Genomic DNA, 56,645 nt, shown 5'->3' with positions numbered 1-56,645 from the left:
GCGCTTCCAGGCCGGGTGGTGGGGCAGGCGGGCGTCCTTGGCGAAGGCCTCCAGCTGCTCGACGCTGCGCCAGTACTGCACGATCAGCGGGCCGGACGGGCCGATCCACGAGGTGAAGTGCAGCAGGCCCAGCTCCTTGCGGCGGATCAGCTCGCGCAGCATCGGGCCCATCGCGGCCATCACCGGCAACCATTTGTGCAGTTTCCACCACTTGTTGATGCGCATGCCGATCAGAAAGACCACGAAGTCTCCCTCGATCTCGGCGGTCATGTAACCGGGAACGACCTTCGCCATCATTACCTCCCATATAGATAGCGGCGCTATCCGCTGTAGATAGTTACACTATCCACTTGAAGGGGGATGATCGCAAGGTGCGTGTGGGAGAACTGAGCAAACGGAGCGGGGTGCCGATCCCGACGATCAAGTACTACCTGCGGGAAGGGTTGCTGCCGGCGGGCGCCGCCACGGCCGCCAACCAGGCCGACTACGGCGAGGAACACCTGCGCCGGCTGCTGCTGATCCGGGCGCTCATCGACGTCGGCGGCGTCTCGGTGGCCGCCGCCCGCGAGGTCGTCGCGGCTCTCGGCGCCCACGCCGACGACCCCCTCGAACTGCTCAGTGCCGCCCAGACCGCCGTCACTCCCCGGCATCGCCCCGACCGCGAGACGCCGGAATGGCACACCGCCAAGCAACGGGTCCTCGATCTGATCGCCGAGCGCGGCTGGCTGGTCTACCCGCTCTCCCCCGAGATCGACCTGGTCGCCGACGCCCTCGCGGCCGGTGGCTCGCTCGGGGTGACCGAGCTCTTCGACAACCTGGGGCGATACGCGGATTCGGCGGCCTCACTGGCGGCGGTCGAGGTGCGTACCGTCCTGGACCGGCCGGACCCGGCCGCCCGGATGGAGCTCGTGGTTCTCGGCACGGTGCTGGGCGAAGCCCTGTTCAGCGCCCTGCGCCTGCTCGCCCACCAGCACGAGAGCGCCCGCCAGATAGGCATCCCCGACGCACCGCCGCAGAAGAATCCGGAAACCGCTCAGTAGCGAAAAGGTTGCGGACGATCTGCGAGATGTAACTGGCAGGGCGAAGCGCGTCGGGGGGCGTTGCGTTATGCAGGGCATGAAGAAGATCACCGCAATCCTGGCGGCCGTCGGCGCGGCCCTCGGCGGAGTCGCGCCGGCCGCGGCGGCAACGAGCGGCAGCCCGGTGGCGTACGTCCGCAACGGCGACATCTACGTCAGCCGGGGCAGCGCGGAGACCCGGCTGACCACCGGCGGCGGCCGGTCCCGCCCGCACTGGTCGCCGGACGGCCGCCAGATCGCGTACCTCAAGGGCGGGCAGTTGTGGACCATGAAGGCCGACGGCACCGCCGCCCGCCGGCTCACCACCCGCGCCGCCGCCGGACCGTCCTGGTCCCCCGACGGCAGGTGGATCGCCTTTGCCTCGCTCTCCTGCACCGGCGGCCCCGGCGTCTACCGGATCGCGGCGACCGGCGGAAACCCGGCGGTGCTGTTCCCCCGCGACTGCCGGGAGCAGGATCTGCCCGGCGAGCCGGCCCTGCCGACCGGCCGCGCGCCGACGTCGCTGACCGAGCGGCTGCGCACCGACGACGCGGTTGCCTGGTCGCCGGACGGCTCCAAGATCGCGTTTCGGGGCGGTGACTGCGAGTCGGTCTACGACGCCTGCCTGAGCGTGGGCACGGTGGCCACCGGCGGCGAGCAGACCGTGGCCGCGTACGGCGGGGGCAGCCTGCAGAACCGCGGCTTCGCGGTGGTGCCGGGCTGGCGGGCGGACGGGAAGCGGCTGGCCTGGACCGCCTACCAGGAGGGCGAGACCGCCGCCCAGAACGAGCCGGTGCACCTGGTCGAGTACGACCCGGCGAGCCGGGTCAAGCGCACGGTCGGCGGGGTCGGCGACCGTGAGCTCACCTACCTGGATGCCACCCACGGCCTGGTCACCGGCCAGTACCGCGGGCACTCGTGGGTGATGACGGTGGGCCTGACCGACGGCTCCCGGACTCCGTTGCGAGAAGGTTCGCAGCCAAGTGTCCTTGCCGCTAAGCGGTAGCGGGGAGGGTGCCGAACAGAGGTACAGACCGGTGGCAACCTGGTTGCCATCCCGCATACGCACATGGGGATCCGCACATGACCGTCTCCGGCCTGGGAACCGCTCGCACCCATCACACGCCCATCTCCGCGCCGCCCCGGCGGCCGCAGGTGGAGAAGAACGGGCGCAACGACTTCGACACGCTGACCGCGACCGACCGGGAGCTGATCTTCCAGGCGACCGGGCAGCGGGTCACGCCGGGCTTCGACCCGGCCAAGGACAAGCCGACCAGTTTCGCGACCGCGCTGGCCACCGAGCGGGCCACCGGCCACCTCGCTCCGGGCCAGCCGGTCACCGCGGTCTACCTCAAGGATCTGCACCACCGCTACCAGCGGGCGAGCGCGCCGAGCCCGATCGGCCCGTACCTGGACAAGGCCCTCGCCTACCTGGCACAGAGCGGCCCGCGCCGCATCGACGTCTCGGCGTAACTACGCTTGGCGGTGCTATGACGGAGACCGCTGACCATCGCCCGATTCGTACGTTCCATCCGCGCCGTGGCCGGATGAGTTCCCGGCACCATGACGCGCACACCGAGTTGTGGCCGCGCTATGGGCTGACCGTCGAGGACGGCGACCGCACGCCGCTCGACCTGGGCCGGCTGTTCGGAAGAGCAAACCCGGTGGTGCTGGAGATCGGTTTCGGGATGGGTGACACCACGGCCGCCATGGCGGCGGCCGATCCGGGCCGCGGCTATCTGGGCGTCGAGGTGCACACCCCGGGCATCGGCAATCTGCTCGCGCTGGTCGGCGAGAAAGACCTGACCAACGTACGGGTGGCGCACGGTGACGCGATGGAACTCGTGCACCGCATCGCCCCGGGTGCGCTGGACGCCGTACACGTCTTCTTTCCTGATCCTTGGCCGAAGGCCCGTCATCACAAGCGCCGGCTGATCCGGCCGGGCAACGTCGCCCTGCTGCGGGAGCGGCTGCGCCCGGGCGGTCTGCTGCACTGCGCGACCGACTGGCCGCACTACGCCGAGGCGATGGCCGAGACCCTCGCCGCCGACCCGGGCCTGGAGCCGGCCGGCGACGATCGCGCGGGCCGCCCGGAGACGAAGTTCGAGCGGCGCGGTAACGAGGCCGGGCGACCCATCACGGATCTGCGATTCCAGCGCCGGGCCTGATTTGCCGCCTTTAGGCTGAAAGCCGGAGGTCGGCATGGTGGTTAAGGATCCCGGCCTGGATGCTGGACGGGCGTGGAACACCCCTCGGGCGGGGGTCGGATGGCGCCCCGGCGCGTTCGAGGCCGAGCTGCATCGCGGCGTCCTGACCAGCGGCGCCGCCGACCATCTGGCGGCGCTGGTGGCGCGGGCCGCGAACGCCCCGGCCGGCCTCATCCACTTCGCCCAGGGCGGGCGCCTGCGCCTCTACGGTGGCTGGGGGCTCTCCGGCGCGTGGGACGAGGTCGCCGACACCCCGATCGACGAATCGCTCGCCGGGCTCGTGCTGGACAGCGACGACCCGGTTCTGATCAACGATCTCAGCGCCGACGAGCGGGTGGCCGGGCCGGGTGCCGCGCATCGCGGCGCGTACATCGGTCATTCCGTACGGGATCAGCACGGTGCCGTGCTCGGGGTCTGCTGCGCGTGCGACACCGAACCGCGCGAGTGGACCGCCGACGAGGTCGCCGCCGTCGCTGAGGCCGCCCACGTGTGCACCCTGCTGATCACCGAGCAGCTGGCCCGGCACGAGGTCGACCAGCAGCGCCGCTTCCTCGACGCGGTGCTGGACAGCCTGCACGACGGGGTCACCGCCTGCGACGCCGACGGGGAGGTCGTGTTCGTCAACGAGCGGATGCGGCAGATGTGGGTGGACGCCGGGCTGCCCGAGGGCACCCCGCCGGAGCACGGCTTCACCGACGCCACCGGCGAGCCGCTGGGCCAGCACGACCTGGGCCTGTTCCGGGCGCTGCGCGGCGATCACCTGCGCGACGACGAGGTGATCCTGCACGGCCCGGACCGCCGCACCCGGCATTACCTGATCGACGCGCACCCGATCACCGGGCCGGACGGGCACACCGTCGGCGCGGTGCAGGCCGTGCAGGACGTGACCCGCCGCCGCCGGGTCGAACGGTTCCGCACCTGCGAACTGACCGTCACCATGGCGCTGGCCGACGCCCCCACCATCGAGGAGGCCGGCCCGCGGGTGCTGGAGGCCGTGGTCGACACGCTCGGCTGGGCGCACGCCGAGCTGTGGCTGGTCGACGAGGCGGCCGCGGTGGTGCGGTCGGCCGCGCACTGGAGTGCGCCCGACTGGGACGCCGAGATCGAGGTGCCGGCCGATCTGCCGTACGGGACGGGACTGGCCGGCCGGGTCTGGCAGGTGGGCAAGCCGCTGTGGATCCGCGACGTGGGACAGCCGCAGAGCCTGATCGCCGAGGAGACCGCCCACACGTCGCGGCTGCACGCCGCCCTCGGCGTACCGGTCAGGGAAGGTTTTGAGACCTTGGGGGTTCTGACGGTCTTCGCGGACACCGTGGAGGAGTCGGAGGACGAGCTGCTGGCGCTGATGTCCGGGATCGCCGCGCACATCGGCCAGTTCGTCGAGCGCCGCCTCGTCGACGATCTGCAGCGGCAGCTCAACCGCTCGAAGAACGAATACCTGGCGCTGATCGGGCACGAGCTGCGCACGCCGCTCACGTCGATCAGCGCGTACACCGAACTGCTGCGCGAGGCCGACGAGAAGACCCTGGTCGCCGAGGGGCCGCGGCTGCTCGAGGTGATCGACCGCAACACCAACCAGCTGCGACACATCATCACCGAGCTGATGGAGCTGTCCGCGCTGGACGCCGGCCACGCCGACGTGCAGCTCGCGCCGATGGACCTGGCCGAGGTGGTACGCGACTCGGTGTCCAAGGCGCGCACCGCCATCGACGGCGCTCCCCTGGTCATCGACGACGAGTTGCCGGAGCATCTGGTGCTGCCGGGCGACCGGAAACGGCTGCGCCAGGTCGTCGACAACCTGCTCGGCAACGCGGTGAAGTACAGCCCCGACGGCGGCCGGATCGGAGTGACCCTGCGCGCCGACGGGCGCGCCGCCGAGCTGGCCATCTCGGACACCGGCCTGGGTGTCACCGCCGACGAGCGGGAGAAGCTGTTCACCGGCCTGTACCGCACCAGCCGGGCCCGGGACAAGGCGATCCCCGGCACCGGGCTCGGCATGACGCTGTCCCGCGCGGTCGTCTCCCGCCATCACGGCAGCATCGAGCTGGTCGACCACGAGGCCCTCGGCACCACGGTGCTGGTCCGCCTGCCGATGGACGCCCGCTGATATTTCTGTTGTTTTGGCGCCTTCCGAAACATCTACGGGAGCGAGCAACCTTACGCACCCCTTCGGCCACTGCTACCCCGAGCAGTCCACCGACTCGGAAGGCATTCCCCCATGCTTCGAAAGTCCCTGCTGGCCGGCGTCACCGCCCTCGTGGCGGCCGCGGCCAGCATCTACGGCCTGTCCACGGCCGACGCCGCCACCTATCCCAACCCGGGAGTCGTCACCGGCTCGACCGGGGCGCACGACCCGTCGATCGTGAAGCGGCCCACCGGTGGTTACCTCCTCGCCACCACCGGCGCCGGGATCACGCTGAAGACCTCGGCCGACCGGACGGCGTTCGCCGACGCCGGCAAGGCGTTCCCCAACGGCACGTCGTGGGCCGACCCGTACACCAACGGCAGCGCCGACCTGTGGGCACCGGACATCTCGTACCAGGGCGGCAAGTACCTCATGTACTACGCCGCGTCGAGCTTCGGCTCCAGCAAGTCGGCGATCTTCCTGGCCGGCAGCACCACCGGCGCGGCCGGCTCGTGGACCGACTACGGCAAGGTCATCGAGTCCACCACGAGCAGCGGCTGGAACGCGATCGACCCGAACCTGACCGTCACCCCGTCCGGTGAATGGTGGCTGACCTTCGGCTCCTTCTGGAGCGGCATCAAGATGGTCAAGATCAACCCGAGCAGCGGGAAGCGCGCGGACAGCGCGATGTACAACATCGCCGAGCGGTTCGTGAACTCCAAGTCGGTCGAGGCGCCGTTCGTCTACTACCACGGCGGCTACTACTACCTGTTCATGTCGTTCGACTTCTGCTGCCAGGGCGCGTCCAGCACCTACCGGACCATGGTGGCGCGATCGAAGACGATCACCGGGCCGTACGTCGACCGGGCCGGCGTCGCCACCACCGCCGGCGGCGGCACCCAGATCCTCGCCGCGCACGACGCCGTCCACGGGCCCGGGCATCCGGCGGTCATCACCGACGGCACCCAGGACGTGCTGGTCTACCACTACTACACCAGCTCCGGCGCGGCCAAGCTCGGCATCAACCTGCTCGGCTGGGACTCGTCCGCCTGGCCCTACGTCTACTGAGGAGGGTCGCCATGCTTCGCAAGATCTTCTTGGCCGTCCTCCTCGCCGTGGTCGGCTCGATCGTGATCGTCTCCCGCCCGCACACCAGCGAGGCGGCCGTCGCCTTCACCAATCCGACGGCCGCCGCGCCGTACGGCGCCGACCCGTGGATGGGCTACTACAACGGTTACTACTACGTGGCCACCACCACCTGGAACTCGCAGATCGTGATCAAGAAGGCAACCTCGGTGGCCGCTCTCCCCGGCGCTGCCGAGTCCGTGGTCTTCACCGGCAGCGGCACCGCGAACTGCTGCAACGTGTGGGCGCCCTCGCTGCACCGGCTCACCGGGCCGAACGGCACCCGGTGGTACCTCTACTACACGGCCGGCACCGCCGCGTGCTGCGACGGCCAGCGGTCGTACGTGCTGGAAAGCTCCGGCAACGACCCGATGGGCCCCTACACCTACAAGGGACAGCTGAACGTGCAGTCCGGCAACGGCTGGGCGATCGACGGCAGCGTGGCCACCATCAACGGCGCGAACTACTTCTTCTACTCGTCGTGGGTGGGCAGCCTGCAGAGCCTGTTCGTGGCGCCGATGTCGAACCCGTGGACGGTCAGCGCCTACGGCACCCGGATCTCCTACCCCACGTACTCATGGGAGATGGTCGGTGGCAACACCGAGGAGGCGCCCTACGTCGTACAGCACAACGGGGTCTCGTATCTGACCTTCTCGGCCAGTTCCTGCAACACCCCCGACTACAAGCTGGGCATGCTGACCCTGACCGGCAGCAACCCGCTCGCGGCGAGCTCGTGGACGAAGAAGAGCACCGCGATCTTCCAGCGCAGCGACGCGAACAGCGTCTACGGCCCCGGCGGCCAGGGCTTCTTCAACTCGCCCGACGGCTCGGAGACGTGGATGGTCTACCACGCCAACGAGAGCACCACCCAGGGCTGCGGCGGCACCCGGACGACCCGGATCAAGAAGGTCACCTGGAATTCCGACGGAAGCCCCAATCTGGGTACGCCGGACAAGCTGTCGACATCGTTGACGGCCCCCGCGGGTGACCCGGGCGGCACGGTCTCGTTCCCGGCGGCCGGCACGAAGTACCGCATCGTCAACAAGAGCAGCGGCAAGGTCCTGGACGCCCAGAACTGCGGCACGGCCAACGGCACCGCCATCCAGCAGTGGACGTCGCTGGGCAACGCCTGCCAGCAGTGGACCTTCACGAAGACGACGAGCAACTACTACCGCATCACCAACGCCAACAGCGGCACGGTCCTGGACTCGGTGAACTGCGGCGCCGCCAACGGCACCGCGCTCAACCTGTGGGCGAACCTCTCCAACGTCTGCCAGGAGTGGAGCCTGACCCCGGTCAACGGCGGCTACCTGATAGCCAACCGAAGCAACGGCCTGGTCCTCGACGTAACGGACTGCGCCACCGCCGACGGCACCGCCGTGCGCCAGTGGTCCGCCCTGGGCAACTCCTGCCAGGAGTGGACGATCACCGCCTGAGAACACGTGGGGCCTGGGCTGCGAGCGCCCAGGCCCCACCGACTACCGAAGACCAACGCAGTCGTGCTCCCAGAACACACTGGAATAAACAAAGGTCCCGGTCATCCAGGACTCGTAGGCAGACAGCCGAACGACCTGGAAGGCCTGATCAGGGATGCGCAGCGACGGCTTACGGAAGCCGTGATCACCCCCCGCGGTGAAGCCCACCCGCGAGTAATACCTCGGATCCCCCTCCAGGAAGACCAGCGGAACCCCGCGCGAATCGAGCTCCCGCAGGCCGGCCTCGATCAGAGCGGACCCGATCCCACGGCGCTGCCATTTCGGGGCCACCGAGAGCGGGCTCAATGTCTGAACCTCGACGAGCCGGGCCGGCGCGTCGAGCAGGCATGGACTGAACATGATGTGCCCGACCACCTCGCCCGCCTCCTCGGCCACCAGAGAGAGCGTGGCGGGCCGTAACGCTGCGACGAGACCGGGCACCCGGTCGTCGCCGAACGCCTGCCGGACCACGGCATCCACCGCGGCGTGGTCTTGCGGTTGTTCGGGGCGAAGGGCCATGAGCGGGAACGTAGCGAGCCGGGCCGGGGGCGGCAACGGGATTACCGCCCCCGGCAAGATCAGCGGTTCGGGTGGACGACGCCGGCCGCGCCGCCGCCGCGGCGGACCGGTTCCGACGAGGCGATGAAGCCGCCGCCGCGGGTCAGCTCGATCGCGGTCGCGGCGCCCAGTTCGGGAACGTCGGCGGCGAACGAGTGGCCCAGCGGGGTCAGCAGCGGGCCGTAGGTGGTGTGGAAGGCGGGCTCGGCCTGGATGCCGGCCGTGTTGCGCTGCGATGCCCGGGGCGCGGCCATCGCAGCCGGCAGCGACTGGCCCAGGATCAGCCGGTTGACCAGGATCTGCAGGACGGTCGTGATGATCGTGGCACCGCCCGGGGAACCCAGCGCCAGGAACGGCTTGCCGTCCTTGAGCACGATCGTCGGGCTCATCGAGCTGCGCGGGCGTTTGCCGGGGCCGGGCAGGTTCGGGTCGGCGGCGGGGGCCTGCGTGTTGGTGAAGTTGAAGTCGGTCAGCTCGTTGTTGAGCAGGAAGCCGCGGCCGGGCACGACGACGGCGTTGCCGCCGGTCTGTTCGATGGTGAGGGTGTATTCGACGACGTTGCCCCACTTGTCGGCGACGGTCAGGTTGGTCGTGGACTGGCCCTGCTCGGTGGGCCCGCCGACGGTGGCGGGGGTGCAGCCGCGGGCGTTGATGTCGCCCGGCGGGACCGGCTTGGGAAGCGCCGAAGAGGACGAGATCTGGCAGGCGCGCTGCCCGGCCCACCGGTCGGAGACCAGCTTGTCGAGGATCTTCTGGGGGGTGTACGCGCCGACGTAGCGGCCGCGGTCGGCGAAGGACAGCGCCGACGCCTCGAGGTAGGTGTGCAGGACCTGGGTGAGGTCGGTGGGGTTGACCTTCTCCAGGATGTTGAGCGCCTCGCTGACCGCGGTGCCGCCGCTGGACGGCGTGGACATGCCGTAGACCGACAGGCCCCGGAAGTCGGAGCGGGTCGGGGCCGGGCGGCGTACGTCGTACCGGGCGAGGTCCTGCAGGGTGAGTGCGCCGGGCCGGATGGGGTACGCCCAGGTGCCGATCGGGTCGGCGGAGACCGGCGGGTGCTGGACGGCCCGGACGATGTCGCGGGCGACCGCACCCCGGTAGAGGACGTCGGTGCCCTTGCGGGCGATCAGCCGATAGGTGTCGGCCAGGTCGGGGTTGCGCTGGGTCGAGCCGACCGCGGGCGGCTGCCCACCGGGCAGGTACAGCTCGCTGGTCGCGTCGAACTGGCCGAACGCGTCGGCGTTGTCGGCGATCTGCTGGCGGAACGTGGCGTCGACCGGGAAGCCGCGGTCGGCCACCTCGGCGGCCGGCCGGAGCAGCGAGGCCAGCGACCGGGTGCCCCAGGAGCGAGCTGCCGACTCCCAGGTGGCGAGGGTGCCGGGCACGCCGACCGAGAGGCCGCTGACCCGGGCCTCCGGGAAGTCGTACGGCAGGCCGTCGGCCCGGTCGATGAAGTAGGTCGACGTCATCGTGGCGGGTCCGGCCTCGCGGCCGTCGATCGTGGAGACCCGGCGATGCTTGGCGTCGTAGTAGACGAAGAAGCCGCCGCCCCCGATGCCGGCCGAGAACGGCTCGGTGACGCCGAGGGTGGCGGCCGCCGCGACGGCCGCGTCGACCGCGTTGCCGCCGCGGCGCAGCACGTCCAGGCCGACCGCGGTGGCCGTGGGGTCGACGGTCGCGACCGCTCCCCCATAGCCGGTGGCGGTCGGCCCCGATGACGGCGGGGACGCGACGGCGGGCGCCGCCATAAAAACCGAAGCGAGAGAAGCTACGGCAAGTACCGGCAAGATCCGCATCGATCCTCCGAGGTTGGCAGAGAAGGGGGATGGCCTTCAGGCTGATCAAGGGCGGTGGTGGGGCGGTGGACGGTCTATCTCTGCCTACCAGAGTTCGACGGCCACAGCACGGCGGCAGCCCCGCCGCCGCGGCGGGACGGCTCGGCCGAGGCGATCAGGCCGCCGTAGCCGGTGAACTCCATGGCGGTCGCGGCGCCCAGCTCGGCCATGTCGGGACCGAAGGTATGACCGAGGGCGGTCAGCGACGGACCGTAGGTGGTGTGGAAGGCGGGCTCGGCCTGGATGCCGGCCGTGTTGCGCTGGGACGCCCGCGGCGCGGCCAGTGCGGCGGGCAGGGGCATGCCCAGGACCAGGCGGTTCACCAGGATCTGCAGGACGGTGGTGATGATCGACGCACCGCCCGGTGAACCCAGGGCCAGGAACGGTTTGCCGTGCTTCAGCACGATCGTCGGGCTCATCGAGCTGCGCGGGCGCTTGCCGGGGCCGGGCAGGTTCGGATCGGGGGCGGTGCCCTGGGTGGGTGCGAAGTTGAAGTCGGTCAGCTCGTTGTTGAGCATGAAGCCGCGGCCGGGCACGACGATGCCGTTGCCGCCGAACTGCTCGAGGGTGAAGGTCCACTCGACGACGTTGCCCCACCGGTCGGACACCGTGATGTTGGTGGTGCTCCGGCCGGTGTCGGGGGTCAGCGAGGCGGCGGTGGGCGTACACCCGGAGGCGTTGATGTCGCCGGGGGCGACCGGTTTCGGCAAGGCTTTCGAAGAAGAGATCTGGCAGGCGCGCCGGCCGGCCCAGCGGTCCGAGGCCAGCTTGCGGAGGACATCCGGCGAGGTGTACGCCCCGACGTAACGACCACGGTCGGCGAAGGCGAGTGCCGATGCTTCCAGGTAGGTGTGCAGCACCTGGGTGCGATCAGCGGGTGCCACCTTCTCCAGGATGTTGAGTGCCTCGCTGACCGCCGTGCCACCGCTGGACGGGGTGGACATGCCGTAGACCGAGAGACCGCGGAAGTCGGAGACGGTCGGCGCGGGACGCCGCACCCGGTAGCCCGCGAGGTCATCCACGGTGAGGCGGCCGGGCCGGATGGGATAGACCCACGAACCGACCGGGTTCGCCGAGACGGGCGGGTGCTGGACGGTCTTGACCAGGTCGGCGCCGATCGGGCCGCGATAGAAGGCGCCGATGCCCTGCGCCGCGATCTGCCGGTAGGTGGCGGCCAGGTCGGGGTTGCGCTGGGTCGAGCCGAGCGCGGGCGGGGCGCCGCCGGGCAGGTAGAGCGCCTTCGTCGAGTCGAACTGGCCGAACGCCGCCAGGTTGTCGTTGATCTGCTGGCGGAACTGGGCGTCGACCGGGAAGCCGCGATCGGCCACGGCGGCGGCCGGCCGCAGCAGCGACGCCAGCGAGCGGGTGCCCCACTGCCGCAGCGCGGTGTCCCAGGTGGCGAGGGCGCCGGGCACGCCGACCGAGAGGCCGCTGACCCGGGCCTCCGGGAAGTCGTAGGGCAGACCGTCGGCCGGATCGATGAAGTAGGTCGGCGTCATCGTGGCGGGCCCGGTCTCCCGGCCGTCGATGGTGGAGACCCGGCGATGCTTGGCGTCGTAATAGACGAGGAAACCGCCGCTGGCCGGCCCGGCCACGAACGGCTCGGTGACCCCGAGCGTGGCGGCGGCCGCGACCGCGGCGTCGATCGCGTTGCCGCCGTGGCGCAGCACGTCGAGCCCGGCGGCGGTCGCGGTCGCGTCGACCGTGGCGATCCCGCCGCCGCGCCCGTAGGCCGTCGGTCCGAGGGTGGGCGCGGCGGCGGCCGGCGCGGCGATGAACACGGTGGAAAGGGAAGCTACTGCTAGAACCGGCAAGATCCGCATCGATCCTCCACAGTGGGCAAAGGTAGCTGTCTACCTCTTGCTACCAGACGAAGCGGCCCACTGGTCGAACATGGCGGCATAACGACCCTCGGCTCGCACGAGTTCGTCGTGCGACCCGCTCTCCACGATGCCGTGGTCGTCGACCACGATGATCCGGTCGGCGCGCATGGCGGTGGAGAGCCGGTGCGCGACCAGGATCGCGGTCCGCCCGTCGAGCAGCGCGTCCAGCGCCGCCTCCACCCGCAGCTCGGAGCGCAGGTCGAGGCTGGACGTGGCCTCGTCGAGCACAACGACCCGCGGCTCGGCCAGGAACGCCCGGGCCAGGGCGAGGAGCTGCCGCTCGCCGGAGGAGACCGACTGCCCGCGCTCGTGCAGCGGGGTGTCCAGCCCTTCGGGCGAGCGCTCGACGAGGTCGCGCAGCCCGACCGAGTCGACCGCGGCCCAGACCTCGTCGTCCGACGCGGACGGCCGGGCGAACGCGATGTTGTCCCGCAGCGTCCCGGCGAACAGGAACGGCTCCTGCGGCACCACCCCGATCTGCCGCCGGAGCGAGTCGAGCGTGACGTCGCGCAGGTCGTGCCCGTCGATCAGGATGGCCCCGGAAGAAGGGTCGTAGAACCGCGTCACCAGCTTGGCCAGAGTCGACTTGCCGGCCCCGGTCGGCCCGACGCAGGCGACCGTCTCACCCGGCGCGATCCGCAGCGAGACATGCGACAGAACCGGGCGGGACGGCAGATATCCGAAGCTGACGTCGTCGAAAACGATCTCCCCCACGACCGGCGGCAGCGCCACCGCATCGGCGGACTGGGAGACCGAGGGTGCCGTCGACAGCAGCGCACGGATCTTGCCGACCGCCGCCTTGGCCTGCTGGTACTGCGTATAGAGCTGAACCAGCTGCTGCACCGGCTGGAAGAACGAGTTGATGTAGAGCACGAACGCGGTCAGCTCGCCGATCGTCAGCGTCCCGCGCAGCACCATCCGGCCACCGAGCAGCAGCATGACCGCCATCGCGATCAGCCCGATCACCGACGTGCCCGGCCCGTAGATCGCGTTGATCCGCCCGGTCCAGTCGTTGGCGTCCCGGTACTCGCCGACCACCGACCGGTGCGCGACCACGTTGCGTTCCTGCCGGTTGTGCGCGGTCACCACCCGTACGCCGTTGAGGCTCTCGGCCAGATCGGCGAACATCGCCGCGATGGTGTCCCGCTGCCGGTTGTACCCGCGGTCGGCGGCGTGCCGGAACCACAGCGACGCCGCCGTGAGCGGCGGCACCACCAGCACCAACGTCAGGATCGCCAGTTCCGGGTTGTAGTGGAACAGCACCCCGGTGACCACCACCATGGTCAGCCCCTGGATGAGGAACTGGGCGAAGCCGTCCTGCAGCAGGCTCTGCAGCGACTCCACGTCGGAGGTCATCCGGGTCATCGTGACCCCGGCCTTCTCCCGGGTGTAGTAGTCCAGCGACATCCGCTGGAGGTGGGCGAAGATGCGGATCCGCAGGTCCCGGGTGGCCGAGGCGGCCAGCACGCCGCTCTTGCGCATGCGGACGGCGGTGGCCAGCCCGGTGAGCAGCACGGCGGCGACGAAGCAGATCGTCGCGACGACGAGGACCCGCAGGTTGCGGGCGGCGATGCCGTGGTCGATGCCGACCTGCACCAGATAGGGCCCGGCCTGCAGCAGCAGGGTTTCGACGAGGATGGCCAGCGAGGCGGCGATCAGCAGCCCGGGCCGCCCGATCAGCAGCCGGCCGATCGAGATCTTGCCGCCCGAGTCGGCCACCGGGTCGAAGGCGACGCCGGGATCACCGTGGTCGGGTTCCTGCGCCTCCAGCTTGGCGACGCCGGCCGCCAGATCGGCCGGAATCCCGGAGAATGGCAGGCCGTTGCCCTTGCGACCGGCCACCCCGACCGTCGGCCGCCCGCCGGCGTTGAAGCCCCCGAATCCACCACCGAACATGCTCACGCGAGCACCTCGGACGAGTCGTCGCGGGCGGCCGACGCCAGCACCTCGGCGTAGCGCGGCTCGGTGGCCAGCAGCGACGCGTGCGTCCCGTCGGCGATCACCCGGCCGGCGTCCATCAGCACGACCCGGTCGGCGAGGCTGATCGTGGACAGCCGGTGGGCCACGATCAGCGTGGTCCGGCCCTGCATCCGGTCCTTCAGCGAGCCGTGGATCCGCTGCTCGACGGTCACGTCGATGGCGCTGGTCGCGTCGTCGAGCACGAGAATCGGCGGGTTCATCAGCAGCGCCCGCGCGATCGCGATCCGCTGGCGCTGGCCGCCGGAGAGCGTGTAGCCGCGCTCGCCCACCACCGTGTCGTACCCCTCGGGAAGTTCTTGGATGAATTCGTCGGCGCCGGCCGCGACCGCCGCATCGACGACCTCGTCGCGCGAGGCGTCCGGCCGGCCGTAGGCGATGTTGTCGTGGATCGACAGCGAGAACAGGAACGGCTCGTCCGGCACGATGCCGACCTGCTCGCGCAGCGACGACAGCCGGATCTTCCGGACGTCGATGCCGTCGATGGTCACGCTGCCCGACGTGACGTCGTAGAAGCGGGCGGCGAGCCGCCCGAGGGTCGATTTGCCCGACCCGGTGCCGCCGACGACGGCGACGGTCTCGCCCGCCGCGAGGATGAGATCCAGGCCGTCGAGGGCCACGGTCCCATTCGGGTACGCGAACCCGACGTCGACAAACGCAAGATCCCCGCGCAGCTTCGGCGCGACCGGGGCGACGTCGTCGACGACGTCGGACGGCGTATCGAGGATCTCGTAGATCCGCCGGGCCGACGCCGACGCCCGCTGCCCCATCATGATCATCATGCCGAGCATGCGGAACGGCGGCTGGAGCATCAGAACGTACGAGTTGAAGGCGACGATCGTGCCGATGGTGGTGTGCCCGTCGATCACCATGAGGCCGCCGACCAGCAGCACCAGGGCCAGCCCGAGCCGGGGCAGGTTGTCCAGCAACGGGTTCCACCGGCTGCGGATCCGCGCGTCCTGCCGGTAGGCCCAGCGGATCCGGTCGGCGCTCTCGGCCAGCGACGTCAACTGCCGGCCTTCGGCCGCAAAGGCCTTCACGATGCGTACGCCCTGGATGTTCTCGTCGACCACGGTGGCCAGCTGGGCGAGCCGGGCCTGGATCATCCAGGACACCGGGAAGATCGCCTTGCGCATGCTGACCCCGAGGATCCCGATGATCGGCATGGTGGACATCGCCACGATGGCGAGCGGCACGTTGATCGACAGCATCAGCCCGAACGCGACCACCGCGATCAGGCACTGCACCAGGATCGACGGCCCGAACGCCAGGTACATCTGCACGGCCCGGATGTCCGAGCCGGAGCGGGACATCAGCTCGCCGGACTGCACCTTGTCGTAGAAACCGAACGGCATGCGCACGAGATGGGAGTAGACGATGTTGCGCAGGTCGTACTCGAGCTCGTAGGCGGTGCGCAGCAGGTAGAGCCGGGCCAGGTAGTTGATCAGCCCCTGGAGCAGGGCGAGCCCGACGATGGCCCAGACGTAGTAGCTCAGGTTGCCGGCCCGGTCGACGACGGCCTGGTCGATGCCGATCCGGACCAGGTTGGGGATCTGCACCTGCACGATGAGCCCGGCGAAGGACAGCACGAGCGAGGTGATCAGCAGCCCGCGATGGGCCTTGACGAGCGGCAGCGCGCGACGCAGCCAGCTCTTGCGGGCATCCGGATCGATGGACGCCTTGGGCGCGCGGCGACTCAACAGCGCCTCCCGGTACGGAGCAGGTAGTTAGCCTAGCTAACGATACTCTCGGGCTCGCGTCGCGCCAGGGTGACCCGGCCCACCAGCAGCGTGGCCAGAACGGCGAGCAGTTGGCAACCGGCTATCCCGAGCAGTAGTACCACCGCGCCGGCCGGCGCCGCGAGCCCGGCCACCGCCGCGCCGAGCGCCGCCCCGGTCACCTTGAGCCCGGCGCCGAGCGTGAACACCTGGGTCCGCAGCTCCGGCGGCGCCGCCCGGTCCCGCACCGCGAAGACCGCCACCACCAGCGGCGCGCCCAGCGCGCCGGCCACCGCGAACAGCACCAGCGCCGGCCACCCGTGCGGCACCACCGCGAGCAGCAGGAACGTCAGCCCGGTGCCGGCCGCGCCGAGCACCACCACGACCAGCGGCGACCGCCGCCGGATCGGGAAGACGGTGGTCAGCAGCGAGCCGGCGAGCCCGCCGGCCGCGGCCACCGACAGAACCACGCCGGTGTACGCGGTATCGCCGGCCCGGACCGCCAGCAGCGCGGCCACCACCGGCAACGCGCCGATCCCGGTCTCCTTCAGCACCGATCCCAGGGTGACCGCACCCAGCTCCCGGTCGCGCACCATCAGCCGCAGCCCGGCGAGCGGGTCGGCCATCCGGGCGGCGGTCGCCCGGGTGCGCAGCGGCAGCGTGGCCAGCAGCAGACCACCGAGCACGACCAGCCCGGCCAGCGCCACCAACGCCCACGCCGCCCCGATCACCACGGCCAGCGCGGCGGCGAGGGCCGGACCGCCGATCCCGGCCATGCTGTAGGAGGAGACATCGAGGCCGAAGGCCCGCTGCAGGCGCCGGGCAGCACCCGCGTCGGGGGCGGCCGTGTCCCGCACCAGCTCGCCGAGCAGGCTGGTCAGGCCGCCGATCAGCAGCGGCGCACCGCAACCGGCCACCAGCAGCATCGCCGCCGCGGCCGGGGCGTTGCGGCCCACCAGCGGCGTCACCCCGGCCAGCAGCGCCGCGTAGGCCACGAAGATCGCCAGGTAGAAGAGCCGGCGCCGGCGCACCACGTCGGCCAGCGCGCCCACGATCGGCGCGGCCAGCACGTGCGGCACCATCAGCGCGGCAACCAGCAGGCCGCCGGTGCCGGGGCGGCCGGTGCGTTCGATCGCGAGCAGCAGCACGGCGACGCGCGCGCCCTCGTCGGCGAGCCGGGCACACACGGCGGTGCCCACGTAACGAGCCAGCACGAAACCCATCGACCGGGCTTCTTACCCCGATCAGCCGACTCCGAACGGCTTCGGCTCGACCGCCGGGCAGGACGCGCCGGCCGCCGGGCGGGTCAGGGTGAGCAGATACTTGTCGGCGGTGGCGGCCACGCAGGGGCTGCGGTTGTAGACGACGTGGCCCCAGCCCTCGTAGGTGAGCAGGCTCGCCGCCGGGCCGAGCTGCTGGGCCATCCGCTGCGACCAGGCGTACGAGGTGGCCGGGTCGTGCCTCGTCCCGATCAGCAGCACCGGCGGCATGCCGGCCGGCGGGACGATCCGGTGCTGCGGGTTCGGCGGGGCGTACGGCCAGCCCAGGCAGCCGACCGTGGCGGACAGCGCGAGCGGCGACGCGAGCATCTGCGGGGCCCGGGCAGCCAGGATCGACAGCCGGCGGTGCAGGTCGGGGAAGCCGGTGATAGGCAGGTACCAGTCCGAGCAGATCACCGCCGGAAAGCTGTGGTCGACGATGTCCACCGGGGGCGGCGGCGAGCTCCGGGACCTGGCCTTGAGGCCGGTCGCATCCTTCAGGTAATAGGCGAACGAGTACCACTGCGGCTCGTAGAACGCCGCGAACGCGGCCTGCGCCAGGGTGGCCGGGTTCAGTTTCTCCGGCTGCTCGTACGGGTTGCTCAGCGTCCCGGCCCGGGCCCGCGCCATCAAGGCGGCCCAGATCTTGTCGACGTCCTGCCCACGCAGCACGCACTTCTCGTCGCGGGCGCACCACGCGACGAACTCGCGGAACGAGTCCTGGGCCGCGTCGGTCTCCTGCACCAGGAACGTGCCCACGTTGGCGGTGTGGTCCATCACGCCGTCCAGCACCAGCGCGCGCAGCCGCTCCGGGTAGCGCTCGGCGTACTGCTCGCCCATCAGCGACCCGTACGAAGCGCCGTAGAAGCTGATCTTCTGCTCGCCGAGGGCGACCCGCACCGCGTCCACGTCCCGCACCACGCTGCCGGTGTCGACGTGCGCGAACACCGGGCCGGTGCGGGCGGCGCAGTCGGCCGCGAGCTTGCGGTTGTACTCGATGGTGGCGGCGTACTGGGCGGCGGTCTCGATCAGCGGCGACGGTTTCGCGTCGACCAGGTCCTGGGAGCAGAGGATCGGGCTGCTGCGGCCGACGCCGCGGGGGTCCATCCCGACGATGTCGAACTGCTTGAGCACCTGCGCACCGAAGAAGGTCGAGGCGTCGAACGTGAAGTCCACCGCCGACCCGCCCGGGCCGCCCGGGTTGACCAGCAGCGCCCCGATCCGGTGGGCCGGGTCGAGCGCCGGCCGCCGCGCCATGGTCAGGGTGACCGTGGGCCCGCCCGGGTTCGCCCAGTCGGCCGGCACCTTCATCTCCCCGCACTGGACCTTCTCGTTCTCGGGACACGGGTGCCACACGATGACCGGTGGCGGTGGGATGGCGAGTGCGGGGCTGACGCCGTACGCAAGCAGTGTCGTGACCGTGATGATCGCGGCCCGCAAGGGTCGCGCCGAAGCTCGCACCGCGTGTCTCTCCGCCCTGCCCGGCTGCCCCACCGCGCGGCCCCATCTTGAAACGGATCATGAGCACGGGGCTGGGAAACGGGTGAAGTTCGCCGGAGCGTGGCACGGTTGAGCGATGCGTACGCGACTTCTGTTCGCCGTCACCGGCGCCGCGATATTGACCGCTTGCTCCTCGGGCGAGCCCACGTCGTCGACGCCGCGGGCCGAGACGACCGTGCCGTCGGCTCCAGCCGTCGAGTCGGCCGCCCCGCCCGGCGAGCCCGATCTGTCCCAACCGCAGACCCTGGTGACCGGCCTCGATGTGCCGTGGGGCCTCGCCTTCCTGCCGGACGGCAGCGCCCTGGTCAGCGAGCGCGACCAGGGTGACATCCTGCGCATTCCGGTCGGTGGCGGCGATCCGGAGAAGGTCTATCAGATGCCGGGCGTCGAGTCCGGCGGCGAGGGCGGCCTGCTCGGGCTCGCCGTCGACCCGGCCTACGAGCAGAACAAGTTCGTGTACGCCTTCTTCACGGCCGCGAACGACAACCGGATCGTGAAGTTCACGCTCGACGACAAGACCCCGCAGGTGATCTTCGACGGGATCACCAAGGGCGGGCGGCACAACGGCGGCCGAATCGCGTTCGGGCCGGACGGCATGCTCTACGCGGGTGTCGGCGACGCCGGCGACGAGCCGCAGTCGCAGGACCCGAAGGACGTGAACGGCAAGATCCTGCGGCTGACCACCGCGGGCAAACCGGCGCCGGGCAACCCGACCGCGGGCTCCCCGGTCTGGAGCATGGGCCATCGCAACGTGCAGGGCCTGGCCTGGGGCCCGGACAAGAAGATGTACGGCATCGAGTTCGGCCAGGACACCTGGGACGAGGTGAACGTCATCGAGCCGGGCAAGAACTACGGCTGGCCGACCGTGGAGGGCAAGGCGAACGATCCGCGCTTCGTCGACCCGATCGCGCAGTGGCACACCGACGACGCCTCACCGTCAGGAGCGGCCGTCGCCGGCGACACCCTCTACGTGGCCGGGCTCAAGGGCGAGCGGCTGTGGACGGTCCCGCTCGGCGGCGGGGAGCCGAAGGCCGAGCTGCCCGGGAAGTACGGCCGGCTGCGCACGGTGGCGGTCGCGCCGGACGGTGCGCTGTGGCTGACCACCTCGAACCGCGACGGCCGCGGCGACCCTCGCTCCGGCGATGACCGGATTCTGCGCTTCGCCTAGGAACCACGTGGCCCGGTCCTGCTCAGGGACCGGGCCACGAGTCACTCACTTGTTGTTGGGCGGTAGTTGGGGAAGTGCGGAGATGGCGGTCGCGTACTCGGCGACCTTGCGTCCGTTCGGCACCACTCCGAGGGCTCGGAGCTGATCGTGGATTGCCTGCGCAACCGTGTCCTCGGACTGACCGCGGTGGGTTTGCGCGACCTTGTTGATGGCGTAGTCAATTCTCACCTGTGCCTGCCACCCGGGGGCCCGGCTGGCCCCGGTGGTGGCGAAGCTGACTGCTGCGAGGGGTTCCATGCCGTGTGTATCGGACGGTCATGCCCCCGACTCGAAGATATGAGGAACCTGTGCAACCGAACCGCACCCGGTCGGCACCATCCCCACCATCAGTCGGCCTGCTTTTCGGGTTCGGGGGCCTCCTCCGGCGCCTCCGGCGGGCTCAGTTTCAACCACAGCAACATGAGCAGGCCCAGGGCGAGCATCGCCAGGCCCATCCACAGGTTGATCCGGACACCCTGCGCCTTGTCGATCTCGGCCTGGTTGTCGAACAGGCCGAGCAGGGTGACGATCACCCCGTAGACGACGAACAGGCCACCGATCACCCGCCGTACGTCGAAGAGCCGGGCCGCCTTGCTGGTCCGCGATTGGTCTGCCATGTCGGGACCTCCTTTACCAGAGCGGGATGTACAGAACGAGGGCCAGCACCACGGCTATCGCGCCGAGCAGGACCGGATTACGCCACCAGACCTTCTCGCCCGCGATGATCGTCTCGGTCGAGGTGGCTTCGCCGCCCATGCCGTACACCAGGCCCTGCAGCTCGTTCTCGGGTTTTGCCGGGGTGAACTGGGTGACGATCAACGCCGTCACGACGGCCACCACGAACGCGAGGCCGGCGCCCCAGAAGCTCTCCTCCAGGTCGGAGTTGAACTTGACCACGTCACCCAGGTAGAGCAGGTAAAGGGTGAGCGCGGAGAAAGTGCCCAGCGCGAGCGACCAGAAGCCGGCCCAGGAGGACATCTTCTTCCAGAACATGCCGACGATGAAGGTAGCGAACAACGGCGCGTTGAACAGGGAGAACAGCGCCTGGATGTAATTCATGATGTTGTTGAAGCCGGCCGCGATGAACGCGGTGCCGATGCCGACCACCACGCCGCCGATCGTGGCGATCCGGCCCACCCGCAGGTAGTACGCGTCGTCGCGGTCCTTGCGGATGTAGGACTGCCAGATGTCGTACGTGAACACGGTGTTGAAGCCGGAGACGTTGGCCGCCATACCGGCCATGAAGCTGGCCAGCAGGCCGGTGACCGCGACGCCCAGCACACCGTTCGGCAGCAGCTCGTTCATCAGCAGCGGGATCGCGTTGTTGTAGGTGTAGTCACCGTCCTCGGCGCCCAGGCCCTTGACGGTGACCAGCGCGATCAGGCCGGGAACGACGGTCACCACCGGGATCAGCAGCTTCGGGAAGGCACCGATGATCGGGGTTCGCCGGGCGGCGTTCATGTTCTTCGCGGACAGCGCCCGCTGCACCTCGGCGAAGTTGGTCGTCCAGTAACCGAACGACAGCACGAAGCCGAGACCAAAGATGATGCCGATCCAGTTGGCACCGAGCGGGTTGTCGGTACCCGCGGTGTTCGCGAACGTGTGCAGCGCGGCATCGCCGAGTTCGGTCTGCCGCACCTTGTCGACCAGCCCGTCCACGCCGCCGACCTTCACCAGGCCGACGATGGTGATCGGGATGAGACCGGCCAGGATCACGAAGAACTGGAGCACCTCGTTGTAGATCGCCGAGGAGAGCCCGCCGACGCTGATGTAGATCAGCACGATCGCGGCGCCGACGACGATGGAGATCCAGAGCGGCCAGCCGAGCAACGCCTTCAGGATCAGCGCGAGGGCGAAGAGGTTGACGCCGGCGATGAGCATCTGGGCGATCGCGAAACTGATCGCGTTGAACAGGTGGGTGCTGTTGTTGAAGCGGCGGCGCAGGAACTCGGGGACGCTGCGCACCTTCGAGCCGTAGTAGAACGGCATCATCACGATGCCGAGGAAGACCATGGCCGGGACCGCGCCGACCCAGTAATAGTGCAGGGTCATCAGACCGTACTGGGCGCCGTTGGCCGCCATGCCGAGGATCTCCAGGGCACCGAGGTTCGCCGAGACGAAGGCGAGACCCGTTACCCAGGCCGGCATCGAGCGGCCGGAGAGAAAGAAGTCGGCGCTGGTCTTGATCGCCGCGCGGGCCGCGAAACCGATGCCCAGAACGGTGATGAAGTACAGCGCGAGGATGAGGTAATCGAAGATGTCTAGGTCGAGACGTAATGCGCTCGCCGCGATTACCATGGGCCACCTCCAAGGCTGAGTCGGCCTCGGATACCCCTACCGAATCTTTTTCACACCCGGCGCTCCAGCAGCACCTCCAGCCCGTCCAGGATGCGGTCGAGTCCGAAGGTGAACGCCTGGTCGGGGGCGCCCGCGTCGGCCAGGGCGGCGGCCACCGCGGGGAAACGGTCGGCGTGCTCGCGCAGGACCAGGGTCATGGCGGCGGTCAGCTGTTCCTCGCCGCCCTTCTGGGCCGCGATGGCCCGGACGTGGCCGGCGATGGTGGCGATCGCGTCCATCCGCTCGCCCCCGGTCAGGCCGTCGGGCAGCACTTTCAGGGCGCTCTCCATCCAGCTCAGCTCGACCGGCCCGATGGCGCGGTTGCCGGTACTGGCTTCGAGCGACCAGGCGTGCCCGAAATATCGGCCCAAGAGGGTCGTCGCCCACGCGGTCAGCGCCGCGCGCCATGGCCGGTCGGACAGATCGGGCGCCGGCCCGATGCCCCGCTCCAGCATCGCCGCCACCAGCTCCGCCTTGCCCGGCAGATAGCGGTAGAGGGACATCTTCGTGTAGCCCAGGTCGGCCGCCACTCGCTGCATCGAGACGGCCGCCAGACCTTCCGCGTCGGCGATCGCGATCGCGGCATCGGCGATCCGGTCGAGCGTCAGCGCCGGCTTCGGCCCCCGGGCGGGCTTCGGCCGCTCGTGCCAGAGGAATTCGACAGACATGTTGCCCTCTCTCCAAACAGCGTCTACCGTACACAGAAATAATTGAGTACGGAGGACACAGTTATGGACGTTCTGATCTCCGGTGCCAGCATCGCCGGGCCCGCGCTGGCCTACTGGCTCGGTCGCCACGGCTTCCGGCCGGCCATCGTCGAGGTAGCCCCGGCTCTGCGCACCGGCGGCAACGCGGTCGACTTCCGCGGCCCGCTGCACATGGGGGTGCTCGACAAGATGGGTGTGCTGCCGGCCCTGCGCGCCGTGCAGACCGGCGGCAACGCGATGCGCTTCGTCGACGCCGACGGGCGGAAGCTGATGGAGTGGCCGGCCGGGCTGGCCGGTGGCGACCTCGAAGTGCAGCGCGGCTCGCTGGCCCGCATCCTGTGCGCGGCCGGCGACAACACCGAATACCTCTTCGGTGACCGGATCGCGGCGCTCGCGGAGGACGCCGGCGGTGTCGACGTCACCTTCGCCAGTGGGCTGGAACGCCGCTTCGACCTGGTGATCGGGGCCGACGGAGTGCACTCCGGGGTGCGGCGGCTCGCGTTCGGGCCGGAGGAACAGTTCGTCAAACACCTCGGCTACTACGTGGCCGGCTGGGACGTGCCGAACGAATGGGGAATCGGCAAGGACAGCCTGCTGCACAACCTGCCCGGGCGGATGCTCAGCATCGGCGGCAACCAGCACGATCCGTCCCGGGCCGGGGCGTTCGCGGTCTTCCGCTCCCCCGCCCTGCGGTACGACCGGCATGACCGAGCCGAGATGCAGGGGATCCTCCGCGACCGGTTCGCCGGTATGGGCTGGCTGGCACCGCGCCTGCTCGACGGGCTGGACGGGGCATCCGACTTCTACTTCGACCAGATCTGCCGGGTCGACAATCCGTCATGGACCCGGGGACGGGTCGCGCTGGTCGGGGACGCCGCCTGCGGGGCGACCATCGGCGGCCAGGGCAACGGTACGGCGATCGTCTCGGCGTACGTTCTCGCCGGAGAGTTGGCGGCAGCGGGGGGTGACCATCGGGTGGCGTTCCCGGCGTACGAGAAGCGGATCGGGAAGTTCGCCCGCGGGACGCAGAAGGGCGGGGATACCACGGGCATGTTCCTCGCGCCCAAGACGGAGCGGGGGATCCGGGTGCGGAACTACCTGAACAACCGGAAGTGGTTCCTTGATCTGACCTTCAAGATCGCCGCGGATCGCAGCACGAAAATGGAACTGCCTGACTACGCCGGCCGGGTGGCCGGCATTTCCGGCTAGCTCTGCGGGGCACTGCCCCGAACCCCGGCCGGGCGCTCGGAGATCCGCCTGCGGGGTGGCTTCGGGTCCGTTCGTGGCTGGGGTTGGAGCGGGGCTTGGGGATCTCCTCGCGGCCCGACCTTGCGGAGTTGGCGCTCGGAGCTGACGCAAACTCCACACCCTTGGCCGCGTTGGCGCGGGCGCTGTCCTCGTCGGGCGGGATTGACCGGGCGGGGGCGGCTTCGGTGGTCAGCTTGCCAGGGCCTCGTTTATGGACAGGCGGGTTAGTTCGGGGTGGGTTACCCAGGGGAAGTGGCCGGCGTCGGGGAGCCAGATTATGGAGGCGTTCGGGAGCCAGTCGGCCAGCACGTGGGGGGCGGCCAGGCCGGTCACCACGTCTCGGTCGGCGGCGATGATGCTTACCGGCACGCCCACCGCGGCCAGGTCGCCGGGGTCGAGGGCGGCCGACCAGAACTCGTCCTCGTAGTCGGCTCTCGCCTCGGTGCGGGCCGCGTGTGCTCGCACTGCGGGGGTGTCGGCCGCGTAGACCAGCGGCATCAGGCCGGGGAGATCGTCGGCGTCCCAGGCCGCCTTGGCCGCGGGGTACCACGGCTCGGCCGCGAACCAGCGTTTCACCAGGACATCTTGGCTGGGCTCGTCGGCGCCCTGCGGGATCGGCTTCCGGGACGGGGTCAGCAGCACCAGGCGGGACACCCGGGACGGGTGCCGGGCCGCGTAGGCGAGGACCGGCCAGGCGCCCGCCGAGTGGCCCAGCACGTCGAGCCGCTCGGCGCCCAGGTGGACGCGCAGCAGTTCCAGGTCGTCGGCCAGGTCGGTGAACGCGCAGGGCGTGGCCGGCTCCGACGAGCCGGTGCCGCGCGGGTCGAGCAGCACCAGGGTGTGCGCCACCCCGCCCAGATCGTCCAGATAGGACGCCGGCCGGCCGGGGCCGCCCGGATGACAGATCAGCGGGGGCCCCTCCCCGCGCAGCTCGTAATGCAGTGCCGTGCCAACGGCCGACGTGAAGACCCCCATCAGCGGAGCCTATCGATCGCTTCCACGCTCAGCTCGCGTAAATCCGACACCACGAGACTTGCCAGGGCCAGGGCGTCGGCGGCGGGCGGGTAGACACCGTGCGGGACGGCCACCACCGCGAGCCCGGCCGCGCCGGCCGAGCGCAGGCCGTTGCTCGAATCCTCGACCGCGGCGCACGTCTCGGGAGCGAAGCCGAGCTTCTCGGCGGCGGCCAGGTAGACGTCGGGGTGCGGCTTGCCGCGCGGCACCTCCTCGGTGGAGAGCGTCACCTGGAAAGCGTCGCTCAATCCGGCGGTGGCGAGCACCTGGTCGATCAGGAGGCGCGCGGACGAACTGGCGAGGGCGATGGGAAATCGCTCGCCGATGCGGCGCACCGAGTCGACGGAACCGGGGATCAGCGGCAGGTCACTCCGGTATTTCGAAGCCATCCGGCCGAGCACGTCGTCGGCGACCTCGGCCGGGGTGCGCGGCACCCCGACCTCCTCGGCCAGGTGGGTCGACCACTCGCCGGTGCTCATCCCCATCATCCGGTCCTGGGTGTCGGGCAGGAACTCGCGGCCGAACGAGGCGACGTAGTCGCGCCGGACCTCTTCCCAGACCTCCTCGGAGTCGATGATGACGCCGTCGAGGTCGAAAACGACCGCGTTGATCACAGCGCCTCGACCGCGGGGATGATCTCCTTCCGGAAGATCTCGAGCTGGTTGGTGTCGTACACGTTGCGCACGCCGCCGTGCCCGACGGTGAAGCCCAGCTTGGCCAGGCCGGCCAGGTCCTCGATGATCTGGCCGGGGGTCTGCGCGGTCAGGTCGAAGCGGTACATGACGGTCTTCTCGATCTCGTCGTAGTCGCGGCCGACGTCCTCGCAGTGCTGCTTGAGCACGTCGAGCTTGTGCTGCACCTCGGGGCCGGGGAACAGGTTGGTGGCGTCGGCGTACTGCGCGACCAGGCGCAGCGTCTTCTTCTCGCCACCGCCGCCGATCAGGATCGGCAGCCGCGGCCGGGCGAGCGGCTGCGGCACGTTGAGCACCCGGCCGAGCTGGTAGTGCTTGCCCTCGAAGGCGGTCTCGTCGCCGTCGAACATCTGCCGGCAGATCCGCAGCGTCTCCTCGAGCCGTTCGAACCGCTCCTTGGTGGAGGGGAAGAACAGGCCGAGGCCGCGCGACTCCTCGTCGTTCCAGGCGGCGCCGATGCCGAGGATGGCCCGGCCGCCGGAGAGCACGTCGAGCGTGGTGACGGCCTTGGCGAGCAGGCCCGGGTCGCGGTAGGTGACGCCGGTGACCAGGGTGAGCAGCTTCGCGGTGGACGTGTGGGCGGCGATGAAGCCGAGCGCGGTGTAGGCCTCCAGCATGTCCATCTCGGGCGGGCCGTTGACCCCGATCTGCCAGACGTGGTCCATCACGCTGATCCGCTCGAAGCCGGCCTCGTCGGCCGCGGAGGCCACGTCGGCGAGCACCGAGCCGAGGCGCGGGGCGCCGTCGGGCCAGGTGAAGTTCGAGATGTGCAGGCCAAGTTTCACAGCCGTTGTCCTCCGACCGGGGATAGAACCGGGGCATAGATCCGCAACGGTGAAAACCCTACCCCCAACCCCCCATTCTTGTACGGACAGTAGCTGCGCGACCGCCGAACACGCTCCGTTACCGCATTGCGGGAGTCCGGTTCGGTCCTCGGGTAGGCCCGGCCTCCACCGTTCCGCTGAGTTGCGATTCGGTTGCCGACCGGTAGCTTCGAAGATCAGCAGTCAGTGTGAGGAGCACCGCCATGCCTCCTTCGCCGCTCAACCCAGCGACGAGCCGTTACCGCCGATCATCACCCTCCGTGAGCGTGGTGATACCGGTGCGCGATCCTGGCGGCCTTCCGCTGATGCTGCGCGGCCTGCCCGCCGTCGACGAGGTCATCGTGGTCACCGACGGCCCGGCCGCCGACACGGCCGCTGTCGTCCGCTCCGCCCGGCCGGACGCGCTGGTGATCCGCCCCGGCCGGACCGGTTCCGGCAACGCCCTGGCCAGCGGGGTGGCGGCCAGCAGCGGCGATGTCGTGGTGACGCTGAACGGCGACGGCTCCACCGACCCGGCCGAGATCCCCCGCTATGTGGCCGCCCTGACCGACGGCGCCGACGTCGCGCTCGGTTCCCGGTACCTGACCGGCGGCCGGGACCTCACCGGCGGCCGGTTCCGCCGCTGGCTCAACCTGCTCCTGATCGGCGTGGTGAACGCGCTGTTCGGCACGCAGCGCACCGACCCCGGCTTCGGCTACGCCGCCTTCTGGAGGGACGCCATCGACGACCTCGATCTGCCCGACCCGTCCGCCCGGCACGCCGGCGCCTGGGGTGACGGCCCCGAGATGCAGCCGCTGCTCGCGGTGCGCCCGGCGGCCCGCGGCCTGCGGGTCACCGAGGTCAGCAGCGTGGCCTACCCGAGGATGAACAGCGGCGAACGCGCCGGCCTGCGGCACTGGATCCGGGTGATCACCGCCGAGTACCGGCTGCGCGGCGGCCGGCACGCGGCGGCCGTCGACCCGGACGCGCCGACCGTACCGATGGCACCGTCCTGGCGGCAGACCGACCGGCAGCCGGCCGGCGAACCGCTGTGGGGTCCGCCGAGCCGCCGCCCGTCGCCCGGCCGCGACCTGTGGCGGGCCGGTGAGAACCCGGCGCCGCACACGTCGACCCGGCCCACCGGCAACGGCAAGCACTCCTGGCGGTCCAGTTACCCCGGCCGCCCGGCTCCCGCCGGTTTCGGGGTGGGCAACCGGACGGCGGATCTGAAGCCGCGCTCGGCCGAGGACCAGCGCCCCGACCCGGCCAAGGTGCGATCGATGCCGCCGCAGCCGCCGGCCGGTCCGCGCGAGGTCGGCGGCAAGCGCCGCCGCCTGGAGGGGTACCGCCAGCGCCCCGACCTGCGCTTGATCAACGGTCAGGGCACCGGCGGTCCGCGGACCCGCAGCGGGCGCCTGCGCCCGGTGCCGCCGCAGAACCCCTAGGCGGCGCGCTCGCGCAGCTTGGGCAGGATCTGCTCGGAGTAGAGGCGCAGGAAACGCTCCTGGTCGGGCCCGGGGGCGTGGAAGACCAGGTGCTTGAAGCCCATGTCGAGGTAGTCGGTGATCCGCAGGGCGTGCTCCTCCGGATCGCTGGAGCAGATCCAGCGGGTCATCGTGCGCTCGACCGGCAGCGCGTCGGACAGCCGCTGCATCTCGATCGGGTCCTCGACGCCGGTCTTCTCGTCCGGGGTCAGGGCCAGCGCGCCCCAGTAGTGCGTGTTGTTGCGAGCCTGCTCGATGTCCTCGTCGAAGGACACCTTGACCTCGATCATCAGGTCCAGGTCGTCGACCTTGCGGCCGGCCTTCTCGGCGCCCTCGCGCACGGCCGGCAGCAGCGTCTCGGTGTAGAGCTCGGCGCCCTTGCCGCTGGTGGTGATGAAGCCGTCGGAGATCCGCCCGGCCAGCCGGGTCGCGGCCGGCCCGGAGGCGCCGATGTAGATCGGGACGGGCGTCTCCGGCTTGTCGTAGATCGTGGCGTTCTCCACCCGGTAGAACTGGCCCTCGGTGGTCACCCGGTCCTCGCGCCACAACTTCTGGATCAGCAGCACGGCCTCCTTGAGCCGGGCGAACCGCTCCTTGCCGTCCGGCCACGGGATGCCCAGCGGCACCTCGTTGAGCGACTCGCCGGAGCCGACGCCGAGCACCACCCGGCCCGGGGCGAGGCAGCCCAGCGTGGCGAACGCCTGCGCCACCACGGCCGGGTGGTAGCGGAACGTCGGGGTGAGCACGCTGGTGCCGATCAGCACCCGCTCGGTGCGGGCGGCCAGAGCGCCGAGCCACGGCAGGGCGGCCGGGGCGTGCCCGTCGTCGTGCCGCCACGGCTGCAGGTGATCTGACGTGAAGACCGAGTCGAAGCCCAGCTCCTCGGCCAGCACGCCGTATTTCAGAAGTTCCGCCGGGGCGAACTGCTCCGCCGACGCCTTGTACCCGAACCGAATCATGGTTCGAATCTAACCCGCGGCTTTGTAGGCCTGACCCGCCGCGGTGGGAGAATCACCGTCCTTGTAGAGGCCGAAATCGACGCTGTCGCCAACCGCCGGCAGGCCGAACCAGGCGTACCGCTCGACGAACGAACGGCTCTCCAGACCCTTGGTGCTGCCCGAGATGAAGGCGACCTTCTGCGCGTCGGACGGGTATTTCGGCGAGCCGGAGAAGTTCATCAGCCCGTACTCGGTGATCCAGATCGGCTTGTTGTAGCGCTTGTGCACGGCATCGACGTACCCGAGGAACTGATTGACCGCGGCGTCGCTGAAGTCACTTCCGTACCAGTGCAGGGTGATGAAATCGACCCGGTAACCCTTGGCCTCGGCGCCACTCATGAACCGGTCGAGCCATCCGCCGGCGGTGTCACCGCCGTACGCGACGGCCGGGGAACCCAGCCGCAGCCCGGTCGCCTGGAGCTTGGGCCAGTCGGCCAGGGCGTCCTCGACGCTCATGTTGGCCTGCCCGGACATGTCCGGCTCGTTGAAACCGAGCAGCTCGCCCTCGCTCTCCTTCTTGGCCTGGGCGATGGTGCCGTCGGTGACGTTGGCCTTGCCCCAGATCATCGGCACGAACTCGACGCCGGACGGACCGGGCAGGTTGTCGTTGTCGGGCGCCCAGTTGTAGTACCAACCGGCGCCCACGTCGGCCAGGGCCGCCTTGACCCCGGTGAACTCCCAGACCCCGACGCCCTTCTTCTTGCTCGCCTTGGCGGTGATCACGACGGGCTTCTTCGAGGTCTTCTTCACCGTCGGTGAGGGGGACGCCGACGGCGACGTCGTGGTCGGGCCGGCTGATGGCGTACGCCGTGGAGCGGTCGACTGAGTGGCGAGGACGGCCGCCGTCGGAGTCGAGGGCGGCGGGTCCTGCCGGATGACGACCACCGCGGTCGCCGCACCCGCGACCGCGACCGTGGAGAGGGCCGCGGTCAGCACCTTCTGCGACACGCCCAAGCCGATCTTGGCAGCCAGGTGGGTTCCCCCGCCCACCACCGTCTTCGCGGCCACCACCTTGCCGGTCAGCGCGGCCGGGAGGGGCACCAGCGCCATGCCGGCCAGCAGTCGCTCGGCCGCGACCAGGTTGTTCCAGCTCGGGGCGCAGTAGGAACAGTCGCGGGTGTGGCGGGCGATGCGCTTGCGCCACAACGCGCCGGGAGTGCCGTCCCAGGGCACGGTGACCAGCCGCAGTTCCGGGCAGGGCGGCTGGGCGTGCAGCGCCCGCACCACGGCCCGGGCGGTCTCCAGCTGGCCCTTCATCCGCTGGATCCGCACCGCCGCGTGCTGCCGGGTCACCTCGGTGGCCTCGACGATCTCGTCCCGGGTCAGCTCGCCGGAGGCCTCCAGCCACCACAGCGACAGCAGTTCCCGGTTGTCCTCGTCGAGCCAGCGGGTCGCCTCGGCGGTCTCCCGGCGCTGCCCGGATAGCTCGAGACGGGTGATCGCGAGATCGGTGAAGTCGGCACCCGGATCGCGTACGTCCTCGTGGACGAGCGCCTCGGGTGCGCCGCGCCGGGCGCGGAACCGCTCCCGCACCTGGCGGACCGTGATCGCCACCAGCCAGGACCGGAACGATTCCGGCTCGCGCAGGTCGCCGAGGTTGCGCAGCACCCGCAGCATGACGTCCTGCACCACGTCGTCGACGTCCGCGTGGCCCTCCAGGGCCCGGCCGACGATCGTGTAGACCAGCGGCATGTACCCCGCGACGAGCCGGTCGACGGCGGCCGGGTCGCCGGCACGCGCCGCGACGACCGTCGCAATGTCGGGTTGGTCCGCCATGTTCCTGCCTCTCGTCGAACGTCCCGGCCACCGGTCTCAGCGGCCGACCATAGGGGGACGCGCAAGCCGTCCATGGATAACACGTTTTCCCGGCCCACCCGGATGAGCGGCTCGGGATTAGTCCGGCCATCCGACGGGCACAGATGAGCTATGCGTATGACAGTCCGCCTGAACCTTCCGCGCGAGACCGGCAGCGTGCCGGCCGTGCGGCGGCTGCTGCGCTCCGCACTTGCCGCCCTGCAGGTCGACCGGGCGCACGGCGCCGACCTGGAGATCGCGATCACCGAGGCCTGCGCCAATGTGATCGACCACGCGAACGGCGCCGACAACTTCGAGGTATGCCTCGAGGTCGCCGAGGATCACTGCAGCATCGACGTGCGCGACGACGGAGACGGCTTCGACCCCGAGTCGGTCGGTCCGCCGGGGCCGGGCAACGAGCGTGGCCGCGGCCTTTTCCTGATCAAGGCACTTGCCGAGAACGTCCGGATGCAGTCCGCACCGCGTCGCGGCAGCTTGATCCATTTCGAGAAGTCGTTCGCCTAGGACCCAGTCAGTCCTCGACCGGGCCGAGCACTTATCATGCTTGCCGTCCGGCAACTATTGCGCGCCCGAAACATGAAAGGAGATCGAGTGTCCGACGGCCCGGCATCGGTGGGAGCCCTGCTCCGCGCGGCGCCACCCGATCGCCTTCCCGAGGTCACCGCCGAACACCTGCGCACCCGCTACGCCGCCGACGGCGTCGAGGTGCTGCTGGGTGATCTGAGCCTGTCCACCCTGCGCCCCGTGCTCGACCCCGACGGTCCGGCCGGCGGCCCGCTCGAACAGCGCTGCTTCGGCAGCCAGGAGCCGATCATCGACCCCCGGGCCGACGGCACGACCCGGCTGATCCTGCCGCTGACCGTCTGGGGTGACCGGCTCGGCGTGCTGCGGATCGAGACCCGCACACCGCCGACCCGCGCCGTCACCCAGGACCTGCACATGATCGCCGGCGAGCTCGCCATGGCCCTGCGCACCGCCGATCAGGACACCGACCGCTATCACCTGGTGCGCCGCAAACAGCGGCTCACCATGGCCGCCGAGCTCCAGTGGGACATGCTGCCCGGACGCTCGCTCAGCGGCGAGCGGTTCCGGCTGGCCGGCGCGCTCGAACCGGCCTACGCGGTCTACGGCGACCACTACGACTGGGCGGTCACCGGCGACCGGATCACCCTGACCGTTCTCAACGGAAGCGGCGACGGGCTCGAGGCGACCCTGCTGACCGCCGTGGCGGTGAACGCCATGCGCAACGCCCGCCGGTCCGGCGCCAACATCGTCGAGCAGGCCGAACTGGCCTCCGACGCGATCTACTCCCGGAACGGCGGCGACGCGCACGTGGCCACCCTGCTGATGGAGATCGATCTGACCGGCGGCGGGGTCGAGGCGGTCGACGCCGGGTCGCCGCGCGCGATGATCGCCCGCAACGGCGACATCCGCCCCATCACCTTCGACCAGCAACTCCCGCTCGGCATGTTCGGCGACACCCGCTACGAGATCCAGAAGGTGCAGCTCGAACCGGGCGACCGGCTGCTCGTGGCCAGCGACGGCGTGCACGCCGCGGCCCCCGGCGGACGCCCCGACTTCGGGTCGGCCGCGCTGCTCACGGCCCTGCGCTCGACCCGGCTACAGCCGCCGTCCGAGGCGGTCGGGACCGTGCTGCGCAGTCTGCGTGACTACCATGCGGGAGTCGACCCGGAGGACGACGCCGTGATTGTCTGCTTGGATTGGCTGCGTCTACCGGCATGATCCGTCGGCCGTGGGGGTAGTGGGCAGGTCGCCTCCGAGCATCGAGCACGGCAGAACGGGACACATACATGGACGACCGGGTCACCGCCGTCGCCGCGGCCGTCGAAACGGCGGTCGAGTCCCTCGTGTCCGTGCTCAGCACCAGCGACGCCCGCTCGCCGGCCGTTCCGCCGGCCCAGTTGCGCGTGCTCACCATCGTCGCGGGCAACCGGCACACCAACATGAGCCGGCTGGCCGAGGCGCTCGAGGTGGTGCCGTCGTCGGCGAGCCGGCTCTGCGACCGCCTGGAGGCGACCGGTCTGCTGCGCCGGGTGCCCGACCCGCGGGACCGCCGCGAGGTGCGGCTGCTGCTCACCCCAGCCGCCCGGCGGCTGCTCGACCAGTTGCGCGAGCGCCGTCGCACGGCCCTCGCCGCGGTGCTGGAAAGAATGCCCGACGACGATCGGCAGGACCTCGTGCGGGCCCTGGAGGCGTTCGCCGCGGCCACCGACCCCGACCACGGCGGTGCTCTGCGCTCGGCCTGAGATAGCGTCCCGATATGCGCATCGGCATCGTGATCCTTCCCGACCAGCGCTGGTCGGTCGCCTCCGAGCGGTGGCGCCGCGCCGAGGAGTACGGCTTCGACCACGCCTGGACCTACGACCACCTCGGGTGGCGCGACCTGATCGACGGGCCGTGGTTCGACGCGGTGCCGACCCTGACCGCGGCGGCCGGCGTGACCAGCACGATCAAGCTGGGCACCTATGTCGCGTCGCCGAACTTCCGGCACCCGGTGCACTTCGCCCGGGAGGTCACCGCGCTCGACGACATCTCCGGCGGCCGCCTGCTGCTGGGGCTGGGCGCCGGCGGGATCGGCTTCGACTCGGCGGTCCTCGGCGAGCCGGAGCTGACGCCGGGCCGGCGGGTGGACCGGTTCACCGAGTTCCTCGACCTGCTCGGCACGATCCTCACCAATCCGGCCACCACCCACCGCGGGGAGTTCTACACCGCGATCGACGCGCGCAGCATTCCCGGCCCGGTGCAGCAGCCGCGGCCGCCGTTCGTGGTGGCGGCCAACGGCCCACGGGCGCTGCGGCTGGCCGCCCGGCACGGCGACGGCTGGGTGACCACCGGCCCGCAGGCCGACGATCTCGCGTCGTGGTGGCGCGCGGTGGCCGAGATCTCGTCCCGATTCGCCGAGGCCCTGACCGCGGCCGGCCGGCCGCTGGACGCGATCCCGCGCTATCTGAACCTGGACTCGGCCCCGCTCTATTCGATGACCAGCGTCGACGCCTTCACCGATGCGATCGGCCGTGCCGCCGACCTCGGCTTCACCGACGCCATCACGCATTGGCCGCGCACCGCGAGCTGGTACGCCGGCGACGAAAAGGTCCTGGAATCAGTTGCGGAGCGCCTGCCGGCGCTCCGCGGAATCTGAACCCGGCCGCTCAACCCGAGCCGCGATCGCCCCGCTGAGCGAAGCGAAGCCATCAACTCAGTGAGCCGCGCGGTACGCGTCCGTAACGGACTGCGGAATGCGGCCGCGCTCGGAAATCTGGTGGCCGTTGGCCTGCGCCCACTCGCGGATCAGGCGGTTCTCGTCGCGAGAGCCCGCGGTGCGGCTGGGAACGCCCCGGCGGGCGCCGATCCGGCCGGGGCCGCGACCGAGGCGGGTGCCCGCGCTGATGTACGGGTCGAGTGCCTTACGCAGCTTCCCGGCATTGGCCTCGGAAAGGTCGATCGTGTAGTTAATGCCGTCCAGGCTGAACTCGACGGTGCGGTCCGCCTTCTTTCCGTCCAGATCGTCGATCAGAGTGGTGATAACCTGCCGCGCCATAATGACTCCCGAGTTAATCCGATCAACCGCGCCCAGTCTTGCTCGAAACCGGCATCCCGCGCAACTCATCGAACCAAATTTCGCAATTCTTTCCCGCCGTTATTCAAATGGCGGGACCGACATTCACAGGAAACGGCGAGATTTCCCGGGTGGCCGCCGGGTGTGTGGATCACCTAGGGTCGCAGGCATGGACGAACGGGCGGCGTGGCACGAACGGCGCCGGCAAGCCATCGCCGGGCACGCCGCCGCACAGGCCGCGAGCCGGGAAGCCGAGGCTCGTGAGGCCGCGGTCCTGCTCGCCGATTTCGTCCGCCGGGCCGCCGAGCGCGGCCTGCCGCCGCATCCCCTGGCCGCTCGCAGCTTCGACGGCCGCGCGACGTACCGGACGAGATCCACGGGGTGGTATCTGAAGTCCAACCGCTCGGTCGCCGTCGGTGCGAACGGCGAGTATTACGTTCTGACCGTCCCGGCCTCGCTGCGCGCCCGGTTCACCGGCGCCGACCTGACCCCGAGCACCCCCCGGCTGATCGTCGGCGCGGGCGGCGGCGACGGCGAGACCATCCCCCTGGCCCAGTTGCTTGATCAGCGACTCGACGCGGGAGTCTCCTGGCCTTGAACCGTGTTCCGGCAACCCTCGCCGCGCTCCTCCTCGCCGCGGCGGCGGCCGTCGTTCCGGCCTCCCCGGCCGCCGCGGCGGACATCCCCTGCCCCAAGCCGAAGGTCGCCAAGCCCACCGGCATCCCGCCCCGGCCGGTGCCCCCGGCCGACGACCCGGTCAACAGCGCGGTCGGCGGCGACGCCCTGGCCACCCACGGCCTGGTCATCCCGGCCGGCGCGAAACAGCCGCCGGCGGTCACCGCCACCACCTGGATCGTCGCCGACCTGGACACCGGCGAGGTGCTGGGCGCCTGCGGGCCGCACGTCTACCAGACCCCGGCCAGCGTCCAGAAGACGCTCTTGGCTGCGACGGTCATGGACAAGCTCGACCCGAACCAGACCATCACCGCGGTGCGCAGCGACCTGGACATCGAGGTGAACAGCTCGGCGGTCGGCATCGTGGTGGGCGGAAAATACAAGGTCTCCACGCTCTGGCTGGGGTTGCTGCTCAACTCCGGCAACGACGCCGCGAACGCCCTGGCCCGCACGGCCGCCGGCGGCGGCTCGGACGGAGTGGCCAAGACGGTGGCCGCCATGAACGCCGAGGCGCAGCGGCTGGGCGCGTTCCAGACGCACGCGGTCACCCCCAGCGGTCTGGACGGCAAGGGCCAGTTCACCAGCGCGTACGACCTGGCGCTGATCGCCCGTAAGGACTTCGCGAACGCCGACTTCCGCAAGTATGTGCTCACCAGGACCGCGCAGATGCCGGCCCAGCCGCAGGTGAAGCAGAAGGGCTTCCAGATCCAGAACGAGAACAAGCTGATCTACAACTACCCGGGCGCGATGGGTGGCAAGACCGGCTTCACCACGGTCGCCCGGCACAGTTACGTGGGCGGGGCCCAGCGCAACGGCCGGCGCCTGGTGGTGACGCTGCTCGGCGCCGAGGCCCATCCACTGCGCGGCTGGCAGCAGGGCGCCGCGCTGCTCGACTGGGGTTTCGCGCAGCCCGCGGATTCCTCGGTCGGCAAGCTGGTCACCCCGGAGGACGTGGCCGCCCGCAACGCCGCGACCACCGAGGCCAAGACCGAGTCGACCGGCGCGGCGAAGGCGGCCGCACCCGCGGTGCACTCCCCCGGCCCCGGCGCGACGACGGTGATGGCGGCCGGCCTGGTCGCGCTCGTGCTGGCCGGCACCCCACTGTTGTTGCTGCTGACCCAGCGCCGCCGGCGCGGCCCGCGCGCCGCCGTGGCCCGCTCCGTCAGGCGAGGATGAGGCCGAACACCCAGACCACGGCGACGCCGAGCGCGGCGGTGAACTCGATCAGCATGGCCATTCCGGCCGCGCCGAGCGCTTTCTTGGTCGACGGCCAGGCCTGACCGGGCCCGAGCCGCGCCTGCTCGACCAGGAACACTCCGAGCACGAAGCCGAGGATCAGCCCGACCACCGGGATCACGAAGAAACCGACCACGCCGAGCGCGCCGCCGGCCAGCAGCGCCGTGTTGGGAATCCCGGCGCTCTTCAGCCGCCGGCCCGGGAGCAGGTATTTCACCAGCGCGCCGAGCGTCGCCACCAGCGTGGCGATCACCAGCACCAACCACTTGACGGTGCCCGTCGCGTCGCCGAGCAGCGCCCACGCCAGCACGCCGAGCCAGCTCAGCAGCAACCCCGGAAGCACCGGAATCACCACCCCCACGACTCCCAGCGCGATCACGATCCCGGCGATGACGTTCACGGTGGTGCCGGTGTCGGAGAGGTCCATGGGACCAGCGTGCCCGCCGATGGCAAGTAGCCAAACACGGCAACCGTTACGCACCTGGTCGTGACCGAAAGTCGTACCCCAGGCCGACCAAAGTTTCCTCCTGTCAGCCGGGTAGCCCACGGGCCGCCCGACCAACAAAACCGGGGGAACTTACATGAACACCATCGTGACGAACGCAGCCGACGCCGCGACCGCGCCCGCCGCTACGGTGCTCTCCGCCGCCGAGCAGGAGGAGCTGATCCGCACCCACATGCCGCTGGTCGGCCACCTGGTGCGGGACATGCTGACCCGGATCCCCAACCACATCCACCGGGACGACCTCACCAGCGCCGGCCTGCACGCGCTGGTGACCGCGGCCCGCGGCTGGGACCCGGAGCGCGGCATCCCGTTCCACCGCTTCGCCAGCACCCGGATCCGCGGCGCCATCCTGGACGAGCTGCGCGCCCTCGACTGGGCCACCCGCTCGGTGCGCACCAAGGCCCGCGCCACCGACACCACCCGCCAGCAGCTGACCACCACGCTCGGCCGCACGCCGACCTCGGACGAGCTGGCCCAGGCCCTCGGCACCACCACCAACGACCTGCAGCGCACCGACACCGACGTGCAGCGCGCGACCGTGCTGTCGCTGCAGGGCTTCACCACCAGCAGCGCCGACGACCTGGTCACCGAGAAGACGCCGGGCCCGGAGGACATGCTGCTGCGCCGTGAGCAGATCGGCTACCTGCACCACGCGATCGGCTCGCTGCCGGACCGGCTGCAGGTCGTCATCACCGAGTACTTCCTCAACGAGCGCCCGATGGCCGACATCGCCGCCGACCTCGGCGTGACCGAGAGCCGGATCAGCCAGCTGCGGGCCGAGGCGCTGTCGCTGCTCAAGGACGGCCTGAACACGCACCTGAACCCGGACCTGGCCCCGGTGCCGGACAACCCGGACAGCATCACGGCCCGCCGCCGCGCCAGCTACTACGCCAACATCGCGAACAACACGTCGATGACCAGCCGGCTCGCGATGACCAACGCGCACGGCCACACCACGTACGGCCGCACGCTGCGTACGCCGGCGGCAGTTGCCTGATTTTTCAGGATTTTCCGGGCCCGGCGTCTATCGACGCCGGGCCCGTTCCGGTTCAGTCCGCCAGTGCGCCGAGCACCTTGGGCAGATCGGCGCTGTGCAGGACGCCGAGGCGGCGGGTGGCCCGGGTGACGGCCACGTAGAGATCGGACAGACCGCGCGGGGACTCCGCGATGATCTCGTCCGGCTCGACCACGATCACCGCGTCGAATTCCAGACCCTTCGCTTGCCGTACGGTCATCAGCACCACCTGGTTGAGCAGGTCGGGCTGTTCTCCCACGGCCGCGCCGGGCACCGCCTCGACCAGCTGCCGGCCCAGTTCCTCGGCCAGCGCCGTGGGCACGAGCACCCCGACCCGGCCGTCGCCGACCTCGGCGGCTTCCAGCCGTACGGCCGCAATTGTCTCCGCGGGAAGCGCGGCCCGCGGCACCCGGAGTGACCAGGGCGCGACGCCCGCGGACCGCACCGACCGGGGCGGTTGCAGCGCCGGGTCGACCGCGGCCAGGACATCGGCCGCGACCGCCATCACCTCGGCCGGCGTGCGGTAGTTGACGGTCAGCTCGACCAGGTTCCAGCGCTGCGCGACGTAGGGCTCGAATACCTGGTCCCAGCCGGTGGTGCCGGCCAGTTCCGAGGTCTGCGCGACGTCGCCGACCACCGTCATCGAGCGGCTCGGGCAGCGGCGCATCAGCAACCGCCAGGCCATCGGGGACAGCTCCTGTGCCTCGTCGACGATCACGTGACCGAAGACCCAGTTGCGGTCGGCGGCGGCCCGCTCGGCCGCGGTGCGGGTGTCGATCACCTCGTGCCGTTCGACGAACGCGCTCGCGTCGACCACGTCGATCGCGGAGAGGATCTCCTCCTCCTGGTCCTCGAAGTCCAGCGAGCGTGAGCCCTCGACGATCTCCAGGACGCCCTCGGCGTACTCGATCGCCTCGCGCCGCTCCTGCGCCGCCTGCCGTTTCTGCAGCGTCTCGTCGACGCCGAGCAGGTCGGCCAGCTCGTCGAGCAGCGGCACGTCGGCCGGCGTGAACCGGTGGTCCCGCGCGCGGAGCAGCAGCGGGTCGCCGCCCGCCGACGCCAGCCGGTCGGGATCGCTGAGCAGGTCGCGCAGCACCTGGCGCGGGGTGAGCACCGGCCAGAAGTCGAACAGCGCCATCTGCACGTCGATGTCCTCGCGCAGTTCGCGGCGGGTCTCGGCGAGGTCCGCTTCGGACAGTAGATTTTCCCCGCCGAGTGGGTCGGCGCCGATCCGCTCGGCGATCTGCAGGCTCAGCGCGTGGATCGCCTCGGTCACGAAGACGCCCCGCGCCACGTTGTGCGGGCGCCCGGAGCGGCGGGCCGCGGCCCGGGCGTCCTCCAGCACGCTGCGCTCGATGCGCAGTGGGTAACCGTCGTGGTCGACCTCGATGTAGTCGCCGGGCACGGTCTGCCGGTCCTCGACCGCCCGGGCCAGCACCTCGAGCATGCCGAGCCGGCCCTTCACCGCGGCCACCGCCGGCGACTCGACGGCCCGCGCGCGCACGCCCGGGAACATGTCGCCCAGCGTCGCCAGCAGCACCCCGGTCTCGGCCAGTGACGGCAGCACCTGGGAGATGTAGCGCAGGAACGTGGTGTTCGGCCCGAGGATCAGCACGCCCTGCTTGGTGAGCTGAGCGCGGTAGGTGTAGAGCAGGTAGGCGGCGCGGTGCAGCGCCACCGCGGTCTTGCCGGTGCCCGGCCCGCCCTGCACCACCATGATGCCGTTGAGCTCGGCCCGGATCACCTCGTCCTGCTCGGGCTGGATGGTCTCGACGATGTCGCGCATCCGGCCGGTGCGTTCGGCGGTGAGCGCGGACAGCAGCGCCGCCTCGCCGGTCACGTCCTCCCGGCCGCCGGTGGCGCCTGCCTCGAGGTCGAGCACCTCGTCGTCGATCGCGGTCAGCGTGCGGCCCTTGGTGCGCAGGTGCCGGCGCCGGGTCACGCCGTCCGGCGACACCGCGGTCGCCAGGTAGAAGGGGCGGGCGGCGGGGGCCCGCCAGTCGACCAGCAGGGGGTCACGATCGTGTTCCGGAGCGGACAGTCCGAGCCGGCCGATGTAGCGCTTTTCGTCGGTGTGGAAATCGAGGCGGCCGAAACACAGGCCGTTCTCCACGGCGTTCATCTGAGCCAGTTGCTCGGCGTAATGGCTGCGGTTGGCCTCGCGCTGAGCACGGCCCTGCGGGGTGCCGCCGGACTCCAGCAAAATCGCCTTGAGTCGCTGGTCAGCCTGATCGCGCAGGCTGTCCAGCCGTTCGTAGAGGGTGGTGAGGTACGCCTGTTCCGCGGCGAAACTTGACAATGCCACTCCCCTTTGTGCTATCATTCGTCGCGATGGCGCTCATATCTTGAGCGTCTTTTTTTATTGCCTCGACAATCGCTCAGAATACACCAGGGTCACTGGGGTAACGGCGCTCCACGGAAGTGTCATCAATCCGTCAAGTTCGCTGGCGAGCCGTTACGCGCAACGGTCGATCCCGATTAGTCCCGGCATGACCCACGACCACCCGATCCGACGTTTCGGCGCGCTCGCCCTCACCGCGGTCGCTGCCCTCACCCTCGTCACCGCCTGCTCCGGCGACGACGACGAGCCGGCCGGCAACGCGGCCGCGGCTGCGGCCGGTGGCCCCGAGCCGAAGACCGTGGAAGGCGCCCGCGCCGCCGCGCAGACCGTCTTCGACCGCTTCGCCGGCGGCGACTTCGCCGGCGCCTGGGACATGTACACCTCGGCCGGCAAGCAGTCGATCAGCAAGGACGACTACGTCAAGCTGAACCAGGCCTGCTCCCGCAAGGGCCTGGCGATCCAGCTCACCAGTGCCCGGATGGAGGGCCAGGACAAGGCGATCGTGATCGCCAAGCAGCTGGTGGCGGCCCAGTCGTACACGATGGTGTACGAGAACAACGCCTGGAAGCTGGAGCCGGCCAAGGAAGGCCTGGCGCTCTACAAGCTCGGCGCGGCCAAGGCCATCGCCGCGCAGAAGAAGGCCGGCACCTGCGCGGGCTGACGTCCGTTGCCCGCCGCCCGGTTCGGGCGGCGGGCACCGTCCGGTTCGCTCTAGGCGGCCCGCGGCATTCCGTCCGGGCTGGTCATCGCCAGCCGGGAGTGCAGCGTGCCGCGCACCCCGATCTGCTCGTAGTAGGCCGAGCGGCGGCGGGCCACACAGCCCTCCTTGGGCGGGGTCTCCGCGGCCAGGGCCGGGTCCAGGTGCGTGTTCAGGCCGTCCCGCAGCAGGCCCAGGGCCTCGGCGCGCAGCTGCGACACGCGCGACTCGGTGACACCCAGCTCCTCGGCGATCCGGGCCATCGGCCGCTCGTCGAAGAAGTAACCCTGCACCACCGTGCGCAACCGGTCCGGCAGCGCGTCCACCGCGTGCTTGAGGTAGCCGAACCGCTCCCGGCGGATCAGCATCTCCTCCGGGCCGAGACTCGGCTCGGTGACCATGTCGTCGGCCGCCGCGGTCGCGAAACCCTGCAGGCTGAACACCACCGCGCGGTGCACGTCGTCATCGGCGGTCTCGATGTCCTCCACCGAGACACCCATGTGCTCGGCGACCTCCTGCACCGTCGGGGTGCGGCCCAGCTTGGCGGTCAGCTCCTGGCGCGCCGCGTCGGTACGCCGGGCCCGCTGCCGCACCGAGCGGCTGGCCCAGTCCAGGCCACGCAGCTCGTCCAGCAGGGCGCCACGCACCCGGGCCGCCGCGAAGCGGCCGAACGGGACGCCACGGTCGGCGTCGAAACCACGGGCCGCGTGCACCAGGGCCGCATAGCCGGCGGACATCAGGTCGTCGCGGTTGACGTGCGCCGGAACCCGGGCCAGCATCTCCCGGACCAGGTGACCGACGAGCGGCATGTGTTCCTGGACGATGTCCGAACGGCGGCGGTCAGCGACAACAACGGGGGCACCGCTCATAGTTGGGGGATCTCCTCGCGGTAACGCCCGGGTTGGGGGTAGTCCCGGGCACTGAGGAGAACGGTGATGGCGATTGAGTGCTAAGCAGGTCCCGTACGGGTGCAGCACGGTTGCTTCGCGAACCTGCGGGTAGTCTTGATCCCCTGACCATCTTTGGAGTTCCCACTACATGTTGACCTTTTCCGAGCTCGGTGTGCCCGCCGCCCTGACGCAGGCGCTCGCCGGCCTCGGCATCACCACCCCGTTCCCGATCCAGGCCGCCACGCTGCCGGACTCGCTCGCCGGCCGAGATGTTCTCGGCCGCGGCCGCACCGGCTCCGGCAAGACGTATGCGTTCGCGCTGCCGCTGCTGGCCCGCCTCGCCGCCTCCAAGTCGCCGCGCAAGCCGCGCCGGCCGCGGGCGCTGATCCTGGCGCCCACCCGTGAGCTGGCGACCCAGATCGACGCCGCCCTGGCACCGCTCGCCGCGGTCCTGGGCCTACGCACCCTCGTCGTCTTCGGCGGCGTCGGGGCAAACCCGCAGATCAAGGGCCTCGCGGCCGGCGTCGACGTGCTGGTGGCCTGTCCCGGCCGGCTCGACGACCACCTGCGCAACGGCCACGCCTCGCTCGACTCGGTCGAGGTGACCGTGCTGGACGAGGCCGACCACATGGCCGACCTCGGCTTCCTGCCGGTGGTGCGCCGCCTGCTCGAGCAGACCCCGCGCAACGGCCAGCGACTGCTCTTCTCGGCCACCCTCGACAACGGGGTCGACGTGCTGGTCAAGCGCTTCATGAACAAGCCGGTGACGCACTCCGTCGACTCGGCCACCGAGGCCCCGGTCGAGATGTCCCACCACGTGCTGCACGTGCGCGGCGACGACCGCTTCGGCGTCCTGGTCGACCTGCTCTCGGCACCCGGCCGCTCGGTGGTCTTCACCCGCACCAAGCGCCGCGCGAAGGTCCTCACCAAGCAACTCATCGGCGCCGGCGTGCCCGCGGTCGAGCTGCACGGCAACCTCGCGCAGAACGCCCGCAACCGCAACCTGGCCGCCTTCTCCGACGGCAGCGCCGAGACGCTGGTGGCCACCGACATCGCGGCCCGCGGCATCCACGTCGACGACGTCGCCCTGGTGATCCACGCCGACCCGCCGGTGGAGCACAAGGCCTACCTGCACCGCTCCGGCCGCACGGCACGGGCCGGCGCGCAGGGCACGGTCATCACCCTGATGACCGACGACCAGCAGGCCGAGGTCCGCGACCTGACCCGCAAGGCCGGCGTCCGCCCCACCACCAACCGCACCCGCCCCGGTGACCCGCTGCTCTCCGAGCTGGCCCCGGGCGAGCGTCGCTTCGTGACGGCACCCGCGCCCCAGCCGTCTCGGCCGGCACAGTCGTCCCGGGCCGGCCAGTCCGCCCGGACCGGTCAGCCCTCGCGGGCCGCTCAGCCGTCCCGTGCCGGGCAGTCTTCGCGGGCCGGGCAGGCGGACGGGGGCGACCGGCCGAAGCAGCGCGGTGGGGGCGCTCAGCCGTCCCGCGCGAACCGCGGCCGCGGCCGCGGCGCGGCACCGCTGATCCACACCTCGGAGTCGTCGGCCGGCAGCGGCCGTTCGGGCGGCTCCACCGGCGGCGGGAACCGCGGCCGGAGCGGGGCCGCCACCACGTCGACGGCCGGCCGGAGCAGCGGCGCGGCCGCTTTCTCCTCCGCCAGCCGCGTCGGCCGCCGCTGATCGGGCGACCACCACGTCCCGGTGACGCGCACCGTCACGTCGCCGGGACGTCCACCTCGATCTCGTCGCCCAGGGTGAAGCCCGCGCACAGTTCCAGGTCGTCGCCGCTCCAGAAGCGGCCCGGGTCGTACCAGCTCGGGTTGTGGCGCGGCGGCAGCAGGCCCATGTCCTCGTAGGTCACCGCGACCACCTCGGCGCAGTAGGCCGTCTCGAGGGCGGCATCGCCGACCGGGCCGCGTTGCCACCGGCGCGGGCGGATCTGGGGCACCCGGCCGCGCGCCCAGCGCCATGCCAGCTGCGCCGACGACGGGAACGGGGTGCCGTCCAGGCGGGCCACCGTCTTGAGGGCTTTGTCCTCCATCGGACGGGTCACCGATGGTTCCAGCTGGCGGAGCCAGCCACGCTGGCCGTACCGGTTGGCCCAGACCGTGACCGCGTCGCGCAGGTCGTGCAGCTGGACGCCGCGCTGGAACGTGCCGGACCACAGGTCGGGCAGGGACTTGCCCAGTTCGGCGTGCCACATGAGCGGCGGCATGTCCTCGATGACCAGGGACATCCCGACATGGTTCACGGGGCTGTTGGTGAGGGTCTGGATCGCCCGGTCGGGGCCGGAACGGCCGCGGAAGATCCAGATGTCACCGGTGCGCGTCAGGTCGATCGCCTGGTCCAGGCTGATAGCGGCATCCACGTGTCTATCCTCGGGTGATGCGTTGGTGGAAAATAGTGGGTCTGGCCGGATTGGCAGGAGTGGCGGCTACCGGAGTGGTGGTCGCCCGGGGCGAACGGAAACGACGGGCGTACACCCCTGACGAGGTGCGACAGCGGCTGCACCAGCGGGCCGCCGAGTCAGACAACATCAGTGTCGCGGAGTAGCGACCATAGTCCTGCCCCGTCCGGGGCCGAAAACCACGTCTTGCCGTGCGAGCCGACCGCCTCGGGGGTGCCGGCCGGCCCGGGGACGGCGCCGGCCAGCACCGCCTGGGTGGGTGACAGGCGGCGGATCGCCACGGCCGCCACGTTTTCCGGGTGGGCGTGCGCGAACTCGGAGTAGATCTCCTGGTCGTGCTGGCCGTCGTCGCCGATGAGCAGCCAGCGGACGTGCGGGAATTCCTGCGCCAGCCGGCGGAGAGTGTTGCGCTTGTGCTCCTGGCCGCTGCGGAACCAGCGGTCGGGGGTCGGGCCCCAGTCGGTGAGCAGCAGCGGGCCCGCCGGGTAGAGATGGCGGGACAGGAAGCGGCTCAGCGTGGGCGCGACGTTCCACGCGCCGGTCGACAGGTAGAACACCGGAGCGCCGGCGTTCGCCGTGATCAGCCGCTCGTAGAGCACCGCCATGCCGGGCACGGCCATCCGGGCGTGCTCGTCGAGGACGAACGTGTTCCACGCGGCGAGCAGCGGCCGGGGCAGCGCGGTGACCATCACCGTGTCGTCGATGTCGGAGATGAGCCCGAACTTGCAGGCCGGGTCGACCACCCGGATCGGTGCCTCGACGGTGGCCGCGCCGTCGGTGGCGAGCTGCGCCTTGGCCCAGCCGGGCTCGAGGTCGCCCTTGACCCGGCAGTCGATGTAACCGCTGCGGTCGGTGCGGGTCTCGGTGACGGTGTCGCCGACCTGGACGCGCACGACCATGTTGCTGACCGGCGAGCTCAGGAAGCTGCGCCAGCCCCGCACCTTTTCCAGCCGCTTGTGCGAATCGCCGCCACGGGTCAGCACCACCCGGCCCATCACCCGCGCCCAGCCGGGCGCGCCGTAGCCCGTGTAGGCGGTGATCACGGGTTGCCAGCCCCGATGACGCAACCGGCGCTCGACGATCTCGTGAAGTGCGTCCTCCACCCGCGCGGCCCGGTGCATCCGGACCACGGCTGAGGAGGCACCCGCCGGAGTCTGCGTCACGCTTGCTGGCCCCCTAACCCGGTCGTTCCGTGCCGGTTACGGTACCCGCCCGGCCGGACACCCGCGGACGAATGCGGGGCGCCTCCACACACGACTTCAGGCCGCAGCCGGAAGCTCGGCGGTGGTCCATTGGTCGGCAAACCAGTGTTCATCGGAGACGGCTTGCCCGGCACCGGCCCGGGTAACCGCGGCGGCCGCCTCGAGTCGCAGACTGCGCAGCGCCTCGGCCGCCGACTCGGCCTCCTGCCAGGAGGCCCGCTCGGCCCGGAGCGCCGATTGATACTCGTCGAAACGGTGCGACCGGACCGCCTGCCGCAGCAACGACTCCTGCACCACCGGGTGCAGCCGGGGGTTCCAGCCACGGTGCGCGAAGACGTCGTTCAGCTGCGCGATGGAGAGGTCGTGGTTGCGGCAGGCGGCGCTGGCGGCGTGATGCAGATAACGCTCCCGGGCGCGGTTCTCGTCCGGCTTGCGGCGCTTGCTGATCAGCGGGAAGGCGGCGGCCTTGGCCGCCTCCCGGGCGGTGCGGTCGGCCACGTCGTAGGCCAGCCAGGCGGCGTCGAGCCGTTCCTGCGCGGTGGCCCATTCGGCCCGCCGCCGGGCGGCGGTGGCGGCGGCCCGGTCGGCCGCCACCGAGATCTCCTCGGCGAAACGGAGATCGTCGTCCACGACCGGCGGCGCCGACGGCCGCTGGTTGCGGGCGATCGCCGCCGCCGCGAGCAGCACGCCGCCGAGCATCACCACCCAGAGGGCAGCGGCCTGCGGGACGGACACGAGAAAGCTGTGCATGGCCGTTTCCACGGAAACACCTCACCGAGAGACGCGATCATCGTGCGGAGGTTGCGCTGAGTGGCGCGCCTTTCGGCACGCGGCGTTTCTTTCCCGTACGGGATAGAACCAACGCCTTCCGCTGCGGGCGACCTCCTGCTCGGGTGAAAAGCAGATCGTCATCGCGCCCGAGCGGAGTTCCGGCTCGGCTCCGCAGCAGCCGGCCGACCCGGGTGCGGAGAAGTGCTAGATCGCCGGGGGTGCCCGCTCGCCGCGGATCCGCGGCGAGACGCCGACCAGAACCGCGAGCGACACCAGCACCAGGATCGCGGTGACCGCGACGGTCGAGGCGGGCCGGGGGGCGGGCACAACACGTACGGCCGGAGGCGCCGGAGCCGACTCACTCACCGCGACCGTCGCCGAGGCCTCCACGGTGACCGCGGCCGGCGGTGCGGCCAAAGCCGCCGACGCCGGAGCCGGCGTGGTGAAGGCGAGCGCGAGCATCGCCAGACCGGCGAGGAAGCGCAGCAGGCGGTGGCCGTCCCAGTTCCGGGGAAGCACACGCGCCACAGCTGTCACGTGGATCAACTTACCGTTTCCCGCCGCAACGTGCACGGCTCCCACTCGTTGTGGTCATTTCGGGCGTGTCCCACGGACGAGGGAAGATGGATCCGTGGAACTTCAGGTGGTGGAGCAGGTGGCCACCCTCGGCGACTGGATCGCGGAGGGCGGCGTGGTGGTGCTGAGCGGGGCCGGACTGTCGACGGAGTCGGGGATTCCGGACTATCGCGGCCCGTCCGGATCGGCCCGGCGCAGCACCCCGATGACCTACCAGACCTTCACCCGGGACCCGATCGCCCGGCGCCGCTACTGGGCGCGCAGTCACCTCGGCTGGCGCACGATCGGTGCGGCCCGGCCGAACGACGGTCACCTGGCCGTGGCCGCCCTGCAGCAGCAGGGCACGGTGGCCGGCATCATCACCCAGAACGTGGACGGCCTGCACCAGGCGGCCGGCGCGCGCGACGTGGTCGAGCTGCACGGCAACCTCGCCCGGATCACCTGCCTGGCGTGCGGCGAGCTGACCCCGCGCGAGATCCACGGCGAGCGGCTCGACGCGGCCAACCCGGAGTTTGCCGGAGTGGCGCTGGCGTTCAACGCGGACGGTGACGCCGAGCTGGCCGACGAGTCGCTGGACGGATTTACCGTGGTGGATTGCCTGAGTTGCGGCGGGATGCTGAAGCCGGACGTCGTCTACTTCGGTGAGACGGTGCCGCCGGAGCGCGTGGCGCGCAGCTTCGAACTCGTGGAAACCGCCCGTACGCTGCTGGTTCTTGGTTCTTCCCTGACCGTGATGTCGGGCCGGCGGTTCGTTCTGCGGGCCGCGAAGCTCGGCATCCGAGTGGCGATCGTCAATCGCGGCGTCACCCGCGGCGAGCCGTACGCGGGGCTATTCATCGATGCCCCTTTGGGCATCGTCCTTCCCCATTTGGTAGCGCTCCCAGCCGCATAAATCGGGATGATTTCGACGTGGTTACCGTAGCGATACACAAATAAAGTTTGTTACGCATTGACGTGACGGCGGCCACTGTCGTTAACTGCCGGAACCGGTCCCGAAACCGGTTCCGCAATACCCCGGCAACACGATCCGCCTCCAGCGGAGACAATCGCGGGTATGGACACAGGAGGACCAGTGCCGATCACCATCGCCGACGTGGCGGCCCGGGCGAAGGTCAGCAAGACGACCGTTTCCCGGGTGCTGAACGGCAAGGGTGAGCTGGACGAGTCGACCGCCGCCCGGGTCCGGGCCGTGATCGACGAGCTCGGTTATGTGCCCAGCTCCCGCGCCGTGGGCCTGGCCCGCGGCCGCACCCGGGTGGTGGGCATGCTCGTTCCGTCACTGACCTGGCCGTGGATCGGCGAGGTCATCCAGGGCGCGGTCGACGTCCTGGAGACCGAGCGGTACGGCCTGCTGCTGTTCACCTGCAACCGCGGCGAGGAGTCGATGCGCCAGTTCGGCGCCCAGGTGTCCGCCAAGTCCTTCGACGGTCTCCTGGTCATCGAACCCGAGGGCACTCTCGACTACATCGCCACCCTGCACCGCCGCGGCCTGCCGATGGTGCTCATCGACGACCGCGACCAGACCTCGGGCGAGATCCCGAGCGTCAGCACCACCAACCACGACGGTGCCGGCTCGGCGGCCCGCCATCTGCTCGAGATCGGCCGGCGCAGCCCGCTGGTGATCACCGGCCCGGAGCGTTTCGGCTGCACCAGCCAGCGCACCGACGGTTTCGCCGCGGTCTACGCCGACGCGGGCCGGCCGATCCCGGCCGAGCGCACCTCGCTCGGCGACTTCACCGTCGACTGCGGCATCGCCGCCGTGCAGACGGCGCTCGAGGCCGGCGTGGAGTTCGACGCGGTCTTCGCGCACAACGACCTGTCCGCGCTCGGCGCGATGCAGGCCCTTCAGGACACCGGCCGCCGCGTCCCGCAGGACGTGGCGGTCGTCGGCTTCGACGACATACCCACGGCGGCACACACCCAGCCGCCACTGAGCACCGTGCATCAACCACTGCGCGAGATGGGTGAGGCCGCGGCTCGTACGCTGCTCGCCCACTTCGAGGGCACACCCCTGCCCAACCGCCCGACCGTCATCCCAGCGAGCTTCGTCAAGCGCGGCTCGACCGTCGAATAGCACCTAAAACCCGGTAAGCACCCCCGATCGACGATCGGTTACCGAAACGCGCCCTCACCTCGGGGCCGGCGGAAACTCGCCGGCGCCGCGATGGCGCACACCCCTCTTCACCCAAACACCTCTCAGGAGCACCTCGATGCAGAGAAGGACTCTGTTCGCCGCTGTCCTGGCGGGAGCGCTCGCCACTGGCGGCGTCGCCGCGTGCAGCGACTCACCCAACGCCAATAACAACGCGAACGCCGGCAAGTCGGTGGACTACCTGCGGATCGGCATGCCGAACGGCACGCAGACCGAGAACCACAACCCCTTCGCGGGTACGTCCTCGGCCAACGCGCTCGGCTACAAGTGGATGATCTACGAGCCGCTGACCCAGTGGAACCCGGTCAAGCCGGCCGACCCGGCCAAGCCATGGCTGGCCAAGGAGGTCAAGTGGGCCGCGGACTACAAGTCGGCGGACATCACGGTGCGCGACAACGCCACCTGGTCGGACGGGCAGAAGCTCACCGCCGACGACGTGGCCTATACGTTCACGCTGCTCAAGTCGAAGCCGGCGCTGAACGCCAACGCGATCCCGTTCGGTGACATCACGGTCAACGGCAGCGTCGTGCACGTGACGTTCACGACGCCGCAGTTCGTCAACCAGAACAAGATCATGGCGAGCACCCCGATCGTGCCCAAGCACGTCTGGGAGAAGATCGCCGACCCGACCACCGACATCAACAAGAACCCGATCGGCTCGGGCCCGTACACGCTGAAGTCCTTCACCCAGGCCGGCGTCGTGCTCTCCGTCCGCACCGAGGGTTACTGGCAGGACCTGCCGAAGGTCAAGGAGCTGCGCTACACGTCCTATGCGGACAACAGCGCGCAGACCACGGCGCTGGCCAACGGCGAGTCCGAGTGGAGCTTCGTCTTCATCCCGAACTACCAGGCCACGTTCATCTCCAAGGACCCGGCCAACCACAAGGTCTGGGCGCCGGGCGTGCTGGGCATCCACGCGCTCTACATCAACACCACGGTGAAGCCGTTCGACGACCCGAAGCTGCGCCAGGCGATGAACATGGTCGTCAACCGGGCGGACATCTTCAACCAGGCCGAGGCCGGTTACTTCCACCCGCAGATCAACAGCGTGACCGGTCTGCCCGACGGCGCCGGTGACGCGTTCATCGCGCCGGAGTACAAGGACAAGAAGTTCACGGTCGACGTGGCGGGCGCCAAGGCGCTGCTGCAGAGCGCGGGCTACAAGCTCAACGGGACGACGCTGACCGACCCGTCCGGCAAGCCGGTCAAGATCAAGCTGAGCGACCCGGCGCCGTGGTCCGACTACCAGACCACGCTGGAGATCCTCAAGACCAACTTCGCCGAGATCGGCATCCAGGCCACGGTCGAGAAGCCGAACCAGGACGTCTGGGACGCCAGCGTGCAGAAGGGCGACTTCGAGGCCTCGATGCGGTGGACGAACGGCGGCGCCACGCCGTACGACATCTACCAGACCATCATGGACGGTGACCTGCTCAAGCCGCTCGGCACCGCCGCGCAGCAGGGCAACTTCGGCCGCTTCAAGAGCCCGGAGGCGACCGCCGCACTCAAGGCGTACGCCAACGCCACCAGCGACGACGCCCGCACCACCGCGATGAACCAGATCCAGAAGATCTTCGTGGAGCAGGCTCCGGCGCTGCCGGTCGGCTCCGACAACGTGGGTGGCGACTACAGCACCAAGAACTGGACCGGCTGGCCGTCCGACGCCGACCCGTACGCGGGCATGCAGCCCACCCAGCCGTACGCGCTCGACATCGTTCTGCACCTCAAGCCCGCCAACTCCTGATCGTCGCCCCGCCGCTCCCCGCACGGCACCCTCGTGCGGGGGGCGGTTTTCACCCCCGCAAAGGACTTCGGCACATGACGTCTACTCAGGACGCCAAGGCCCCTGCGGGCGAGGTGGTGCTTGAGGCGATCGGCCTGACCAAGCACTTCCCCGTCCGCCGGCGACTGCGCGATCTCTTCAGCAAAGAGCACGACGCGGTGCACGCCGTCGACGACGTGCACCTGACCCTGCGGCGCGGCCAGGTGGTCGCGCTGGTCGGCGAATCCGGCTCGGGCAAGTCCACGGTGGCCCGCCTGCTCGCCCAGCTCTACCCGCGTACCGGCGGGGACATCCAGCTGCACGGCCGGAGCACCACGGTCAAGGGTGGCCGCAACTTCCGCGGTTACGCGGCCCGGGTCCAGATGATCTTCCAGGACCCGTTCGCCTCGCTGAATCCGGTGCACACCATCCGGTACCACCTCACCCGGGCGCTGAAGATCCACCACAACGCCGGGGACGACCTCGACGCCGCCCTGGCCGCGCTGCTCACCCGGGTCAGCCTCACCCCGCCCGAGCGTTACCTGGACAAGTTCCCGCACGAGCTCTCCGGCGGGCAGCGCCAGCGGGTCGCGATCGCCCGCGCGCTCGGCGCCGACCCCGAGGCCCTGCTCGCCGACGAGCCGGTGTCCATGCTGGACGTCTCCATCCGGCTCGGCGTGCTGAACCTGTTGCGGGACCTCAAGGAACGGCTCAACCTGGCGATCCTCTACATCACCCACGACATCGCGTCGGCCCGGTACTTCGCCGACGAGACCCTGGTGATGTACGCGGGCCGGATGGTCGAGGGCGGCGACAGCGAGACCGTCACGCAGACGCCGGCCCACCCGTACACCCGGCTGTTGATCGATTCCGCCCCGGACCCGGACCGGCTGACCGGCGACATCGATCCGCTCGAGGAGGACCGGGGCAACGGCGAACCGCCCAGCCTGATCCGCCCGCCGTCCGGATGCCGGTTCCACCCGCGCTGCCCGGCGGCCATGCCGCGGTGCAGCACCGATCTGCCGGTCCGCCTGGAGATCGGCGACGCGCCCGGCCACTGGGCCGCGTGCTGGCTGTACGACAAGGCTGGTGCACAGTGAAGTACTTCCTCCAGCGGATCGGGTTCTACGTGTTCACCGCGTGGGCCGCGATCACCCTGAACTTCTTCATCCCCCGGATGGTGCCGGGCGACCCGGTGCAGTCGCTGATCGCCAAGTACAAAGGCCAGCTCAGCACCGACGCGATGCAGTCGCTCTACATCCTCTTCGGACTCGACCAGCACAAGAGCATGTGGGCCGAGTACGTCGACTACTGGAAGCAGATCTTCCACGGCGACCTGGGCCTGTCCTTCACGTTCTTCCCGGCCCCGGTCTCCCAGGTCATCTCGCAGGCCCTGCCCTGGACGCTGCTGCTGGTCGGCATCACCACGATCATCAGCTTCCTGCTCGGCACCAGCCTCGGCGTGGTGGCCGGCTGGCGGCGCGGCTCGTGGACCGACGGCCTGCTGCCGGTCACCACGTTCTTCTCGTCGGTGCCGTACTTCTGGCTCGGCATCATCGCGATCTACCTGCTGGCCGGGCCGGACAGCTTCTTCCCGTCGTCCGGCGGCTTCGACTCGGGCCTGGTGCCCGCCTGGGACCAGTACTTCATCCCGAGCGCCATCCAGCACAGCCTGCTGCCCGCGCTGACCATCCTGATCTCGTCGGTGAGCGGCTGGATCCTGAGCATGCGCAACATGATGGTGACCGTCGCCAGCGAGGACTACATCACCGTCGCGCACGCCAAGGGCCTGTCCGAGCGGCGGGTGGCGCTGAGCTACGCGGCCCGCAACGCGCTGCTGCCCAATGTCTCCGGCTTCGCGCTGTCGCTCGGCTTCATCGTCGGCGGCACCCTGCTGGTGGAGATCGTCTTCTCCTATCCCGGCCTCGGCTTCACGCTGCTGCAGGCGCTCGGCGCCCGGGACTACCCGCTGATGCAGGGCATCTTCCTGATCATCACGATCGCGGTTCTGGTGGCCAACCTGCTGGCCGACATCGCCTACCTGCTCCTCGACCCGCGCACCCGCAAGGACGGCTGAGAGATGACGATCCCCACCTCCAGCATCGAGCAGGTCATCCCCGGCCAGGGCGCGATGGCCCAGCCTTCGGCCAAACCGGCCAAGGCCAAACGGCAGAGATTCCTTTTCGTACGCAACACCAAGGCGGCCACCGGTCTCGTCGTCCTGGGCGTCTACGTGCTCCTGGCGATCATCGGGCCGTGGATCGCTCCGTACGACCCGAGCGGCCGCAGCAACGACCTCGTGCAGGGCCCGTCGGCCGCGCACTGGTTCGGCACCACCCACCTCGGCCAGGACATCTTCAGCCAGATCCTGGTCGGCACCCGCAGCGTCATGTACGTCGGCTTCCTGGCCGGCCTGATCGCGACGACGCTGAGCGTCCTGATCGGGGTCACCGCCGGCTACCTCGGCGGCAAGACCGACGACAGCCTGTCCGCCCTGACCAACGTGATCCTGGTGATCCCGGCCATCCCGCTGATGATCATCATTACCTCGGTGCTGAACAACGCCAGCGACACCCTGATCGCCGTGGTCATCGGCCTCACCTCGTGGTCCTGGAACGCCCGGGTGCTGCGGGCCCAGACCCTCTCGCTGCGCCGGCGCGACTTCGTCGAGGCGTCCCGGGCCAGCGGCGAGACGACCTGGCGGATCGTCATCTTCGAGCTGCTGCCCAACCTCACCGCGGTGATCGCCTCCGGCCTGGTCGGCACGGTCATCTACGCCGTCCTGTCCGAGATCACCCTGGCGTTCATCGGCATCACCTCGAACGACGGCTGGAACTGGGGCACCATCCTGTTCTGGGCGCAGGGTCAGCAGGCCCTCGGCCAGCACGCCTGGTGGTGGTTCGTGCCGGCCGGCCTCGCCATCGCGTGCCTCGGCACCGCCCTGTCGCTGATCAACTTCGGCATCGACGAGTTCGTCAGCCCGCGGCTGCGCAGCGCCGGCAAGACCAAGCTGAAGACCGCCGCCGGCCACACCGTACGGATGCGGATCGGCTTCACTCCCGTGCTGGAGAACTCGGCCGCCCCGCACACCCACGCCCGGGTCATCTCCACCCCCGTGATGCGAGAGGCCAAGTGATGGCAGAACCGGTTCTCGAGATCCGCAACCTCAACGTCGACTACGGCCTCGGCGACCGGGCCGTGCACGCCGTCCGCGACGTCAACCTGACCCTGCACCGGGGTGAGGTGCTCGGCCTGGCCGGGGAGAGCGGCTCGGGCAAGTCGACCCTCGCCTACGGCCTGACCCGGCTGCTCGCCCCGCCCGGCGTGATCACCGGCGGCCAGGTCATCTACCACCCCGCCCAGGGCTCGTCGTACGACGTGCTCGCGCTCTCCGACAACGGGCTGCGCGAGTGGCGCTGGGCCGAGACGGCGATCGTGTTCCAGGGCGCGATGAACTCGCTCAACCCGGTGCACAAGATCTCCACCCAGCTGATGGACGTGCTCAAGGCGCACGAGCCGAACATGAGCGCGCACAGCCGGGCCGCCCGGGCCCGGGAGATGCTCAAGCTGGTCGGCATCTCCGCCGACCGGATGGACGCCTACCCGCACCAGCTCTCCGGCGGCATGCGGCAACGCGTCATGATCGGCATGGCCCTGATCCTGCAGCCGCAGGTGGTCATCATGGACGAGCCGACCACCGCCCTCGACGTGGTGATGCAACGGCAGATCCTCGGCCAGCTCATCGAGCTGCGCGAACGGCTCGGCTTCTCGGTCATCTTCATCACCCACGACCTGTCCCTGCTGGTCGAGTTCTCGAACCGGATCGCCATCATGTACGGCGGCCGGATCGTCGAAGAGGCGCCCGCGAACACCATCTATCGCGACGCTCTGCACCCGTACAGCAAAGGTCTGTTGAGCTCTTTCCCGGCCCTGCGTGGCCCCCGGCGCGAGCTCACCGGCATCCCCGGCTCCCCGCCGGACCTCGCGGGCATGCCCGCGGGTTGCTCGTTCCATCCTCGTTGCCCGAAGGCTTTCGAGCCCTGCGGCAGCGCCATCCCGGTGCTCGGCCGTCCGGACACCCCGGATGGAGCCGGCCGTTCCGTCGCGTGCTGGCTGCATCCGGCCGAGCAGCCCGTCGGATGACGCGGGGCCGGTCTTCATCTCCCGGAGACCGGCCCCTTTCCAATCCCCACCTGGAGAGACATGAACCCCACCACCGCACCGAGCATCGTCATCCCCCCGGTCACGGGGCTGCCCACCGACTTTCGCTGGGGTGTCGCCACCTCCGCGTACCAGATCGAGGGCGCCGCGTTCGAGGACGGCCGGACCGCGTCCATCTGGGACACGTTCTGCCGCAAACCGGGCGCCGTGCACAACGCGGAACACGGCGACGTCGCCTGCGACCACTACCACCGGATGCCGGCCGACGTGGCCTTGATCAAGAGCCTGGGCGTGGACTCGTACCGGTTCTCGGTGTCCTGGCCCCGGGTGCAGCCGGGCGGCCGCGGGCCGGTCAACCCGGCCGGGCTGGCCTTCTACGACCGGCTCGTGGACGAGTTGCTCGCCGCCGGGATCGACCCGTGGGTGACGCTGTACCACTGGGACCTGCCGCAGGAGCTCGAGGACGCGGGTGGCTGGCCGGTGCGGGACACCGCCTACCGGTTCGCCGATTACGCCTCGCTCGTCTTCGACAAGCTGCAGGACCGGGTCGGCACGTTCACCACCCTCAACGAGCCGTGGTGCTCGGCCTGGCTGGGTTACAACGTGGGAGTGCACGCGCCGGGGCGCAGCAATTTCGACGATTCGCTGTTCGCCGTGCACCACCTGCTGCTCGGGCACGGGCTGGCGACGCAGCGGATGCGGGCGTCTTCCACGGGGGACCACACCTTCGGGATCACGCTCAACATGGGCACGGCGGACCCTGCTGCGGACACTCTTGAGGATCGCGAAGCCGCCCGTCGCGCCGACGGGATGGGGCTGCGGATCTACCTTGATCCGCTGCGGTACGGCCGGTATCCCTCGGACATCGTCGACGAACTGGCCGCGCGTGGATCGGCCTTCCCGGTCCGCGACGGGGACCTGGAGATAATCTCTACGCCGTTCGAGGTGCTTGGGGTCAATTTCTACTTCGGACAGGACTTCGCCGGGACCGATCTCGACGGGAACACGCACGATGCTCTCGGTGAGCCGGTCGTTCGGGCTGTTCTGCCGGATACTCCGCGGACGGCTATGGACTGGCCCATTACTCCCGAGCGGTTCACCAAGTTGTTGGTCCGGTTGCACCAGGACTACCCCGGGTTGCCGATGGTGGTCACCGAGAACGGGGCCGCTTTCGACGATGCGCCGGATTCTTCGGGATATGTCGCCGATGACGATCGGACTGCCTATCTGGCCTCGCACATCGGGGCCGTTGCCGACGCCCGGGCGCAGGGTGCTGATGTGCGCGGTTATTTCGCCTGGTCGCTGATGGACAACTTCGAGTGGGCCGAGGGGTACGCGAAGCGGTTCGGCATCGTGCATGTCGACTACTCGAGCCAGGTTCGGACGCCCAAGCAGAGTGCTCTCTGGTTCCGGGACACCATCGGGCTGGTGCGCGGGCAGTAAGACCCCCGGATGCGGTCGTAGCCCTTCGGCGCGGCCGTATCCGGGCTGCTCCGGGTCGTAGTTGCGGCCGGAGCATTCGGGGCGCTGCCCCGGACCCCGGCCGGGCGCTCGGAGATCAGCCTGCCGGTCGGGTTCGGCCCTGGGTGGGGGTTGGGCTTACTGCGGGGCTTGGGGATCTCCTCGCGGCGGCACTTCAAGCGATC

General features: G+C 70.3%; 52 protein-coding genes (1 of these 52 running past the window's edge). 27 read left to right on the top strand and 25 right to left on the bottom strand.

What is annotated here, in order from left to right; translation table 11 throughout:
* A protein-coding gene (locus tag Ato02nite_RS30395) for a DUF4188 domain-containing protein (protein ID WP_213010090.1) crosses the window boundary here: on the bottom strand, positions 1 to 294 show its 5' portion. 192 nt of this gene lie to the left of the window's left edge; only the first 294 of its 486 coding nucleotides appear in the window; the start codon lies at positions 292 to 294; its stop codon lies beyond the left edge, outside the window.
* A gap of 77 nt (positions 295 to 371) precedes the next feature.
* On the opposite strand from Ato02nite_RS30395, the gene Ato02nite_RS30390 reads away from it, so the two are divergent.
* The 7 genes from Ato02nite_RS30390 (at position 372) to Ato02nite_RS30360 (ending at position 7,951) form a co-directional block, all read left to right on the top strand.
* Positions 372 to 1,040 carry a MerR family transcriptional regulator gene (locus Ato02nite_RS30390; protein WP_213010089.1) on the top strand — a complete coding sequence of 223 codons (669 nt, stop codon included), beginning with the start codon at positions 372 to 374 and terminating at the stop codon, positions 1,038 to 1,040.
* A 76-nt stretch (positions 1,041 to 1,116) separates the two neighbouring features.
* The gene (locus tag Ato02nite_RS30385) at positions 1,117 to 2,064 is read left to right on the top strand and encodes a TolB family protein (RefSeq protein ID WP_246607579.1); all 948 of its coding nucleotides are present in this window, start codon (positions 1,117 to 1,119) and stop codon (positions 2,062 to 2,064) included.
* A 77-nt stretch (positions 2,065 to 2,141) separates the two neighbouring features.
* Positions 2,142 to 2,531: a hypothetical protein gene (locus Ato02nite_RS30380; protein WP_213010087.1), complete on the top strand. Its 390-nt coding sequence runs from the start codon at positions 2,142 to 2,144 to the stop codon at positions 2,529 to 2,531.
* A 74-nt stretch (positions 2,532 to 2,605) separates the two neighbouring features.
* Positions 2,606 to 3,226 (top strand): tRNA (guanosine(46)-N7)-methyltransferase TrmB, encoded by a 621-nt coding sequence (gene trmB / locus Ato02nite_RS30375; protein WP_213010086.1) that lies wholly within the window; start codon positions 2,606 to 2,608, stop codon positions 3,224 to 3,226.
* Positions 3,227 to 3,260: 34 nt separating this feature from the next.
* Positions 3,261 to 5,372 carry a PAS domain-containing sensor histidine kinase gene (locus Ato02nite_RS30370; protein ID WP_213010085.1) on the top strand — a complete coding sequence of 704 codons (2,112 nt, stop codon included), beginning with the start codon at positions 3,261 to 3,263 and terminating at the stop codon, positions 5,370 to 5,372.
* Between the two features lie 111 nt (positions 5,373 to 5,483).
* Positions 5,484 to 6,458 carry an arabinan endo-1,5-alpha-L-arabinosidase gene (locus Ato02nite_RS30365; protein ID WP_213010084.1) on the top strand — a complete coding sequence of 325 codons (975 nt, stop codon included), beginning with the start codon at positions 5,484 to 5,486 and terminating at the stop codon, positions 6,456 to 6,458.
* A gap of 11 nt (positions 6,459 to 6,469) precedes the next feature.
* Entirely contained in the window at positions 6,470 to 7,951 is a 1,482-nt protein-coding gene (locus Ato02nite_RS30360) for a family 43 glycosylhydrolase (RefSeq protein WP_213010083.1), read from the top strand.
* Between the two features lie 42 nt (positions 7,952 to 7,993).
* Here Ato02nite_RS30360 and Ato02nite_RS30355 read toward each other — a convergent pair whose 3' ends face one another.
* The 7 genes from Ato02nite_RS30355 to Ato02nite_RS30325 all read right to left on the bottom strand — a co-directional run bounded on the left by Ato02nite_RS30355 (position 7,994) and on the right by Ato02nite_RS30325 (position 18,681).
* Complete coding sequence (locus Ato02nite_RS30355; RefSeq protein WP_213010082.1) at positions 7,994 to 8,509, bottom strand: GNAT family N-acetyltransferase; 516 nt, start codon at positions 8,507 to 8,509, stop codon at positions 7,994 to 7,996.
* A 59-nt stretch (positions 8,510 to 8,568) separates the two neighbouring features.
* Positions 8,569 to 10,344: a gamma-glutamyltransferase gene (gene ggt, locus Ato02nite_RS30350; RefSeq protein ID WP_213010081.1), complete on the bottom strand. Its 1,776-nt coding sequence runs from the start codon at positions 10,342 to 10,344 to the stop codon at positions 8,569 to 8,571.
* A gap of 74 nt (positions 10,345 to 10,418) precedes the next feature.
* Positions 10,419 to 12,206 carry a gamma-glutamyltransferase family protein gene (locus tag Ato02nite_RS30345; protein WP_213010080.1) on the bottom strand — a complete coding sequence of 596 codons (1,788 nt, stop codon included), beginning with the start codon at positions 12,204 to 12,206 and terminating at the stop codon, positions 10,419 to 10,421.
* Positions 12,207 to 12,236: 30 nt separating this feature from the next.
* A complete protein-coding gene (locus tag Ato02nite_RS30340; protein ID WP_246607583.1) occupies positions 12,237 to 14,162 on the bottom strand; it encodes an ABC transporter ATP-binding protein in 1,926 nt (641 codons plus the stop codon).
* A gap of 2 nt (positions 14,163 to 14,164) precedes the next feature.
* Positions 14,165 to 15,943 carry an ABC transporter ATP-binding protein gene (locus Ato02nite_RS30335; protein WP_213010078.1) on the bottom strand — a complete coding sequence of 593 codons (1,779 nt, stop codon included), beginning with the start codon at positions 15,941 to 15,943 and terminating at the stop codon, positions 14,165 to 14,167.
* A gap of 32 nt (positions 15,944 to 15,975) precedes the next feature.
* Positions 15,976 to 17,184 carry an MFS transporter gene (locus Ato02nite_RS30330; RefSeq protein ID WP_213010077.1) on the bottom strand — a complete coding sequence of 403 codons (1,209 nt, stop codon included), beginning with the start codon at positions 17,182 to 17,184 and terminating at the stop codon, positions 15,976 to 15,978.
* A 21-nt stretch (positions 17,185 to 17,205) separates the two neighbouring features.
* Complete coding sequence (locus Ato02nite_RS30325) at positions 17,206 to 18,681, bottom strand: alpha/beta hydrolase (protein WP_246607575.1); 1,476 nt, start codon at positions 18,679 to 18,681, stop codon at positions 17,206 to 17,208.
* 115 nt (positions 18,682 to 18,796) lie between these two features.
* On the opposite strand from Ato02nite_RS30325, the gene Ato02nite_RS30320 reads away from it, so the two are divergent.
* Positions 18,797 to 19,888: a PQQ-dependent sugar dehydrogenase gene (locus tag Ato02nite_RS30320; protein ID WP_213010076.1), complete on the top strand. Its 1,092-nt coding sequence runs from the start codon at positions 18,797 to 18,799 to the stop codon at positions 19,886 to 19,888.
* 45 nt (positions 19,889 to 19,933) lie between these two features.
* On the opposite strand, the gene Ato02nite_RS30315 is transcribed toward Ato02nite_RS30320, so the two are convergent.
* The 4 genes from Ato02nite_RS30315 to Ato02nite_RS30300 form a co-directional block, all read right to left on the bottom strand.
* Complete coding sequence (locus Ato02nite_RS30315; RefSeq protein ID WP_213010075.1) at positions 19,934 to 20,116, bottom strand: hypothetical protein; 183 nt, start codon at positions 20,114 to 20,116, stop codon at positions 19,934 to 19,936.
* A 158-nt stretch (positions 20,117 to 20,274) separates the two neighbouring features.
* Positions 20,275 to 20,544, bottom strand: coding sequence for a hypothetical protein (locus Ato02nite_RS30310; protein WP_213010074.1), 270 nt, complete (start codon positions 20,542 to 20,544; stop codon positions 20,275 to 20,277).
* A 13-nt stretch (positions 20,545 to 20,557) separates the two neighbouring features.
* The gene (locus tag Ato02nite_RS30305) at positions 20,558 to 22,225 is read right to left on the bottom strand and encodes a sodium:solute symporter family protein (RefSeq protein WP_213010073.1); all 1,668 of its coding nucleotides are present in this window, start codon (positions 22,223 to 22,225) and stop codon (positions 20,558 to 20,560) included.
* 50 nt (positions 22,226 to 22,275) lie between these two features.
* Positions 22,276 to 22,932 carry a TetR/AcrR family transcriptional regulator gene (locus Ato02nite_RS30300; RefSeq protein WP_213010072.1) on the bottom strand — a complete coding sequence of 219 codons (657 nt, stop codon included), beginning with the start codon at positions 22,930 to 22,932 and terminating at the stop codon, positions 22,276 to 22,278.
* A 63-nt stretch (positions 22,933 to 22,995) separates the two neighbouring features.
* On the opposite strand from Ato02nite_RS30300, the gene Ato02nite_RS30295 reads away from it, so the two are divergent.
* A complete protein-coding gene (locus tag Ato02nite_RS30295) occupies positions 22,996 to 24,180 on the top strand; it encodes an FAD-dependent monooxygenase (RefSeq protein WP_213010071.1) in 1,185 nt (394 codons plus the stop codon).
* A gap of 228 nt (positions 24,181 to 24,408) precedes the next feature.
* Here Ato02nite_RS30295 and Ato02nite_RS30290 read toward each other — a convergent pair whose 3' ends face one another.
* Genes Ato02nite_RS30290 through Ato02nite_RS30280 form a run of 3 tightly spaced genes read right to left on the bottom strand, consistent with a single transcriptional unit; the run spans position 24,409 to position 26,710 of the window.
* Positions 24,409 to 25,194 (bottom strand): alpha/beta fold hydrolase, encoded by a 786-nt coding sequence (locus Ato02nite_RS30290; RefSeq protein WP_213010070.1) that lies wholly within the window; start codon positions 25,192 to 25,194, stop codon positions 24,409 to 24,411.
* Entirely contained in the window at positions 25,194 to 25,847 is a 654-nt protein-coding gene (locus Ato02nite_RS30285; RefSeq protein ID WP_213010069.1) for an HAD family hydrolase, read from the bottom strand. The genes Ato02nite_RS30290 and Ato02nite_RS30285 overlap by 1 nt, the downstream gene beginning before the upstream one ends.
* Entirely contained in the window at positions 25,844 to 26,710 is an 867-nt protein-coding gene (locus tag Ato02nite_RS30280; protein ID WP_213010068.1) for an LLM class F420-dependent oxidoreductase, read from the bottom strand. The genes Ato02nite_RS30285 and Ato02nite_RS30280 overlap by 4 nt, the downstream gene beginning before the upstream one ends.
* A gap of 299 nt (positions 26,711 to 27,009) precedes the next feature.
* Here Ato02nite_RS30280 and Ato02nite_RS30275 point away from each other — a divergent pair, with 299 nt between their 5' ends.
* Complete coding sequence (locus tag Ato02nite_RS30275) at positions 27,010 to 28,173, top strand: glycosyltransferase family 2 protein (protein WP_213010067.1); 1,164 nt, start codon at positions 27,010 to 27,012, stop codon at positions 28,171 to 28,173.
* Here Ato02nite_RS30275 and fgd read toward each other — a convergent pair.
* Complete coding sequence (fgd, locus tag Ato02nite_RS30270; RefSeq protein ID WP_213010066.1) at positions 28,170 to 29,171, bottom strand: glucose-6-phosphate dehydrogenase (coenzyme-F420); 1,002 nt, start codon at positions 29,169 to 29,171, stop codon at positions 28,170 to 28,172. The genes Ato02nite_RS30275 and fgd overlap by 4 nt on opposite strands.
* 9 nt (positions 29,172 to 29,180) lie before the next feature.
* Entirely contained in the window at positions 29,181 to 30,986 is a 1,806-nt protein-coding gene (locus tag Ato02nite_RS30265) for a sigma-70 family RNA polymerase sigma factor (RefSeq protein ID WP_213010065.1), read from the bottom strand.
* A gap of 156 nt (positions 30,987 to 31,142) precedes the next feature.
* Between Ato02nite_RS30265 and Ato02nite_RS30260 the strand changes: the two genes are divergently transcribed.
* The 4 genes from Ato02nite_RS30260 (at position 31,143) to Ato02nite_RS30245 (ending at position 34,185) form a co-directional block, all read left to right on the top strand.
* A complete protein-coding gene (locus Ato02nite_RS30260) occupies positions 31,143 to 31,529 on the top strand; it encodes an ATP-binding protein (RefSeq protein ID WP_246607573.1) in 387 nt (128 codons plus the stop codon).
* Between the two features lie 87 nt (positions 31,530 to 31,616).
* Positions 31,617 to 32,768 carry a PP2C family protein-serine/threonine phosphatase gene (locus Ato02nite_RS30255; protein WP_246607572.1) on the top strand — a complete coding sequence of 384 codons (1,152 nt, stop codon included), beginning with the start codon at positions 31,617 to 31,619 and terminating at the stop codon, positions 32,766 to 32,768.
* Positions 32,769 to 32,836: 68 nt separating this feature from the next.
* Complete coding sequence (locus Ato02nite_RS30250) at positions 32,837 to 33,292, top strand: MarR family winged helix-turn-helix transcriptional regulator (protein ID WP_213010062.1); 456 nt, start codon at positions 32,837 to 32,839, stop codon at positions 33,290 to 33,292.
* A gap of 14 nt (positions 33,293 to 33,306) precedes the next feature.
* Positions 33,307 to 34,185, top strand: coding sequence for an LLM class flavin-dependent oxidoreductase (locus Ato02nite_RS30245; protein ID WP_213010061.1), 879 nt, complete (start codon positions 33,307 to 33,309; stop codon positions 34,183 to 34,185).
* A gap of 57 nt (positions 34,186 to 34,242) precedes the next feature.
* Here the strand turns inward: Ato02nite_RS30245 and Ato02nite_RS30240 are convergent, their stop codons facing one another.
* Positions 34,243 to 34,584, bottom strand: a complete 342-nt coding sequence (locus Ato02nite_RS30240) for a histone-like nucleoid-structuring protein Lsr2 (protein ID WP_213010060.1) — start codon at positions 34,582 to 34,584, stop codon at positions 34,243 to 34,245.
* 187 nt (positions 34,585 to 34,771) lie between these two features.
* Between Ato02nite_RS30240 and Ato02nite_RS30235 the strand changes: the two genes are divergently transcribed.
* Positions 34,772 to 35,200 carry a hypothetical protein gene (locus tag Ato02nite_RS30235; protein ID WP_213010059.1) on the top strand — a complete coding sequence of 143 codons (429 nt, stop codon included), beginning with the start codon at positions 34,772 to 34,774 and terminating at the stop codon, positions 35,198 to 35,200.
* A complete protein-coding gene (locus Ato02nite_RS30230; protein WP_246607571.1) occupies positions 35,197 to 36,453 on the top strand; it encodes a D-alanyl-D-alanine carboxypeptidase family protein in 1,257 nt (418 codons plus the stop codon). Before Ato02nite_RS30235 ends, Ato02nite_RS30230 begins: the two co-directional genes overlap by 4 nt.
* On the opposite strand, the gene Ato02nite_RS30225 is transcribed toward Ato02nite_RS30230, so the two are convergent.
* The gene (locus Ato02nite_RS30225) at positions 36,440 to 36,940 is read right to left on the bottom strand and encodes a DUF456 domain-containing protein (protein WP_213010058.1); all 501 of its coding nucleotides are present in this window, start codon (positions 36,938 to 36,940) and stop codon (positions 36,440 to 36,442) included. The genes Ato02nite_RS30230 and Ato02nite_RS30225 overlap by 14 nt on opposite strands.
* Positions 36,941 to 37,094: 154 nt before the next feature.
* Here Ato02nite_RS30225 and Ato02nite_RS30220 point away from each other — a divergent pair, with 154 nt between their 5' ends.
* Positions 37,095 to 38,015, top strand: a complete 921-nt coding sequence (locus tag Ato02nite_RS30220) for a sigma-70 family RNA polymerase sigma factor (protein ID WP_213010057.1) — start codon at positions 37,095 to 37,097, stop codon at positions 38,013 to 38,015.
* 52 nt (positions 38,016 to 38,067) lie between these two features.
* On the opposite strand, the gene Ato02nite_RS30215 is transcribed toward Ato02nite_RS30220, so the two are convergent.
* Positions 38,068 to 40,356 (bottom strand): HelD family protein, encoded by a 2,289-nt coding sequence (locus Ato02nite_RS30215; protein WP_213010055.1) that lies wholly within the window; start codon positions 40,354 to 40,356, stop codon positions 38,068 to 38,070.
* A gap of 166 nt (positions 40,357 to 40,522) precedes the next feature.
* Here Ato02nite_RS30215 and Ato02nite_RS30210 point away from each other — a divergent pair, with 166 nt between their 5' ends.
* Positions 40,523 to 41,035, top strand: coding sequence for a hypothetical protein (locus Ato02nite_RS30210; protein WP_213010054.1), 513 nt, complete (start codon positions 40,523 to 40,525; stop codon positions 41,033 to 41,035).
* A 50-nt stretch (positions 41,036 to 41,085) separates the two neighbouring features.
* On the opposite strand, the gene Ato02nite_RS30205 is transcribed toward Ato02nite_RS30210, so the two are convergent.
* Positions 41,086 to 41,940 carry a sigma-70 family RNA polymerase sigma factor gene (locus Ato02nite_RS30205; RefSeq protein WP_213010053.1) on the bottom strand — a complete coding sequence of 285 codons (855 nt, stop codon included), beginning with the start codon at positions 41,938 to 41,940 and terminating at the stop codon, positions 41,086 to 41,088.
* A 169-nt stretch (positions 41,941 to 42,109) separates the two neighbouring features.
* On the opposite strand from Ato02nite_RS30205, the gene Ato02nite_RS30200 reads away from it, so the two are divergent.
* The gene (locus tag Ato02nite_RS30200; RefSeq protein WP_213010052.1) at positions 42,110 to 43,648 is read left to right on the top strand and encodes a DEAD/DEAH box helicase; all 1,539 of its coding nucleotides are present in this window, start codon (positions 42,110 to 42,112) and stop codon (positions 43,646 to 43,648) included.
* 34 nt (positions 43,649 to 43,682) lie between these two features.
* On the opposite strand, the gene Ato02nite_RS30195 is transcribed toward Ato02nite_RS30200, so the two are convergent.
* The 4 genes from Ato02nite_RS30195 to Ato02nite_RS30180 form a co-directional block, all read right to left on the bottom strand.
* The gene (locus Ato02nite_RS30195; RefSeq protein ID WP_213010051.1) at positions 43,683 to 44,336 is read right to left on the bottom strand and encodes a hypothetical protein; all 654 of its coding nucleotides are present in this window, start codon (positions 44,334 to 44,336) and stop codon (positions 43,683 to 43,685) included.
* A gap of 158 nt (positions 44,337 to 44,494) precedes the next feature.
* Positions 44,495 to 45,496, bottom strand: a complete 1,002-nt coding sequence (locus Ato02nite_RS30190) for an App1 family protein phosphatidate phosphatase (RefSeq protein WP_213010117.1) — start codon at positions 45,494 to 45,496, stop codon at positions 44,495 to 44,497.
* Positions 45,497 to 45,634: 138 nt separating this feature from the next.
* Entirely contained in the window at positions 45,635 to 46,339 is a 705-nt protein-coding gene (locus Ato02nite_RS30185; protein ID WP_213010050.1) for a hypothetical protein, read from the bottom strand.
* Between the two features lie 213 nt (positions 46,340 to 46,552).
* Complete coding sequence (locus tag Ato02nite_RS30180; protein WP_213010049.1) at positions 46,553 to 46,885, bottom strand: hypothetical protein; 333 nt, start codon at positions 46,883 to 46,885, stop codon at positions 46,553 to 46,555.
* 94 nt (positions 46,886 to 46,979) lie between these two features.
* Between Ato02nite_RS30180 and Ato02nite_RS30175 the strand changes: the two genes are divergently transcribed.
* From Ato02nite_RS30175 to Ato02nite_RS30140, 8 genes are all read left to right on the top strand, one after another.
* Positions 46,980 to 47,816, top strand: coding sequence for an NAD-dependent protein deacetylase (locus tag Ato02nite_RS30175; protein WP_213010048.1), 837 nt, complete (start codon positions 46,980 to 46,982; stop codon positions 47,814 to 47,816).
* 180 nt (positions 47,817 to 47,996) lie between these two features.
* Complete coding sequence (locus tag Ato02nite_RS30170) at positions 47,997 to 48,998, top strand: LacI family DNA-binding transcriptional regulator (protein WP_213010047.1); 1,002 nt, start codon at positions 47,997 to 47,999, stop codon at positions 48,996 to 48,998.
* Between the two features lie 136 nt (positions 48,999 to 49,134).
* The gene (locus Ato02nite_RS30165; protein ID WP_213010046.1) at positions 49,135 to 50,820 is read left to right on the top strand and encodes an ABC transporter substrate-binding protein; all 1,686 of its coding nucleotides are present in this window, start codon (positions 49,135 to 49,137) and stop codon (positions 50,818 to 50,820) included.
* Positions 50,821 to 50,894: 74 nt separating this feature from the next.
* Positions 50,895 to 51,938: an ABC transporter ATP-binding protein gene (locus tag Ato02nite_RS30160; protein ID WP_213010045.1), complete on the top strand. Its 1,044-nt coding sequence runs from the start codon at positions 50,895 to 50,897 to the stop codon at positions 51,936 to 51,938.
* Positions 51,935 to 52,915, top strand: a complete 981-nt coding sequence (locus Ato02nite_RS30155; RefSeq protein ID WP_213010044.1) for an ABC transporter permease — start codon at positions 51,935 to 51,937, stop codon at positions 52,913 to 52,915. The genes Ato02nite_RS30160 and Ato02nite_RS30155 overlap by 4 nt, the downstream gene beginning before the upstream one ends.
* 3 nt (positions 52,916 to 52,918) lie before the next feature.
* Positions 52,919 to 53,974 (top strand): ABC transporter permease, encoded by a 1,056-nt coding sequence (locus Ato02nite_RS30150; RefSeq protein ID WP_213010043.1) that lies wholly within the window; start codon positions 52,919 to 52,921, stop codon positions 53,972 to 53,974.
* Entirely contained in the window at positions 53,974 to 54,981 is a 1,008-nt protein-coding gene (locus Ato02nite_RS30145) for an ABC transporter ATP-binding protein (protein ID WP_213010042.1), read from the top strand. Before Ato02nite_RS30150 ends, Ato02nite_RS30145 begins: the two co-directional genes overlap by 1 nt.
* 60 nt (positions 54,982 to 55,041) lie before the next feature.
* Positions 55,042 to 56,442: a GH1 family beta-glucosidase gene (locus tag Ato02nite_RS30140; RefSeq protein WP_213010041.1), complete on the top strand. Its 1,401-nt coding sequence runs from the start codon at positions 55,042 to 55,044 to the stop codon at positions 56,440 to 56,442.
* The last annotated feature ends 203 nt before the right edge of the window (positions 56,443 to 56,645 follow it).

The organism is Paractinoplanes toevensis (genome assembly GCF_018332695.1).
Lineage (GTDB): Bacteria > Actinomycetota > Actinomycetes > Mycobacteriales > Micromonosporaceae > Actinoplanes > Actinoplanes toevensis.
Note: the sequence above shows the minus strand (reverse complement) of the source record. Positions and strands in the feature narration are given on the sequence as shown.

Coding starts and splice junctions, on each gene's coding strand:
- Ato02nite_RS30290 (WP_213010070.1), bottom strand. CDS start 25,194: ATGGGGGTCTTCACGTCGGCCGTTGGCACGGCACTGCATTACGAGCTG.
- Ato02nite_RS30340 (WP_246607583.1), bottom strand. CDS start 14,162: ATGTTCGGTGGTGGATTCGGGGGCTTCAACGCCGGCGGGCGGCCGACG.
- Ato02nite_RS30300 (WP_213010072.1), bottom strand. CDS start 22,932: ATGTCTGTCGAATTCCTCTGGCACGAGCGGCCGAAGCCCGCCCGGGGG.
- Ato02nite_RS30250 (WP_213010062.1), top strand. CDS start 32,837: ATGGACGACCGGGTCACCGCCGTCGCCGCGGCCGTCGAAACGGCGGTC.
- Ato02nite_RS30360 (WP_213010083.1), top strand. CDS start 6,470: ATGCTTCGCAAGATCTTCTTGGCCGTCCTCCTCGCCGTGGTCGGCTCG.
- Ato02nite_RS30365 (WP_213010084.1), top strand. CDS start 5,484: ATGCTTCGAAAGTCCCTGCTGGCCGGCGTCACCGCCCTCGTGGCGGCC.
- Ato02nite_RS30310 (WP_213010074.1), bottom strand. CDS start 20,544: ATGGCAGACCAATCGCGGACCAGCAAGGCGGCCCGGCTCTTCGACGTA.
- Ato02nite_RS30305 (WP_213010073.1), bottom strand. CDS start 22,225: ATGGTAATCGCGGCGAGCGCATTACGTCTCGACCTAGACATCTTCGAT.
- Ato02nite_RS30150 (WP_213010043.1), top strand. CDS start 52,919: ATGACGATCCCCACCTCCAGCATCGAGCAGGTCATCCCCGGCCAGGGC.
- Ato02nite_RS30190 (WP_213010117.1), bottom strand. CDS start 45,496: ATGCACCGGGCCGCGCGGGTGGAGGACGCACTTCACGAGATCGTCGAG.
- Ato02nite_RS30225 (WP_213010058.1), bottom strand. CDS start 36,940: ATGGACCTCTCCGACACCGGCACCACCGTGAACGTCATCGCCGGGATC.
- Ato02nite_RS30220 (WP_213010057.1), top strand. CDS start 37,095: ATGAACACCATCGTGACGAACGCAGCCGACGCCGCGACCGCGCCCGCC.
- Ato02nite_RS30345 (WP_213010080.1), bottom strand. CDS start 12,206: ATGCGGATCTTGCCGGTTCTAGCAGTAGCTTCCCTTTCCACCGTGTTC.
- Ato02nite_RS30240 (WP_213010060.1), bottom strand. CDS start 34,584: ATGGCGCGGCAGGTTATCACCACTCTGATCGACGATCTGGACGGAAAG.
- Ato02nite_RS30205 (WP_213010053.1), bottom strand. CDS start 41,940: ATGAGCGGTGCCCCCGTTGTTGTCGCTGACCGCCGCCGTTCGGACATC.
- Ato02nite_RS30370 (WP_213010085.1), top strand. CDS start 3,261: ATGGTGGTTAAGGATCCCGGCCTGGATGCTGGACGGGCGTGGAACACC.
- Ato02nite_RS30235 (WP_213010059.1), top strand. CDS start 34,772: ATGGACGAACGGGCGGCGTGGCACGAACGGCGCCGGCAAGCCATCGCC.
- Ato02nite_RS30210 (WP_213010054.1), top strand. CDS start 40,523: ATGACCCACGACCACCCGATCCGACGTTTCGGCGCGCTCGCCCTCACC.
- trmB (WP_213010086.1), top strand. CDS start 2,606: ATGAGTTCCCGGCACCATGACGCGCACACCGAGTTGTGGCCGCGCTAT.
- Ato02nite_RS30200 (WP_213010052.1), top strand. CDS start 42,110: ATGTTGACCTTTTCCGAGCTCGGTGTGCCCGCCGCCCTGACGCAGGCG.
- Ato02nite_RS30265 (WP_213010065.1), bottom strand. CDS start 30,986: ATGGCGGACCAACCCGACATTGCGACGGTCGTCGCGGCGCGTGCCGGC.
- Ato02nite_RS30165 (WP_213010046.1), top strand. CDS start 49,135: ATGCAGAGAAGGACTCTGTTCGCCGCTGTCCTGGCGGGAGCGCTCGCC.
- Ato02nite_RS30330 (WP_213010077.1), bottom strand. CDS start 17,184: ATGGGTTTCGTGCTGGCTCGTTACGTGGGCACCGCCGTGTGTGCCCGG.
- ggt (WP_213010081.1), bottom strand. CDS start 10,344: ATGCGGATCTTGCCGGTACTTGCCGTAGCTTCTCTCGCTTCGGTTTTT.
- Ato02nite_RS30140 (WP_213010041.1), top strand. CDS start 55,042: ATGAACCCCACCACCGCACCGAGCATCGTCATCCCCCCGGTCACGGGG.
- Ato02nite_RS30260 (WP_246607573.1), top strand. CDS start 31,143: ATGACAGTCCGCCTGAACCTTCCGCGCGAGACCGGCAGCGTGCCGGCC.
- Ato02nite_RS30215 (WP_213010055.1), bottom strand. CDS start 40,356: ATGATAGCACAAAGGGGAGTGGCATTGTCAAGTTTCGCCGCGGAACAG.
- Ato02nite_RS30320 (WP_213010076.1), top strand. CDS start 18,797: ATGCGTACGCGACTTCTGTTCGCCGTCACCGGCGCCGCGATATTGACC.
- Ato02nite_RS30160 (WP_213010045.1), top strand. CDS start 50,895: ATGACGTCTACTCAGGACGCCAAGGCCCCTGCGGGCGAGGTGGTGCTT.
- fgd (WP_213010066.1), bottom strand. CDS start 29,171: ATGATTCGGTTCGGGTACAAGGCGTCGGCGGAGCAGTTCGCCCCGGCG.
- Ato02nite_RS30145 (WP_213010042.1), top strand. CDS start 53,974: ATGGCAGAACCGGTTCTCGAGATCCGCAACCTCAACGTCGACTACGGC.
- Ato02nite_RS30380 (WP_213010087.1), top strand. CDS start 2,142: ATGACCGTCTCCGGCCTGGGAACCGCTCGCACCCATCACACGCCCATC.
- Ato02nite_RS30245 (WP_213010061.1), top strand. CDS start 33,307: ATGCGCATCGGCATCGTGATCCTTCCCGACCAGCGCTGGTCGGTCGCC.
- Ato02nite_RS30355 (WP_213010082.1), bottom strand. CDS start 8,509: ATGGCCCTTCGCCCCGAACAACCGCAAGACCACGCCGCGGTGGATGCC.
- Ato02nite_RS30385 (WP_246607579.1), top strand. CDS start 1,117: ATGAAGAAGATCACCGCAATCCTGGCGGCCGTCGGCGCGGCCCTCGGC.
- Ato02nite_RS30295 (WP_213010071.1), top strand. CDS start 22,996: ATGGACGTTCTGATCTCCGGTGCCAGCATCGCCGGGCCCGCGCTGGCC.